37 protein-coding genes (2 of these 37 running past the window's edge) are annotated in these 57671 nt (G+C 24.0%); 13 read left to right on the top strand and 24 right to left on the bottom strand.

The annotated features are described in order from the left end of the window. Positions 1–739, top strand: partial view of a type II restriction endonuclease gene (locus tag RRG59_RS00785; RefSeq protein WP_322902480.1) — the 3' portion only. The gene continues 158 nt to the left of window position 1, outside the view; only the last 739 of its 897 coding nucleotides appear in the window; its start codon lies beyond the left edge, outside the window; it ends in the stop codon at positions 737–739. 81 nt (positions 740–820) lie between these two features. Here the strand turns inward: RRG59_RS00785 and RRG59_RS00780 are convergent, their stop codons facing one another. From RRG59_RS00780 to RRG59_RS00695, 18 genes are all read right to left on the bottom strand, one after another. Further along, complete coding sequence (locus RRG59_RS00780) at positions 821–2434, bottom strand: ABC transporter ATP-binding protein (protein ID WP_322902478.1); 1614 nt, start codon at positions 2432–2434, stop codon at positions 821–823. Beyond that, complete coding sequence (locus tag RRG59_RS00775) at positions 2434–3984, bottom strand: ABC transporter ATP-binding protein (RefSeq protein ID WP_322902476.1); 1551 nt, start codon at positions 3982–3984, stop codon at positions 2434–2436. The genes RRG59_RS00780 and RRG59_RS00775 overlap by 1 nt, the downstream gene beginning before the upstream one ends. Position 3985: 1 nt before the next feature. Continuing rightward, complete coding sequence (locus RRG59_RS00770) at positions 3986–5854, bottom strand: class III lanthionine synthetase LanKC N-terminal domain-containing protein (protein WP_322902473.1); 1869 nt, start codon at positions 5852–5854, stop codon at positions 3986–3988. 3 nt (positions 5855–5857) lie between these two features. Beyond that, the gene (locus RRG59_RS00765; protein WP_156951257.1) at positions 5858–6010 is read right to left on the bottom strand and encodes a hypothetical protein; all 153 of its coding nucleotides are present in this window, start codon (positions 6008–6010) and stop codon (positions 5858–5860) included. Between the two features lie 287 nt (positions 6011–6297). Beyond that, positions 6298–7092, bottom strand: a complete 795-nt coding sequence (locus RRG59_RS00760; protein ID WP_322902472.1) for a HinfI family type II restriction enzyme — start codon at positions 7090–7092, stop codon at positions 6298–6300. Next, a complete protein-coding gene (locus RRG59_RS00755; RefSeq protein WP_322902470.1) occupies positions 7085–8164 on the bottom strand; it encodes a DNA-methyltransferase in 1080 nt (359 codons plus the stop codon). The genes RRG59_RS00760 and RRG59_RS00755 overlap by 8 nt, the downstream gene beginning before the upstream one ends. 72 nt (positions 8165–8236) lie before the next feature. Then, on the bottom strand, positions 8237–9304 hold the full coding sequence (locus RRG59_RS00750) for a hypothetical protein (protein ID WP_322902467.1): 1068 nt from the start codon (positions 9302–9304) through the stop codon (positions 8237–8239). A gap of 4 nt (positions 9305–9308) precedes the next feature. Next, entirely contained in the window at positions 9309–10259 is a 951-nt protein-coding gene (locus RRG59_RS00745) for an ABC transporter permease (protein WP_036429789.1), read from the bottom strand. Beyond that, positions 10259–11866 (bottom strand): ABC transporter permease, encoded by a 1608-nt coding sequence (locus RRG59_RS00740; RefSeq protein ID WP_322875992.1) that lies wholly within the window; start codon positions 11864–11866, stop codon positions 10259–10261. The genes RRG59_RS00745 and RRG59_RS00740 overlap by 1 nt, the downstream gene beginning before the upstream one ends. After that, on the bottom strand, positions 11866–13701 hold the full coding sequence (locus tag RRG59_RS00735) for an ABC transporter ATP-binding protein (RefSeq protein WP_322902465.1): 1836 nt from the start codon (positions 13699–13701) through the stop codon (positions 11866–11868). Before RRG59_RS00735 ends, RRG59_RS00740 begins: the two co-directional genes overlap by 1 nt. A gap of 81 nt (positions 13702–13782) precedes the next feature. Continuing rightward, on the bottom strand, positions 13783–15105 hold the full coding sequence (locus RRG59_RS00730) for a BMP family ABC transporter substrate-binding protein (protein ID WP_322902463.1): 1323 nt from the start codon (positions 15103–15105) through the stop codon (positions 13783–13785). A 177-nt stretch (positions 15106–15282) separates the two neighbouring features. Then, the gene (locus tag RRG59_RS00725; RefSeq protein WP_322900535.1) at positions 15283–15831 is read right to left on the bottom strand and encodes an inorganic diphosphatase; all 549 of its coding nucleotides are present in this window, start codon (positions 15829–15831) and stop codon (positions 15283–15285) included. A 20-nt stretch (positions 15832–15851) separates the two neighbouring features. After that, positions 15852–16793 (bottom strand): ABC transporter ATP-binding protein, encoded by a 942-nt coding sequence (locus RRG59_RS00720; protein ID WP_161553406.1) that lies wholly within the window; start codon positions 16791–16793, stop codon positions 15852–15854. Further along, complete coding sequence (locus RRG59_RS00715; protein WP_322902462.1) at positions 16793–24724, bottom strand: ABC transporter permease; 7932 nt, start codon at positions 24722–24724, stop codon at positions 16793–16795. Before RRG59_RS00715 ends, RRG59_RS00720 begins: the two co-directional genes overlap by 1 nt. 93 nt (positions 24725–24817) lie before the next feature. Continuing rightward, positions 24818–26860 carry an ATP-dependent zinc metalloprotease FtsH gene (gene ftsH / locus RRG59_RS00710; RefSeq protein ID WP_322902461.1) on the bottom strand — a complete coding sequence of 681 codons (2043 nt, stop codon included), beginning with the start codon at positions 26858–26860 and terminating at the stop codon, positions 24818–24820. 35 nt (positions 26861–26895) lie between these two features. After that, positions 26896–27771 (bottom strand): tRNA lysidine(34) synthetase TilS, encoded by an 876-nt coding sequence (gene tilS / locus RRG59_RS00705; protein ID WP_322900538.1) that lies wholly within the window; start codon positions 27769–27771, stop codon positions 26896–26898. After that, positions 27758–28321, bottom strand: a complete 564-nt coding sequence (pth, locus tag RRG59_RS00700; protein ID WP_322902459.1) for an aminoacyl-tRNA hydrolase — start codon at positions 28319–28321, stop codon at positions 27758–27760. The genes tilS and pth overlap by 14 nt, the downstream gene beginning before the upstream one ends. Next, on the bottom strand, positions 28321–30711 hold the full coding sequence (locus tag RRG59_RS00695) for an ATP-dependent DNA helicase (protein ID WP_322902457.1): 2391 nt from the start codon (positions 30709–30711) through the stop codon (positions 28321–28323). Before RRG59_RS00695 ends, pth begins: the two co-directional genes overlap by 1 nt. 189 nt (positions 30712–30900) lie before the next feature. On the opposite strand from RRG59_RS00695, the gene RRG59_RS00690 reads away from it, so the two are divergent. From RRG59_RS00690 to RRG59_RS00680, 3 genes are all read left to right on the top strand, one after another. After that, positions 30901–32298, top strand: coding sequence for a helix-turn-helix domain-containing protein (locus RRG59_RS00690; protein ID WP_322902456.1), 1398 nt, complete (start codon positions 30901–30903; stop codon positions 32296–32298). Between the two features lie 126 nt (positions 32299–32424). Continuing rightward, entirely contained in the window at positions 32425–33537 is a 1113-nt protein-coding gene (locus RRG59_RS00685) for a DNA polymerase III subunit beta (RefSeq protein WP_322902455.1), read from the top strand. A gap of 1 nt (position 33538) precedes the next feature. Continuing rightward, positions 33539–33748 (top strand): RNA-binding S4 domain-containing protein, encoded by a 210-nt coding sequence (locus RRG59_RS00680; protein WP_322902454.1) that lies wholly within the window; start codon positions 33539–33541, stop codon positions 33746–33748. A 56-nt stretch (positions 33749–33804) separates the two neighbouring features. Here the strand turns inward: RRG59_RS00680 and RRG59_RS00675 are convergent, their stop codons facing one another. Together RRG59_RS00675 and RRG59_RS00670 are read right to left on the bottom strand one after the other, a co-directional pair. Next, positions 33805–34479, bottom strand: a complete 675-nt coding sequence (locus tag RRG59_RS00675; protein ID WP_322902453.1) for a chromate transporter — start codon at positions 34477–34479, stop codon at positions 33805–33807. Further along, positions 34479–35078, bottom strand: a complete 600-nt coding sequence (locus tag RRG59_RS00670; protein WP_322902452.1) for a chromate transporter — start codon at positions 35076–35078, stop codon at positions 34479–34481. The genes RRG59_RS00675 and RRG59_RS00670 overlap by 1 nt, the downstream gene beginning before the upstream one ends. Positions 35079–35173: 95 nt before the next feature. On the opposite strand from RRG59_RS00670, the gene mnmA reads away from it, so the two are divergent. The 7 genes from mnmA (at position 35174) to RRG59_RS00635 (ending at position 43258) form a co-directional block, all read left to right on the top strand. After that, positions 35174–36292 (top strand): tRNA 2-thiouridine(34) synthase MnmA, encoded by a 1119-nt coding sequence (mnmA, locus tag RRG59_RS00665; RefSeq protein WP_322902724.1) that lies wholly within the window; start codon positions 35174–35176, stop codon positions 36290–36292. A gap of 10 nt (positions 36293–36302) precedes the next feature. Further along, positions 36303–38927 carry an alanine--tRNA ligase gene (gene alaS, locus RRG59_RS00660; RefSeq protein WP_322902451.1) on the top strand — a complete coding sequence of 875 codons (2625 nt, stop codon included), beginning with the start codon at positions 36303–36305 and terminating at the stop codon, positions 38925–38927. Continuing rightward, the gene (ruvX, locus tag RRG59_RS00655; RefSeq protein WP_322902449.1) at positions 38915–39352 is read left to right on the top strand and encodes a Holliday junction resolvase RuvX; all 438 of its coding nucleotides are present in this window, start codon (positions 38915–38917) and stop codon (positions 39350–39352) included. The genes alaS and ruvX overlap by 13 nt, the downstream gene beginning before the upstream one ends. Next, complete coding sequence (locus RRG59_RS00650) at positions 39345–40010, top strand: BC85_0335 family putative methyltransferase (RefSeq protein ID WP_036429825.1); 666 nt, start codon at positions 39345–39347, stop codon at positions 40008–40010. The genes ruvX and RRG59_RS00650 overlap by 8 nt, the downstream gene beginning before the upstream one ends. Before the next feature lie 11 nt (positions 40011–40021). Then, positions 40022–40504, top strand: coding sequence for a transcription elongation factor GreA (greA, locus tag RRG59_RS00645; protein ID WP_036429826.1), 483 nt, complete (start codon positions 40022–40024; stop codon positions 40502–40504). Positions 40505–40544: 40 nt separating this feature from the next. Then, positions 40545–41102: a hypoxanthine phosphoribosyltransferase gene (gene hpt, locus RRG59_RS00640; protein ID WP_322900547.1), complete on the top strand. Its 558-nt coding sequence runs from the start codon at positions 40545–40547 to the stop codon at positions 41100–41102. A 92-nt stretch (positions 41103–41194) separates the two neighbouring features. Beyond that, entirely contained in the window at positions 41195–43258 is a 2064-nt protein-coding gene (locus RRG59_RS00635; protein ID WP_322902445.1) for an MIP family Ig-specific serine endopeptidase, read from the top strand. Between the two features lie 80 nt (positions 43259–43338). Here RRG59_RS00635 and RRG59_RS00630 read toward each other — a convergent pair whose 3' ends face one another. Genes RRG59_RS00630 through upp form a run of 4 tightly spaced genes read right to left on the bottom strand, consistent with a single transcriptional unit; the run spans position 43339 to position 50459 of the window. After that, positions 43339–44793, bottom strand: a complete 1455-nt coding sequence (locus RRG59_RS00630; protein WP_322902444.1) for an APC family permease — start codon at positions 44791–44793, stop codon at positions 43339–43341. Beyond that, positions 44783–47494, bottom strand: a complete 2712-nt coding sequence (gene lon, locus RRG59_RS00625) for an endopeptidase La (protein WP_322902441.1) — start codon at positions 47492–47494, stop codon at positions 44783–44785. The genes RRG59_RS00630 and lon overlap by 11 nt, the downstream gene beginning before the upstream one ends. A 9-nt stretch (positions 47495–47503) precedes the next feature. Then, a complete protein-coding gene (locus RRG59_RS00620; protein WP_322902439.1) occupies positions 47504–49825 on the bottom strand; it encodes a class I tRNA ligase family protein in 2322 nt (773 codons plus the stop codon). A 7-nt stretch (positions 49826–49832) separates the two neighbouring features. Continuing rightward, complete coding sequence (gene upp, locus RRG59_RS00615; protein WP_322902437.1) at positions 49833–50459, bottom strand: uracil phosphoribosyltransferase; 627 nt, start codon at positions 50457–50459, stop codon at positions 49833–49835. A gap of 193 nt (positions 50460–50652) precedes the next feature. Here upp and RRG59_RS00610 point away from each other — a divergent pair, with 193 nt between their 5' ends. Together RRG59_RS00610 and RRG59_RS00605 are read left to right on the top strand one after the other, a co-directional pair. After that, entirely contained in the window at positions 50653–56511 is a 5859-nt protein-coding gene (locus RRG59_RS00610; RefSeq protein WP_322902435.1) for an MGA_1079 family surface serine endopeptidase, read from the top strand. A 242-nt stretch (positions 56512–56753) separates the two neighbouring features. Continuing rightward, positions 56754–57671 carry the 5' portion of an RluA family pseudouridine synthase gene (locus tag RRG59_RS00605; RefSeq protein ID WP_322902432.1) on the top strand. Its footprint extends 30 nt past the window's final position, so the window shows 918 of its 948 coding nt (coding positions 1–918); the start codon lies at positions 56754–56756; its stop codon lies beyond the right edge, outside the window.

Genomic DNA, 57671 nt, shown 5'->3' with positions numbered 1-57671 from the left:
AAACATTAAAGAAGAATTCAAACATATATTAATTAAGTATCCAGAAACAATAAAAGTTATACCAATTCTATTGGCTACAAGAGAAAAAGAAATAAAAATTCTGACAAAAGAATCAAATTGCATTTTTAGGTTTAAGGATAAATGAAATAGCTTAGATGAATACTTATTATTTTTAGATAAAACTGGTTTGTTAGATTTAATTTCGAACAAAATAATTAATAATTTAGTAGATTATGTTTTAGGAGTTGAAGTTGGTTTAGATTCTAATTCTAGAAAAAATAGAACTGGTAAAAGTATGGAGGCCATAATTGAAAATCACATTCTTGAGTCAGGTTATATAGAAAATCATACATATTTTAAACAAACAACATTAAGAAAAGTCTTTACTAGTGTAAATTTGAATAATTCTTTTAATAAAGATATATTAGAGAAACAATTTGATTTTATTTTATTAGATAAATTTAATAATATTTATTGTATTGAATGTAATTTCTATCAAAAGAATGGTTCAAAACTTAATGAAGTAGCAAGAAGTTACAAAAATTTATATTTAGAATCAAAAAGAATCGATGGTTTTAATTTTATATGAATCACAGACGGAATTGGTTGAAAAGGTTCTAAAAAAATTTTAGAAGATGTATTTGGAACTATTCCTCATTTATATAATATTAAAGATTTAGAAAATGGAATTTTAAAGAATTTAAATCCAAAGGTTAATAAAATTAATAATAAATTATAATTAAAAAATAAATCGTTTTCTTCTATATATTAGTAGTATCGATTTATTTTTTAATTATGGAGAAACAAATGAAAATTATAATTATTCGTTGTTTTTTACATAATGGTTTAAATTTATAACTTCATCAAATAAAGTAATTTCTGCTGTGTCTAAGTGATGTGAAATAAATATTATTGTTTTATTTAATGAGATTAATTTTTTTAAAATTTTATTTCTTAACTCTTTGTTTAAATTAGATAATGATTCATCTAAAATATATATATCTTTATCATAAAAAAATGTTCTTGCTAATGATAATCTTTGTTGTTGACCTAAAGATAATTGATTACCTGACACAAAATTTTGATTTTCTAATTCATAAATAACTTCGTTTTTTAATTCAAAAAAGTCTAAAATCTCTTCTATTTTTTTGTCATCAAATAAATTAACGTTATTTTTTATGTCTAAGTCAAAAACAAAGTTTTCAGGACTTAAATAGGTTATTCTTTTTAATATTTCTCTAGTGTTATATTCAGTGCTTTTATACTCATTAATATAGATTGAACCTTCATAGTTGTTATGCATATTTAATATAGATTTTATAAATGTAGATTTGCCAACTCCCGATTCTCCAATAATTAAATATTTCTTGTCTTTTTGAATTTCAATAGAAAGATTTTCAAAAAGTGTTTTACTTGTTTGTTTTAGAGTTAGGTTTTTTATTTTTATAGTTTTTATTTCTTCTATTTGTTTATGATTTTTTTCTTCTTTTAATTTTAAATCAAGTGATTTATATAAAATTAATGAAGCAAAAAACTTTTGAAAGTCAGTGATTAATGTAATAAACTCACTTTTTAAATCAGTAATGATTTTAATAAATAAGTAAATAATTCCTAATGAGATTCCGAATTGATTTTTTAAGTAAAATAATGATAATAAAATCAAACCCACAAGTTTTGTTAATTCTAAAATTGCTGATGATATTTCAGAGTCTCAAATAGATAATCTATCTTTTTTATAAAGAATTTGACAGTATTTATATATAGAATTTTCTAGTTTTTTAATTAATAAATTTTGTTTATTAGCAAAATAAAGCACTGAATATCTTTCTAAGTAATATGATACTTCAGAAGTTAATCTATTAAATAATTCTTGATTTTCTTGCACATAAAATTCTGTTTTCTTAAAAAATAAAAATTTGGAAAAGGAATTTAGAATTAACAATGATAAAACTAACAATAATATAATTCAATTATAAAAACCAAAGTAAATAATTATAAAAATAAAATTTATAGAAACTGATATTATACTTATTAATGGTAATAATGATGATTGTAAAATATTACCTGAATTATTAAAAATGAAGTTAAATGCTTGTTCAGGTGAGTATTTTTTGACTGATTCTATATCAGCTTTTTTATATTGATTGTAAAAATTTTTTGAAATTGACCTTCCCACATATAAACTAAACTTATTATTTAATTTATAATAGAAATAGCTAAAGAATAAGTTTAGTAATTGTCCTATAATTATAAAAATTATTAATAATAAAAATGATAAAAATGAATTGTTCTCTATTATTTCAAAATTATTAGCAATAGAATCAATTACAAAAGATTCTAAAATGTTAATGCTAGTTTCAAATAACAATAAAATTGTTGCTAAAAATAAAAATGTTATAAATGGTGTTTTTATATCTTTTAGAATTTTTTGCATTAATTCCTTTCTATGTTTATAACTTCATCATATAAAGATGAATCGACAATATTATGTGTGATATTGATTAATAACGTTTCTTTTAAATTACTTAATATTCTTTTAACACTATCTTTATCAATGTTAGAAAAACTCTCGTCTGTGATTAGTGTGTTATGGTTTCTATAAAAAAACCTAGCAAAATTAATTTTTTGTTTTTGACCAGTAGATAGATTTTGATTTTCATCTATTGTTAAATTTATATCTAAATCTTTTAAATCAGCTTTTTCCAGACTATTAATTGCTTTCTCAAATTGATTTTCTTCTCACAAAGTAATATTGTTATATATTGAATCATAAAATAAATTTTCTGATGTATCTAAAAATGTAAGAGAATTTATTAAATCATTAGTGTGAATTTCTTTTAAATTTTTATTATTTATATAAATGTTACCTTCATAATTATTTATTTGTTTTAAAAGTATTTTTATCAAGGTCGATTTACCTGAACCCGATTTGCCAATAATTGCATATTTTTTATTTTTCAGGAAAGTAAAGTTAAAATCTTTGAATACATAATCTTCGTTATATTTGAATGATAGATTCTCAAATCTTATTTCATTTATTTGAATTTTTTCAAAATTATTATTTGGCAATGAATAATTTGAAAATTCTTTTATATATGTTTTATAGGATATAACATTTTGTAATAAAAATAAAAACTCTCTTAAATTTATACTAAAGTTTAAAAATAATGATGGTAATACAAATAAGGAACTTATAGGTTCATTTAAAAATAAAATAAAATAACCAATTAAAAATAAGAATAAAGTATTACTTAGTTGCTGAACAGAACTACTTAATAACTCTATAACGATTACTTTAGACTGTTTTTTGTCTATACTTTTTATTAATCTTAAAATTAAGTTGTCAATAAATAATAAAATTTTCTCTTCTTTTCCTAAATAAAACAACATTTCAAAACCTTTAAAAACATTAGTAAATAATGACATGATTTTTTCTTGTTCTTTATTAAACTTGTTATGTATTGAACCTGCTATAACTGATAAAAATATTGGTAGGATAAAACTCATAAACAATATACTTAAACCAATCAAAGATAATTTTCAACTAACGATAAATAAAAGAATTAGTGTTATTAAATTCGTAAGAAAATTTAATGTAGTTGAAAAAAGCATATTAAAGACAAGTCTCCTTATTTCTGGTATTCTAAACTTTATTCAACTTAAATATTTACCTTGATCATTTTTTTCTACTTCTAATGATGTTAATGTACTTATTTTATTAATAACATCATTGTTTAAATTTAAATTAATATAATAGTTTCATTTATTTTTTCATAATAAATTCATAAATGAACTTATTATGAAAATAACGACAAAAACTGTTATCAATATAATGTGTAAATTTACTTTAGTTTGATTGTGTGATTGTAGATTAGAAATTAATTCAGTAGTGAAAAAAATAATTAACGAACTGCTTATTACAACTAAGAAATAAAATAAAGAAATAAATAATAACAAAATTTTTTTATTAAAGTACTTTTTCAAATTAGTTCACCTCACTTTCTTTTTTATAAATCGATAATAAGAAATATAGTCCTTTATACCCTTTTAAAAAACTATTGTCTATTTCTTTGAAATCATAATCTAATATCTTTTCATCTTTAACATATTGATAGAAATTTCCAATAAGATATTTATTTTTTAATGAAAGATAATCAATTAAAAATATTTTGCTAATCAAATGATTAACTAATAAGATACCTGCATAACCATTACCTAATCCTATTTTTCTTGAAAATCATAATAATGTAATTTTGCTTATTTTTTCTATTTCATCAAAGAAATCATTATTCTCAAATCTAAATGAATAAAAACAAAGTAAATATAAAATGCCCATAGTTCCATCTAATAAATATGGTGAGTTATTTTTTCCATTAAAAAATAAGTGTTCTGCATTTAAGTTCTTTTTGATTTCGATAAATCATTTGTTTAGATAATGATTTGCATCTTCTTTTGTTTGTGTGATTAATACATTAAGATGTTCATAAAATAAAAAATTATTGTTATTTAACTCGTTATTCAAAATTTTAAAAATTTCTTTTGGTTCTGATAAGTTATACAAATTATATAAATTACTTTCTTTTTGATTTAGTAAACTTTCTAGTTTTATAAAATCCTCTTGATAAGATATATTTTTATTAAATTCTAAATTAAAAATTGTAAATAATTCTTTTATAATTTTTTCTATTCTAGGATTTATATAAGTTAAATTTGATATATATTTATAAAAATTAATTTCAGATTCTAGTTTATAATCAAACAATAAATCACACAACATTCAAAATAGTTTATTTTTATCATTTTTAAAATATAATGAACTTTTGTCATCATACTCATTAATAATTTTATAAAAACCTTCTTTTTCTATTTTATTATTTGACAAATATGAGTATTCTAAATCTATAAAACTTAATCTTTTTGTTTCATCATTTCAAATAAAATTATCTAATTTCACATCATTAAGAAATAATCTTTTTCTCTTTAAATATTTTAATAAACCTTTAATATTACTTAAAAGGGAAATAATTTGATTTACCTTTTCATCTTTTTCCATACCAAATAATGTACAAAAGTGACTTTTTAAAGTTAATAAATTACTTCCTTGTTTGAATTCATATAAATAATATGAATTATTATATTCTTCTCAACATTCTACAGCTTTAGGAAAATAACTACTTCTGATATCTTTAGATATCAGAAATTCATTTTGTTTATGATGATTTTCCTCTTTATAAAAATTCTTATATTTAAGTTCCTTTAAAATATAAAAAATATTTTTATATTTTACTAGTCATACATTTGAGTAAGTATCATAATAAATCAAACCAACTATTTCATATTTATTTATATTCTTCTTTATCTTTACTTCTTTTTGAAATGGGTCAACTATATCATCTGGTTTATATTTTTTAATTAGATTTCTTTGTTCTTCTTTTATAAAATTTCCATATCTATAATGTAGTATAGAATTTTTATATTGTCTATCTGTAAATGTTCCTGGTCCATCATAATTCTTTAATTTACTTTCTAAATTTTCTAAAATAAAACTTGCTTGAGATTCATCTTTTGGATATATTGTAATAAATTTTCCTAGTAAATTTGATGGTTTTTTATTAAATATTGATTTTACAAATTCCTCTTTATTTGAAATATATTTAAAGGTTATATTATTTTTGAAAAGAAAATTAATTGTTATTTCTAATATTTCATTAAAATCATTTGTAAATGAAGATACATGGATTTTTCAACCTTTTTCTGGCAACTTATATGATGTTGATTTGAATAATTTAAAAACACCTGATTCAATTGTTTTAAAATTTCTTGGTGTTTTTAACTTGAATTCTATATTTTTCATATTTTATACCTTACAAATGAATGTAAAAGTACTTTCACAAAAAATTGTATATTTCTTTGCTGCAAATTTTCCATCCCCAAGATTTTCTATTTCTGTTATAGGAAATGTATTTAATGTTTTTGTGTCAACAAAATTATAATTATATAATTCGTTCATTTCTTCTCCTTCTTTTTGATTTGATGAATATAAAGAAAAAACCTTTTACTTATTTGAGTAAAAGGTTTTATTTTAATTAAAATAAAAAATAATAACTATTAATAATTACTCAAATAACAAAAACAACTATTAAATTTAATAGCTTTTTTAATGTTTTTAATTACTAAAGTGTTTAATTGTTGCATTTGTTATTCCTTTATATTCTGTTATTATTTTAACACATAAAATAAATAATAAGAAATTTTGTTTTCTATTTATATGAACCAACATCACATTAAATAAAATTACTAATTATTTTTAAGTATATTATTATACATATTATTAAACATATTAATTGTTTCTTGGTTTTCTGATAGTTTTAATAAATAATTATCTAATTCCTTATAATCAATTGTTAAAAATTGCTCAAAAAATCTTTTTCCTCTATAAATTACTTCCTTTTCTGGTAAATAAATATTCCCTTTCATTATTTTGTTATTAAAATAAAACAAAATAGGAATAATTTCTGTATTTACTCCAAGTTCTTCATTTAACAAATAACAATAAGTTTTTAGAAATTTTCTATTTATATCTATAAATTTACCAGTATCATGATCATCATTGTATTTAATTTCAACATAATAAATTTTATTCTCTTTTTTGTCTTTGAATAATAAATCAATATCATGGCTTGATTTTATGAATTTACCTTTATTTATATTCGTTTTTAAAGATGTCAAGAGATTATGGTATTCTCTATCTAAATCAATATTCAAATCTTGTTGGCATCTTGTTATATATTCATCTATTTGTTTTTCATTTGCTTGAGATATAAGAAAATTATTATATCTCTTCCCTGAATATTTAGAGATTATTTCATATCTAGGATTTTCTTTTATCAAATTCTGAATCAATATTTCTATAAAATTACCAAACTGAATGTTCATACTTTGTAATATTCCACCAAGTATTCTATATCTTTTAGGAATGAAGTGAATTTTGTTATTATGTTTTTGGGATAAATAATTAACTTTTAAAAGGCTTTTGTTAATTATTTCTTTTACTGCTTCTCTTATCAATCTTTTTATATCTTTATTAATCATTATTTTTCTCAGTAAATAAATATCTTAAATCATTAATAGAAATAATTTTATTTTTATATTCAACATAAAAATAATCTCAACCATTATTATTTATTTTATTAAGTTTTTTTGCACTCATTTTATGTATAGAGAGTTCTTCTTCACCATCCCATACTTTACCAGTTTCTAATAGAGTACATATTTTCTTATTATTTTTGTCATATAAAGAATCTCCAGGTTTTAAATAATGAAATTCTAATAATTTTTGAACAGAAACTTTTGGAGGTTGAACTTCTAAATCTAAGTTAGTAATATTATTGCTCTCTATTTGTGTATTTTCTATTCTTTTTTGGGCAGGTTCTATATATTTAAATTCTCTTTCTATACCTATTCAGTTTCTTCCTATTTTTTTTGCTATAACACCGGTTGTTCCAGTCCCAAAAAATGGGTCTAAAATTAAGTCATTAGGTTTTGTTGCTGCTAAGATTATTTTATATAATAATGCTTCTGGTTTTTGAGTGTTATGTATTTTTTTTCCATTTGAATCTTTTAATCTTTCTTTTCCTGTAGATAAAGAAATGTTTCAAACTGATTTTTCTTGTTTTTGGTTATTTAAAAATTTCATCGTTTTATAATTAAAAGTAAATTTAGATTTTTTTGATTTTGCAGCTCATATCATAGTTTCATGAGAATTAACAAATCTTGTTCCTGCAAAATTTGGAACTGGATTTGTTTTACTTCAAACAATATCATTAATTATTCAAAAACCTAAATTTTGTAATAAATAGCCTATTCTGAATATATTTTGAAATGAACCAATAACACAAATAGTCCCGTTAGGTTTTAAAACCCTTTGACATTCTGTTAATCATTTCAATGAATATTCATCATATTCATTGAAATCTTTAAATTTATCTCAGTCATCATCTACACCATTGAATTTTTCACCATTAGTTCTTAATAATTCTTTTTCTGTTTGCATAAAATAGGGTGGGTCTGCGAATATAAAGTCTATACTTTGGTTTGGAATTTTTTTTAATACATAAGTATTTTCGCCTTGTATTATTTTGTTAATAAAATGATCTATTTTCAATGTTTCTCCTAGCTTTGTTTGTCAAGTAATATTACAAATATTATAATTAAAAATAACTCAAATGAGTTATTTTTAATCTAAATAAGTTGGTATATATATTAATGATAATATGTAATATAGTGTATATGTATCTAATAATACATCTTTGTATATGTGTTTACTTAATTTTTCCTCAGAACTTAAGAATGTTGGGAATGATAATTCCATAAAATTTGAATCAATATTAAATGTAAACCTAATTAAAGCAGCACTTGAATGAATTTTTAATCCTGATAGTTTAGTTCCTTCTTTATCATAATATCTTTTTAAAGATAATTCCATAGATAAAGGTGTATACATCATTCTAGCTTTAATTGGATCTGGTGAAACCAAATTAAATGTTTTATTAAAATTATCATTTTCTGTTTCAATAGATTTTTTTCTACTAAATTTTCCATCAAGTAAAGTAAATTCAAAAGCTTTCTCTTTTAAATAAGTTGTGTCTAATTTAATAAAACCTGAATAATGATAAGATCTTGTGATTTCACCTTTAGAATTTTGTGTTTCTTTTTCATATTCAACAACATATAGTTTAGCAGGATAGTCATTTATTAAAAGATAATGTTCGTCTAATATTCTATTGAAATAAGCATCATAAGGAATTTTAGATGATTTAAAAGCATCTAATTCTTTAGCAGATAATATTTCACAATTTTTATATAAGTTTATTGTTTTTTCTAATTTATCATGTTGAACATAACCAACATATTTAATACCTTTATCTAATTCTGTAAATGCATGTTGATAAAGTGATAATCTATCTATATGACTTCTAATTAACCCATAAACATCATATTTTTTCTTATTATAAATATAAAACATAACAGCAGAAATTCCTATTGTTAATACAAATAAAAGAAAAAAAATTAAAGAAACAATAAGATTATTTTCATTTTTAGAAAATATAATTATCATTAATGATATAAACAATCATAAAATACTAATACCCAAAAAAGAATATTTTAAAATTCTGTATTTTTTTAATATGGGTGTTTTTTCTTTTAAAACTTTATTCACAGATTCTTTTATTCAAGGAAAAAGACTTTTATCTGCACTCTCTTTATATTCTTGAAACTTTTTATAATCATTAACTATTTTCATTTAGCTACCTCTTAGATTTATCATAAGGTATTCCTGCTGCAGCTGGACCTTGTGTATTCTTGCTTGTGATTATCATAATAATTAATGTAACTATATATGGTAATATTTGGAATAAATCCTTGTATTTTTGGAATGATTCTCCAAATGAAATAGTTCCATAAAATGAGATTGATAATAATATAGAGAAAAATAAGGATGTTAAGATAGATATAGAAATTTTTCATCTTGAAGTAATCATAATAGCAAGAGCAATAAAACCAAATCCTGAAACATCTTTTGTTAAAGAGAAATTATCTAAACGGGTTGATTGAATGAATATTGAACCTGCTACCCCTGAGATTAAGCCAACAATAATCATTGCTTGTCATTTAATTTTATTAACACTAATTCCAGCAACATCTGCTGCTTGTGGATTTTCTCCTATTGACCTAAATCTTAAACCTCATTTTGTTTTACGTAATGCAAATCATGATGCTAGTGCAATAATAATAGTTATAAAAACTTTTAACGAAACTAAATTAGCAAATTTGTTTTCATCTGGTGATAATGCTATTTCTGGTCTTCCGTTAAATGTTATATAAGAACCAGAATTTTGAATACGCAATGTTATTATTGTTACTAATAAAGCTGCTATTCCACCAGCTAAAATGTTAATAGCAAAACCAGAAATAGTTTGGTCTGCTTTTAATTTAATAGTTGCAAAACCAAATAGTAATGATAGTGCTACTGTTGTAATTGAGGATAACAACATTAATGCTATACCTGATCACATATTAGTTATTCCTCAGATAGTTGTAAATAAAGCACTATAAAAAGCATAAGAAACAGCTCCAAATACCATGAAACCATTAATTGCTATATTAACAATTCCGGCTCTTTCTGAAAAAATACCTGAAATAGAACCTAGTAATAATAAACAAAAGAAGAATCCTGCATGACTAATAATAATTTCCATTATTCTTCTCCTTCTGATATATTATATTTCTTCATATAGTTGTTTTTTATACTTGATAAATAAGATAAAAATATTTTTTCTTTAATTAATTTAAAATTATTTTTTCTTCCTGATTTTTGGTTTTTATATTTGCTTAATGCATCAGTATATTCATGTAAACCAAAATTTTCTTTTTCTTTTAGGTGTTCAAACTTACTCTTTGAAAGAGAATCATACATATTCATTAATTCTTCATTTGAGTAGTTTTTTGATTTGCTAATTTTTTCTAAAACATAATTTTGATATTCTTTTTCTTTTTGCTTGAATTTGAATTTCAAAATTAAATTTTGTCAATATTTTTTAAATAATTTTATTCTTTCTGGAATTACGTATTTAAATTTGCTTATATGATATGTTTTAAAGTTTAGTCAGTATTCTTTGTTTGTTGCTAAATAACATTGCTTAAATATGCTTCTTAATGGTTTAAATTTGTAGAATATTAAACTTAGTGCCGTTACAAATATAATAATCCCATTAAGCAACACAAAAAATTCATTTTCTAGTTTTTCGCTACCTTGTAATGTTTGAAATAATGTTCTAGAAGTATAAATTATAGAATATAAGAAAGAAGAAAATAAAACTCCGATAGGACTATTTAAGGCAATCATAGCAATAGCAATTGAATCAAAACCTATTGTTATTGGTGATGGTTCTCCTGTTAATCTACCGTCTTTTAAAATAATGTAAAAGAAACCTCCAAAAGCAACTAATGCACCCGATGCTGCCATTACAAAAACTGTCATCAGTTTTTCGTTTACCCCTACATATTTTGCATTAGTTTTGTTTAAACCTACCATTTTTATTTTATAACCTAAGGTTGTTTTAGCGTATATATATCAAATTACTGCAGATAAAATTATCAAGAAAGCAAAACCAAAATAAATGAATGAATATATTTGATCTTCAGCGATAAAAATTTTTGCTGTCCCCCCTATATCATCAAATCAAGAGGCTACTTCTGATCCACCAAAAACTCCATTTACTCTAGTAAATAATCATTGTGATAAGTAAGTAACAATTCAGTTTAAAAATATAGTTGAAATAACTTCATGGACATTAAAATAAGCCTTTAAAAATCCTGAAATTGATCCCATTATAAATCCACCAATAATAAATATAAATAACATCCCTATTAAAAATGATGGATTAAGTTCTGATGGTTTCACTCTAGATAAAATTAAAACACTAAAGAAAATTATTCCTGGCATAGTCATTTGTCCTGCTACACCAATATTAAATAAACCAGATTTAAATGCTAACGAAACCCCTAAACCAGCAAAACCAAAAAATATAAAATATAATAATAAATCTGTTCTGTTGATATCTCTTAATAAAGAAAAATCAATCATATAGGAAATAAAACTAAATAGTGATGTTCCTCTTGGTGAACTTCCGGTATTACCTATTATCATATAAATAATTGATGATATTAAAATACCAAAGAAAACTGACCATAATGAAGCATAAACTTTGCTTCTTCCTGTTTTTTTATCTTCGAAAAGAAGATAGCGTCTGAATCCTTCAAAATAATTAATTATTTTGTTTTTATGATAAACATTTTTTTTCATTAGACACCTCCTTCTTTTTTGTGTGCCATATAAACACCTATTTCAGTTCTGGTTAAATCTTTAGTTTCTTTTATAGCTAAAATTTCTCCACCATTTATAACAGCTATTTTGTCTGCTAATGCTAGAACTTCATCTAATTCATAAGAAATTAATAAAATAGCTTTCCCTTGAGTTTTTTCATCTAGAATTTGTTCATGAATATTTTTGATAGCACCCACATCAAGACCACGTGTTGGTTGAACTATTAAAATAAAATCATGAGGTGTGTTCATTTCGCGACCAACTATAAACTTTTGTTGATTTCCACCAGATAATTGTCTTGCTTGTGAAAAACCATTTCTAGCACCCCTAACATCATATTTTTGTATAATTGATTGATTTTCTTTTGCTATTGATTTTTCACGTAAGATAGCAAATTTCACAAATTCACTGTCTCATAATCTTCTTAAAATAGTATTACTTTTGATATTGTAATCTAATACTAGACCATGTTTGTGTCTATCACTAGGGATAAATGAGACTCCTAAACGAGATATATTAGAAACACTATGTTCTGTTAAATTAATAAACTCATTTTCTGGTTTTTGTATTATTGGTTCTTTGTTTTTTAATATAACTTTTTTTAAGTTATTAAACTTTCTCTTTATGTAAATACCATATTCTTTATTAATAAACACTGACATTAATATAAGTGACAAAATAACTAATGTTGCACATAATAATGTGAATATGTGTCTTTGGTCTGTAGTTGTTGTTGGGAAAGTGAATAAAATAATCGAAATTACTAATGATAAAATACTTATTCCAAGTGAAATAAAACTGTTTATTTTATTTTTCTTTTGGATTTCTTTACTTCTTTTTTTATTTAAATCAGTTTTAGATAAGAGAATTTCACCTTGTGTAGGTTTAATCATTCCGCTTATTACGTATTCTAAATCTGTTTGACCATTACCTTCAACACCAGCTATTGCAAGAATTTCCCCTGATTTAATCTCTAGAGAAACATTTTTTAAAGGTTTTTCTGAAGAAGTTGAAATGTTATTTAGTTTAAGAACAACGGGATTATTTGATGTATCAGAATACTCATTCCTTGCTATTTCAACTTCACCACCAACCATTTTATTTGCCATTTCTTCTATCGAAACATCAGCAACCTTAAAATTACCAGTTATTTTTCCATGTCTTAAAACTGTTGCATTATCTGCTACTTCTTTTATTTCTCCTAATTTATGAGAAATAAATAAAATTGTTTTTCCTTGTTTTCTAAATAATTTAAATGTTTCTAGTAGACCTTGAATTTCTTGGTCTGTAAGAACTGCTGTAGGTTCATCAAAAATTAAGATTTCTGAATCTCTATACAACATTTTCATAATTTCTACTTTTTGTTGTGTTGCAACAGTCTCTTTTCCTGTTATATTATTTAAATTAAAATGTAAATTGAACGTTTCCTGTATTGTTTGAATCTTTTTAATAGCATATTTATAATCAATAATTTTTGTATATTTATTACTATCCTCTGATCCTAAAACAATATTTTCTAAATTTGTATAAACATCAACTAATTTAAAGTGTTGATGAACCATTCCTATACCTAATCTATTAGCATCATTTGGTCCTTTTATCAATACTTCTTTATTATTAACCTTTATAACACCTTTATCTGGTTCATATAAACCAAACAAGATAGACATCAAGGTACTTTTACCTGCTCCGTTTTCTCCTATAAGAGCATGTATTGTACCTTTTTTTACTTCAAAACTTATATCTTGATTTGCTTTAATCTGACCGAAATATTTGGAAATTTCAATAAACTCAATTGCGTTTTGTTCTTTCATAAATTCCTTTTGTTTATTAAAATTTAATTCCTCTTAATCTATTGATATAAAACACACAAAATAAATGTGTGTTTTATTATATTAAGAATTTACTTTTTCTAGTAATTTGTTAATTAAATCTTGTAGATTTTCGTATTGTTGTCCACCTTTTTCTGCTTTATCTTCATCTAAGAATGCTTTATCTTCAGCAGAAAGTGAATTAAATTTGTTTTGACCTGTTGTTATTGCTTCTTGTGCTTTTGCTCTTAATTCTTCATTTGTTAATGTTGAAGCAGCTAACTTAACTCAATTTTCAGCTATATCACCTTTTTTAATATGTTTTGTACTTCCGCCTTTAAAAATAGGTTTTTTATCACTATTAAAGACTACTTCTAAAATAGTATCATATACAGCTTGTGTTAGGTTTTTCATTACAGATGTAAAGAATAATCCTGATGATTCAGTTCCTAATGATTTAGATTGATCTACGTCTACTCCAATAATATATTTAGTTTTTGAGTTTGATTTACTATTGTTTATTGTAATTGTAGATTGTGTTGCAGGTCCTGCAACAGGGTATGCTGATACTGGGTTTTCTGCTAGAAGACCATTAATAACATTATTAAGTTGCTCTCCTGGAACAAAACCAGAATCTAATCTAACTGGTGTATGTGTAACTTTTTTATCAGGATTTTCTCTATTTCAATCGTATATACCTTTTAAATAACCTGTTATAAAGTCAGTTACAGCATTGAATGGTCCACCACCAAATGATGATAATTTTTTATTTTCTGTTTCGTTTTCGCTTATAAATTTAGCTAATGCATAACCTGCTACATATGAAACTTCATTTACTTTAAATGTTAAATTATATACATCTGCATAACCTACTTCTTCAGGGTCTATAACAAAGTCAACGTTAATAATTTTAACACCTGCATTTTTTAATCTTGATGCATTTGCTTTAATGTATGATTTAATGTGATCACCATGTGTAAATCCAGATAAAACTCAAACTTTATTACCAGATGATAAAGCAGCATTGTATGCACTTGGGTAATCACCACTTGGTTCAATAGAACTAATATTTAAATTGAACACATCTTCTGTTTTTCCATCTTCTGTTGTTTTTTTAGTCATTGTTTGATCTTGCAATACATTTAATGCTTCTCATTGTGATTGGTTAAATGACTTATCTGTAACTCTACCTGAGTCAGTTATAACAACTAATTTTGTTCCTACCATTTCCTCAGGTAAAGTAAATGTAGTGTCTTTAACTATTTCTGCTACCCTTTGGTTTTCTGGTATATAATTTGACGGTCTAGTAATTGAACCTTCTTTTCCACATTGTGCAGCTAGTGCAAAAACTGGTACTATAGAAATTAATCCAGTTCCTAAAAATAATTTTTTAATTTGTTTTTTCATATAATAAACTCCTTATATTAAAGTTTTATTATTATAATATAATATGTATTTTTTTTTTTTTTTATTTGTAAGTAATACCGTTTTTTTGCATTAAAATGGAAATTTTTGTGGAAATTTCCATTTTAAGATCTTTGAATCGACAAATAAAAACAACTCAATTGATAAACTGAGTTGTTTTTATTTGTATTTATCTGGGTGTTCTTTTTGCATTTTTGAAATAAATTCTTCTTTATCTAAAGAACCATATTTATTCATTAAATCTACACATTCATCATATTCTTTTAAAGCTCAATCAATGTTTTCAAAACCAGAAACCTCTGTAATTCCTATACGTTTTCAGTTTTTGTATGTTGAGAAAAAAGTTTTGACTTTTTCTAGAAATTCTGATGGTAGATCACTAAGACTTTGGATATTGTCTAATCTATAATCATCTGCATGCACACATATTAATTTAGTATCTGTTTCTCCATCATCTATCATTTTCATTGCACCTATTATTCTTGCACTTAATTTTACTCCTGGCTGAAATGTTTCTGAAGAATATAATAAAACATCTAATTCATCTCCATCTCAGTCTAGTGCATTTGGTACAAAACCATAATCACAAGGATAAACAAAATCACCTCTTAAAATTCTATCAACTTCTATTTCTTTAGTTTTACGATTATATTCATATTTGATTTTGGAATTTTTTTGGATTTCTATTTTTACATCTATTTTTTTCATATGTTAATTATATTATAAAATTACCCTTTTCAATCAAGTGTGCTTGGATGGACAGGATTTGGATTTGTTTTAACTTTACTTATTTTTCCTTCTTTAACAAATACTATTTTGTTTGCAATTGCTTCAATGTCAGGGTTATGAGTAACCATAACTATGGTTGTTCCATATTTTTGATTGATATCATATAAGTAAGATAAAACAACTCCTGTTGTTTTTTCGTCTAATGCTCCTGTTGGTTCATCAGCAAAAATTATTTCTGAATTTTTTGCTAGTGCCCTTAATATAGAAATACGTTGTTGCTGCCCTCCAGACATTTGTGATGGATATTTGTCTTTTACTCCTTCTAATTCAAACTCTGAAAATAATTTATCTATATCCAGTTTTAAATTTTTATCTTTTTGTAAATATGATCCTGTTTGAACATTATCATACCCAGAAAGATTTTGCAACAGGTTATAATTTTGAAAAATAAAACTCACGTGTTTTCTTCTAAATAGAGTTAATTGTAAATCACTATAATATGGTAAATTCTTGTTGCAAACTATAACATCACCTTTAGATGGTCTATCTAAGCCACTTATTAGATTTAATAAAGTTGATTTACCTCCTCCTGATTTCCCAAAAATCATAACAAAATCACCTTTATTAATGGTTAAAGATACATTTTTTAATACCTTTGTTACTGAGTTTCCTGATAAGTAATATTTACTTACATTTTTAACTTCAATAATTGCGTTTTCTGAATTTGTTAAATTAATATTTTCATCTTTTTTTCTTTTTTTATTTCCGACTTTTCTCAATATTCTTGCTATTGAATTGTCAACATTAATTATAGAAACATTTGATTCACTATCTAAATAATCAAAAACATTTTTTTTAGTTATTTTGATATTGGAATTTTTAGAAACTATTTGTATATTATCTGTTTGTTCTTCTTTTTTTCTTCTAAAAAAATTTCACATTATTTTCCTTTCAATAAATCAATTGCTTTAATTTTATTAATATTAATTCAAGCAGAAATAGATGTAATTAAGAATACAAAAAACACAATAGATGATGTTATTAATACTGTTAAGAATGAAATTGCTATAGGAAGGGAAATAGATGATCCAGTTACTAAGAAAACACCAAATAAAGACATTAATCCAAATGCAATTGGTATAGAAATTAAAATAGAAAGAATGATAAACGGAACATAAATACCAAAAAACATTTTTACTTTTTCTTTATTTGTATAACCTAAAATGCTTCATATAGCAATGTTTTTTTCGTTCTCTTGAATTAAAATTGTAGAAATTATAATTAATATCATGATTGAAATTAAGAAGCACAATAAAGCTAAAGCTGTAATAATTGTTTGCACTGTACTTCCTATTGTAGAGGTAAATGATATTTCTATTTCTTTTGAATCTAACGTATAAGCAGACGGAACATACAATTTATCATCAAATATATTTGAAAATTTGTTTATTGCATCATCTGGTTTTTCTCTTAGTTGACTATAAATATCCTCTATATTAGATTCAGAAACAAATATAGTATTGTCAATAAAACTTATTATTTCTTGATCTGTATAACCTAAAGTCGACAATGCTCCTGGTGATTTAGAGTTTTTAACTGTTCTTAATGAACCAAAAATTCCATCAAATAAATCCTTTTTATCTTTTTCTGTAGAACTTATAATTGAAAAACTTCCTATTGAACCTGAATAACCAGAAACAGAATACAATCCTGCACTTCATAATAGTTGCATAGGCAATTTATTTTTAGATAAAATACCATTAAATTTATATTTTTCTAAGTCTATATTATTCAGTCTTTGATACTCGTTTTCCACTAGTTCATCAAGTCCTATTAATTTATCTGCTGCTTTTTTTGGTATTATGAACTCGTTGTTTATAAACGTTTGATTGATTCCTTTGATTACAAACACATAATTATTTTCTTTTTTTGTTATTTTGTTTAATTTTTCATTAATTTTGTTTTCATATGTATAAGTTAAATTGCTTGGTTTTAATGTTATTTTAGAACCGATATTTAAATGAAACTTATCTGCTACAACCCTATTTATAATTAAAGGAATTTCTTTATTTATATCGTTGTTATTATTCTCAAACTCATCATTTATTTCTTTTAATAAATCTGAATCTCCGTAACCTGGAACTTTAATTAATTTTGAATCTTTCTTGTATCCATATAATCTTATTTTTTGATCTTTTAATGTTGCATCAACATATGTATAAGTCTCATCAGTTAATTCATCAAAGTAAATTCCATTAAAAATCATTAAGAAGTCACTTACATTACCTTCTTTATAAAGTTGTTCATATCCATTAACTAGAAATTCTCTATATTCTTCTCTAAATATTGAAGTTGTAATTATTTGATGAGTATATTTATTCTCTATTTCATCTCAAACCATTGCAAAGAATTTACCATCAATAATATTATTTTCATTCGGTAGATAAATAAAGAATCGATCGATACCTTTTGCTCTAACTTTATCAAATTTGAATGATAAAGTTTTTTGACCATTCGAATCTAATTCAAAAGGAATATCTTTTTGAGTAAAGGTTAGTGCCTTACCTACATCATCACGAGTACTTAAAATACGTGCTTTTTGAACATCAGGTAAAGATTGATAAACTATTTCAAATGGATCAATAGAAATACTTGAATCAATTTTTAAATTCACCGAGAATTGTGTTAGTAAATGTCCATCAAATATTTTTGGTATACCGTTTTTATTATCAACATTAATTGAACTTGAATAACCTGCTTTAAAGTAGTCCGATTGATATAGATTCAATTCCGAAATATTACCTACTGGTACATATAAATTATTTCTGATATCTCTTGGATTTAATGGTTTAAATGAACCACCTTGAACAGTGGGGGTAATCAAATCAATTCTATAATTATATGCTCTATTTTCATAGGTTTGATTTATTGTTTTCTGAAATACTCCAAAGGTTGATAAACCAAATATTGTAGTAATACTTGCTAGTGTTATACTAATTCCGAAAGAAACTAGTTTTCAAAAACTATTGAAGATTAAAGAAGCACCAAACTTGGTTTTTATATTTCTTTTTCTAAATAAAGTAGTGTATTTTTTATATGTTTCACTGGTACTTAGTTCAACTATACCTGACATTAAATCTATTGATTTATATCTTAAAGATCTTAATGATACGGTAATTATTAACACAGACATTGCTATAAGAGGGATTAAAATATTAACTAATAATGTAAATAAAGAAAAATTTAAAGTTTGAATAGGTACTGTTCAATAACTATCTATTACTCTTATCGCTATAGATTGCAACATAAATCCTGTTATGTATCCTAAAAAGTTACCAATTAAAATTGTAACAAATGCAAAAACAGTTAAAGAAGAAGCAATTTGAAGAGGTGTATAACCTTGAGCAAATAAAATTCCTATAACTTTATTTTTGTTAGATATATATCTTTTGATAATAAATATAACTGACACAACAACTAAAAAAACTAATAACCCTAAAATTATATTTGACACATATGAAATTGATAATATCAATTGTTCTACTGAACTTATTCTTAAACTTCTCTCAGGATTTAATGGATCTAATTCATCATATAGGTAAGTTCTTTGTAAATTTGAATTATCATCTATTTTACTTTGAACAAAATTTTCAATATCTTTTTTTAATAAATCGTTGCTTATTTTTGTATTATTCTTAACAGTTAAATATTCTTTTATTAAAGTACCTTGATATGATTGCACAATACGATCAAAACCTTTATCATTAACGTATACTAAAGCTTGTGATTTTGTATTTACTTGTAAGTTATTTTCATCTAATATGGGATAAAAATAATCAAAACTAATATCATTACCAATAATTAAATATTTTGAACCATTCACATCTAAAAGATATTTATCAGGAAGTTTATTTAATAATTCAAGTAATTGAATTGGGTTTTCTGGAATATTACCAGTATAGATTTCTTTGTTGTTTTGTATTAAATATGCATAATTAAGTTTTGCAACATATGAACTACTTTGATTAAAAACTAGTCCTGTATCAAATTTATTTAAACTTGTGATTGAGTTTATTAATTTAATTATCGTATCAGATAAATCAATACCAAAAGGCTTATATATTTCAGGATTTAAACTGACTTTTTCGGTTAATGATGTGAATAAGTGTTCATCTAAATAAATTTCATAAATATAATCTTTTTCTACTATAGACTCAAGTAATTTGCTTTTTGTAAAATAACTACTTATTAAGTCATATGCTTTTTTTTCATCATTAACTAGTTCTTCTATATTTATAATTTTATTGTTAATAAAATATGCTAAATTAGAGTTATTTGAAGCTGATTCCCCTATGTTATTGGTATCTGATAACATTCATAATAATACTTGAGGATTCTTCTTGGACAATATAGGATTTAATAAAACATCTGATACACCTAATCTGTCTAAAGAAATAGATTTATAATCTTTATTAAAAATATAATTAATTTCGTTGTATTTATTTAAAATGTTGTCTCTTAAGTATTTATTTATAAATAAATAGGTAAGTGATGATAATAAGTTCTTATATTTCAAATTAAAACCATTATATTCATTTAGATTTTCATCTAATTTAAAATACATATCATCAGAGGCAATATAAGAAATGATTCTAGTTAAGTTGTAACTGTTTTTTTCTATGAAAGGAATTAGGTTTGGAAATTTTCTAGAAATACTTCTTAGTGTGTTCTGTTGGTATCTTCCTAGGTCATCTTTACTGAAGAAAAACTCTCTCATTTTTTCGGGATTTGCTAGTGACCTCGAAATACCAAAACCTGTTTCTTTATATCTTAATATATTTTGTGAAGATGGTTGAAACAAATTAAAATCATTAAATAAATCTAAAACTTCTTTAGTGTTTATTAAACTAAGTAATTCATTTGAAAAATTTTTCTTTTCTTGGATTGTGCCTTCTATTTCAGGATTGAATAAATCTCACCAAAAACTTAGTAAAGGAACAATGTGTTTTAAGTAATTATATCCTTCATATTGAGTATTAAAAAAACTTTTAAATGACCCTGATATAAAATTGCTAAAAAAACTTGATTCAACTGAACTTTCTTTGTTAATATATAAATCAACTAAACTTCAAAAAGGTTTTGAAGATAAATTTGAACTTCTGTTTATTTTTAGATTGTTTATTATTGATTGCCACTCATTAATTATTTTGTTTATTTGTTCTTTGTTTCAAACCTCTTTTTTATTTTTAACCTTGAAATAAAATGAAGATAAATTAAACAAATCAGATGGTATTGTTTCTCATTCTATTTTCTCAAATTCCTTAAAATAATTTATCAGACTTTCTACTTTTTGAAATTCATTAATGTTAATAAATGATGAGTTATTATTAGGTTGTGTTTCAGATACAGGTTGTGATGGGTTTAAAAGAGCAATTAAATCGAAATAATCTAATTTATTCTCGTCTTTTGATGGGATAGTTAAATATTCTTCATCTCCAATTTTTTGGCTTGAACCTTTGTTTGATAAATTCAACATTTTAATCAATTCATCTTTAATTCTTTTGTTAGAACCTGGTACATTAAAAAAGGCTTTTAGTGCAGAATATATAAAATCTTCTGCACTTAATGTGCTTGATACTTGAGTAGTTTTTATTTTTTGTGTATTTTTGTTAATATCAAGATCTATTCTTTCTGTTTCAAAATGAACTAACTTTAATTTAGACTCTAAAGTTTCTATAAAAATATTAAAATCAAATGCATTAATTAAAAACTTAATTCCCTCTAAAATGTTTTTATATTGTAAATCTATAGAGTTTTTATATGAATTTAGTAAAGGGAATATTCTTTTTATTGGTTCTATTAAGTTACCTAAAAATATGTTAAATATGTTTTGGCTATTATTAAAGTTAAATAATGATTGAACTTCGATGTTATTAATAATATTTATTAATGTTCTTTTTAATGTTTGTTGATTAATAGATTTTAAGAAATTTATTAATATTTCAAAACTACTAATTTTTCTTAACGAATCTTTTGTTCTATCGCTAGGGAAATCTGGATTAGGGACTAATTTATTGTATTCATTATCAAAGAAGTTTTGGTTATAATCCGAAAACAATTTAAAGTCTACGGATTTAACTAAATCAATAATGTAAGTTAACATTAGTGTTATATCTTTTGCAGAATTAATCAAAACATTAAAATTAAATATATTTTTTAAATCAGAACCAATTAATAAATCAATAAAGTTAAAGAACTTATTTATTTCTGTTTTTAAATATTCTTTTTTATTAGTTTCATCTGAAGAATTTGAATTTGATAAATCTAATACTTTTGCTAATAAACCAGTTAAAAGTTCTTTAAAATAATCTCCGTTAGGGTTATGTGATAAAACATAAATACCATCTAGAATCATTTTAGGTAAAATATTTAAATTTATTTGTCCACTTGAGAATATAGTAGCAAAATTGTTTTTATCAAATGAAATATTAATTGCTTCCTTAATTGCATAAATAGTTTCTTTTGAAATAAAACCTTTTTGAACCAAATCTGTTTCTAGTAAACTTTTTTCTATCCTTTCTACTCCTAGTGCTAAAGTGTTTTCAGCTAGAGCTTGTCTAACTATTGTATTATCTGGTGATCTGAAAACAAAAGGTAAATAAACAGAATTAGAAAACAAATTTGATTTTGCGACCCAACTATCTTTAAGTATTTCCACAAAAAGTGTTAATCTATTTTTTTGCAGATAATTATTAATTTCTTGAATTGGTATGTCCCCATTAATATAACCTTCTACATTAACATTTTTTCATTTTATAATATTATTATTTGAATCATACACCGGGGCAACTACTGTTATAGTATCACCAAGAACAACAATCCCTAAACCAGAAAAATCATCTTTTTTTCTTTCTGGATTATTATTTGTATATCTTGATAATAAATATATTTTACTTTTTATGTATGTATTAACATCTCCATTAATTTCATTAGTATGCTCTAAATCATTGTATTCATAACTTAATTTTATATATGATTCATCTGGAATAATGTTTGATGCTAATTTTTTTATTATTTCACTTGAAATGTAAGGAGTTAATTCTTTTGTTGTAAAGAATTTTGAAAATTCGGTAGATAAATTATTTAAATTGTTTTTGTGAGAATTATCATTAATTAGTAAATTAATATTATTTTTAATGTTGTGAATTTTTCTCTCATTGTTACCTGTATTAATAAAATGAAAAACTTTTTTTTCTCCACCTTCATCATCAAAAGCATCTACTGTTATGCTTTGCCTAATCCCTATATTTTCTTTCGATACTTGTTCTGATATATAATTGTAAATTTCATTTTTAACTATATTTAGTGCACCTTCTTTAATGATGTTTTGTTTTTTAGTTAAAATATTTTTGTCTATTAGATTTTCATATTTCTCTTCATTAAAATTCTGTATGTTTTCTATTTCAATTATCTTTTTTGTTCCTTGATAAAAATAAATATTATTTAAGAAGTTATCAGGTTGATTTTTTTCGTCTGCTATACTTAAATCAACAGTGAGAAAATCATTGTAATCTAACGCTCCTTCTTGTGCTCTTAGTAATTTTTCTTCACCTAATTCTGTTTGATTATTTTGTATAACATATGGAATGTTATAATAATTTATTTCTTTTGTTCAATATGAAAAGTTATTTAAATCGTTTGGTAAAACATTGTTGTTATTTTTTATTTGATTTTCAATAAAAGTTTTGTAAGAACCCGTCCACTTGTCTTTGTCTAAATTATTATATGTTATTTCATAGTGTTTTCTTGAATAAAAAGATTCGGTTTTTTGTTTTTTGACTCAGTTGAGAGGGAGTATATATGAATTATTTTTTTTAAAAGTGAATTTTCTGCTTTCTATAATATTTATTTCTTCATTTTTAAATAAATCATAATATGTTAATTCTGTTTTTATTTTTTTGTTAAATAATGATGTGATATCTTCATTTTTTTGTTTATCATAAAATGTGGGAGCTGATTGATGATCAAATTCAAAGACGTTGTTTTGATTATTGTAAGGTATAAAACCTAAAAGAGAAGAAATACCATAACCTGAAATTTTTAAAACAAAACTTTCTTTTTCTCATTCTTTCCCTTTAATAAAATCAAATGTTAATTCTTTTGTAAGTGTATTTATGAATAATGTTGCTATTTGAGAAATATTTATATCTTTAGGATTTTGACTAGTTATATAAGAAATTTCGTTTAGATTATATTCTTTATCAAATCTAAAGATTGATGATTGGTCTAAAATTTCTATATTTTTGCTTGGGATGAAATCTCCATTATTTGTTTTTTTATATAAATTAAATGTTTGATTTTTATTAAAAATTATTTGTTTTTCTTGGTTATCATAATTTAATGTAAAACCTTCTAAAGTTTCTTCATTAATATAATTATTATAAAAACTTAAAAAATCATTTCTTAAAATATACTCATCACTCTTAGATGTTTCATTATGTTTAAAACTAGATAACTTTAAATATTGGTCTGTTATTTCAGTGAAATCTATTATATTTTTTTCTGAAAATGCATTTTGATCAATATATCTAATTCCTTTATCATAACCAGAACCACCACTAACTTTTGTTAGACCGTTTATATAATAACCACCATTATATGCATTACCACTTGATGGTAAATTAAAATCTACAGTTAAGTCATGATTAACTGATTTATCTTTATAATAATTAAATTGATTTCTCATCGCTTTACTTGTGTCATATAGTACTGTAAAAATACCAGATGTTAAGAATATTAGTATTGTTAATCCAGAAACTACTATTTTGTTTTTAAATAAAGAACGAAAAACCTCTTTAAATAAGTTTCACATAAGTCTCCCTTAAATAAATAATTATAAATTATTATGATTATTTTAAAAATAATAGAATTTTTAGAAATGAAAAAAGAGGTTTCCCTCTTTTATTTAATTAATTTCTGTTTCTTCATTTATAGGACCAAAATGTAAATCATTATTATTTTTTTCTTTTTGGTTTTCTGATTTAGATTCTTTTATTAGAAAATCTAAATCCAAATCTTTTTCTTGTTCAATTTCTTCTTTTCTTTCTTTTGGTGGTAATTTTAGATTTTGAGCAATATAATTAATTTCTTCTGCAATAATTGTTTCTTTTTCTAAAAGCAAGGTTTTTATAAGTTCTAATAATTCTTTATTATCTAGTATGGTTTGATATGCTATTTTTTGAGCTTCAATAATTATTTTTCTAATTTCTAAATCAATCTCATGACTTATTTGATTTGATAAAGAAGAACTTGTTGCAAGTGTTTTTCCTAAAAATGGACTACCACTTTCTTCTTGGTATTTTATTGGACCTAAATCACTCATACCAAACTCAGTTACCATTCTTCTTGCTATGTTTGTTGCTTTTTCTATATCATCAGAAGCACCTGTAGAAACATTTTCTTTTCCATAAACTATTTCTTCTGCTGCTCTTCCTCCCATAAAACTTGCTATAGTAGCTAAAAGTTCTTTTTTAGAATAATTATATTTTTCATTCTCTGGCATCATTAAATTATAACCGCCCGCTTGTCCTCTAGGAATTATGGTAATTTTTTGTACTTTATTTCCTCCAGGAACTTTTAAACCAACTACTGCATGTCCAGCTTCATGATATGCAACAGATGTTAATTCTTCTTTAGTTATGGTTCTTGATTTTTTGGCAGGACCTGCCATTACACGATCAATCGCTTCATCTATGATAGGTAATGTTATAACTTTTGCGTTTTGACGAACAGATAATAAAACAGATTCGTTTATAACATTTTCTAATTGGGCACCAGAAAAACCTGGTGTTCTTTTTGCTATATTAACAAATTTAACGTCTTCTGAAAATCTTTTACCTTTTGCATGCAATCTTAAAATCTGTTCTCTTTCTGATACATCTGGTAAACCTACGGTAATGACTCTATCAAAACGACCAGGTCTGGTTAATGCTGGGTCTAAAACATCAGTTCTGTTTGTTGCTGCTATAAATAATAAACCAGAATTTTCTTTTATTCCGTCCATTTCAACAAGTAGTTGGTTAAGAGTTTGTTCTCTTTCATCGTGGCCTCCACCTATACCAGAACCTCTTGTTCTTCCTATAGCATCTAATTCATCAATAAATACTATTGCAGGTGAATTTTTTCTTGCTTCTGCTATGACTTGTCTAACTCTTTTTGCTCCCATTCCGACAAATAATTCAACAAAATTAGATGCTGAAACAAAGAAGAAAGGAACATTAGCTTCTCCCGCTGTTGCTTTCGCTAACAAAGTTTTCCCTGTTCCCGGAGGACCACCTAAAAGAATACCTCTAGGCATTCTAGCACCAGATTCTTCATATTTTTTTGGGTTTTTTAGATAATCAACTATTTCTGAAATTTCTTCAATTGGTTCTTTATTCCCTGCTACATCACTAAATTTTTTATCTGATTTAATTATTTGTGCAGGACTTTTGTCTCCAAACGCACCTGATTGACCATTCATCATTTTCATTTGTGATCTATATATAAAATAAATAATTGTGATTAATAAAAATGTTGGAATCAATGAAACAAAAATATTTAATCATATATTTGGTTTTGGAGCAGGTGTTGTTTGTAAACCACCAACTATGCTTACAACACCTTTATCATCTGTTACTTTAAAAACTTCTTGAAAAACAGTTGAATAATTTGGAATTAATAATCTTAAACTTTCTTCATTACCATATGTCAATAAATTTAAATTTCTTTTTCCATCAAAAAATACAGAATGTATTGTATTATCATATTTATTTATTTGTATACTTTTAAAGAAAATTGAGTCATCATCTGAATTTGCTGCTTTTTCTAAATTATTAACAAAGACAGTTAATGTTGTTTTTATTTCTGAATTTTTATTAATAAAATTACTTATCAAAAATGAAAAAATAATAATACCTATTATTATTAATATTAAAATTAAGAATATATTCTTTTTTGTTTTAAACATTTTCCCTTCTTTCTTTTTAAATTATATTATTTTATTTAATTAAAAACAAAAACTTGACCTTTGTTTTTAATTAAATAATTTTTTTCATCCAATTTATATTTACTTGTTCTATTTTTAGAAACTATAAAACTTATAATAGAATTGATTTTATCTTTAGTCAAATTTACATTTACAAAATTATTATTAATCATCATAAAAATCAATTCATTTTTAAAATTAAAAAAATTAAATAAATCTTGGTTGAATTTGCTTTCTTTTCATATTTTGTACTCTTTTAAAACTAAATTAAAAATCCTTTTTCTTTTTTTATTTTTCAACAATATATAAAATAAAAAAAGAATTTTTTTGAGTTTATTTTTTTTCTGGTTTTCTTTTCTTATTTTATTTCTTGTGTAAACTTCTTTTTCATTTGTATAATCAATTGCATATGGTATTAACTTTTTGATACATTTATTTAATATAGTACTTTTGAAATATTTGAATAAAAAAGGTCTATAAACTAACATATCATAAACTTTGTTAGTTTTTTTTATCCCGTAGTAAAACTGGTTTCTTTGACTTTGTAATTGCATTTGTGCTGTTTCTATAAAATCATCTAAATGATGAGCGATTAATAAATAATCACAATGATTTTCATAGTAAATTTTCTTAAAAAACAAATATCTTTGTTCTCTTGCTCAATTTTGGAAATTTTTGAAGGTATAATCTTCTTTTTTGAATTCCATAATTTCTAGTGGTATATTGTTCTTTTTACAATATTCCTTAACTATATTAGTATCTATGTGACTATCTTTTCTTTGATTGTAATTTACATGTGCAACAATTATGTTCTTATTTTTATATTTGTCTAATAAAAACATGCTATCTGGTCCGCCACTAACAGCAATTAAATACTTTTTATTTTTTTCCATTATTTAATTGGTTAAATTTATTCATCAATATATTTATATCATTATATACAAACGAAATAGCTACATTTGCACAACTATCTATCATAGAATCTAATGTTATCATTTCTTTTTCTGTAAATGTACTTAAAACAAAATCTCTTAATTCTCCTTGAAAAGGAGCGTTTATACCTATTCTGAGTCTTTTAAAATTATCACTTCCAAGTTGCTCAATTATATTTTTAACTCCGTTATGAGAACCACCTGAACCTTTGTTTTTTAAGGATGCTTTTCCTAATTCAAAATCTTTTTCGTCATGAATAACTAAAACATCCTCAGGTTTTATTTTAAAATATGAGCAAATTTGAGAAATAAATTGTCCTGATAAATTCATATAAGTTAATGGTTTTGCTAAGATAAAATCATCCAATTTTACATACTCACCATTAAATTTAGATTTATTTAAAGTTAAATTTAAGTTTTTGCATATCCTATCTACTACTAAAAAACCTAAGTTATGTCTAGTGTATTTATATTGATTCCCTGGATTACCTAATCCTACTATCAACTTCATTAAAGACCTCCTTTTAAAATGGTTTGGGTGTTAGTATATATTTCTGTTTTTTCTAAAAATCTTGGTACTAAGAATTTAGAGTATAAATTTTGTTCTTTAGAAAATATTCATAATTCTTTTTTTGCTCTAGATATTGCAGTATAAACCAACTTTCTTGATAACATAAATCTGTGATTATAATTTAATATAAAAATAACATTATCAGTTTCACTACCTTGAAATTTGTGAACAGTGATTGCGTAAGCTAAATTAATTTCTGAGTTAAATTCTTCTTTTGAATATGTAATTATTCTTTCTTTATTATCTAAGATAAACTTTACCTTAATTCTGATTTCATTGTTTTCGTTTATTTCTGAAGTATGAATATAACCTATGTCACCATTAGATAAACCTTGTTCGTATCTATTTACTAGTTGAATTACTTTATCACCAACTTTATATAGTATTTTTTCATTATTAAATTTCGATGTATGAACAACTTTTCCATTTGGGTTATGACTTTCTTGTATTAAATTATTTATTTTATTTATTCCGAAATCACCTTTATACATAGGACATAAAATGATGGTATTATCTATTCCGTGTTTGTTAACTGATTTTTTAAATAAATTTAATAAATCTCACTCAAATTCTTTATACAGTAAAAAGTTTACTGGTTTATTTTGTAATGAATTACCTAGCCATTCATTTCAATTATCTTCTAAATCATAATAATCATTTAATACGCTTGTGTTATTTGCTAATAAGTTACTTTGAATAAAAGAAAATGTTTGTTCATTTATTTTTTCTTTTTTATAAAGTTCTTCAAAATAAGTTAGTATGTTTTTAAGATATTCAGGGTTTGTATAATCACCTATATTATTGATAAAATCAACATATTTTTTTATTTCTAACGAGCTACTTCTATAAAATTTTTTTAATATTACAATAGGAAATAAATTAGAATTAATTAAATCGTTTAATATATCACCTGGTCCTATTGCGGGCAATTGATCTTTATCTCCTACTAATATTAATTTTTCTAGATTAGTACAGGTTTTTAAAAGTTTATAAAACACGGAAATATTAACCATACTAAACTCATCAATTATTATTGTTTTAACTTCATCATAGTTTTCTTTAATTTCAACTTCTTCAGTATCATCTTTTATTTTTAAAAAACTGTGTATTGTCCTTGTTAATATTTTGTTTTTAGAACTTAATATTGATGATGCTCTACCTGTTGGTGTTAAAATAAAAAAATCTTTTTCTGGTTTTTGATTATTGATTTTTAATGTGTTATAAAAGTGTTTAATTAAATTACTCTTTCCAGTTCCTGGGTTTCCTGAAACAATCAAGAAATTCTGGTTTATAAAATTGTAATATGCATTTTTTTGTTCATCAGATAAGTAAGATAGATTTTTTTCTTCTTCACTATTTAATCCTATTTTTTTATTTTTAGATAGATTAATCAATTGTTTTGATATGAACAACTCTTTTTCATATGTAATATTTCTTGTAATTTTATTATTAATTAACTTTACTTTATTTTTATCTATTAAATTAGACAAACTTTTTTGAAATAAATTTAAATTTTCTTCAAAATGGTCTAATGATATAGTTTTTAAAAACTCTTTATAAACTTCTTTTAAAGAAAATAATGTTGAATTATTTTCTTCTAAACTAACCATAACTTTTAATATGAACGCTTCAAATCTTTTATTAGAATAAATGTCATAACCCAACAGAATCGCAAACCTATCTACTGTATATAAATTAAAGTTATCTTCTATATATAATAAATATGGATTAATATTTTTATATTTACTTATAAAATCAATAGACTCTGTTTCAAATTTCTTTTTTAAAAAATCATATAAATCTATCAAATCATTAGAATAAAAAAAACGGATATTTTCTTTATAAAACTCACTTTCTTGTTCACTTAATTTTAAAATTTTATTAATCGTTTCTTGATTATGTTCATAATAATTGAAAGAGTTATCAATTTGTTGTTCATTTAAAATTTCTTTTAAGATATTTTTATTTACTTCTAATGAACCTAACATTTTAAAAAAAGTTTTTCCTCATTTATCAAAAACTTTTTGTGCGGTTATTTTACCTATTTTTTGAATTTTTAAAATATGTTCTTTTATTTCTATATCAGTATCTACTAATTCTAATATAGGGACAAAAGATAGTAAAACAAAAGAGTTTTTGTTTGTTGTACTTTGTTGAATCTCTATTTCATATTTTTTATATAAATCTGGTACATTTTTTCTTGTATAAATTGAGATTTTTTTCTTTTTATCTGTTGTTTCAAAAAGCAAAAAACCCCATCCTTGCGAAGAACTTCCTTTTAAAAGTTTTACAAATTTTCCTGTTATTTTCTCTTTAGATAAATTAACCATAATTATATTAAATTATACTTTAATTATTTTTTTTGCTTATTTTTGTATATACTAGACTTTAAATAATTATTAACATACTTATTAACAATTTTTCTTAATATGTTAATAAGTATCTTTTCTGCTTAAATATAGTTATAAAAGTTGTTTATAAATATGTTATTTATTTTTAATTTATTATATAATTTGTTTATGATTAAAAAAGAAAACTTAAATGAATTTACTGAAAAATTATTAAATTATTTGAGGAACGAAATCAATGATAATATGTTGTGAAAATCTTTTTTTTCTAAAATGAAAGTAATTCAAAAAGAAGATAATTTTGTTTTAATTTTCATTCCTTTAGAAAAAGAAGAAAACTTATTACAATTCAAGGGTATTTACAAAGAAATTTTTGAAAACTCTATTAAAATTGTTTTTGGTGAAAAAATTAATTATGAGCTAACTATTAAAAACACTATAAAAGAAAAACAAATTGAAGAAAAGGTGATAAATCAAATTTCTTTATTTAACAATTCTTCAGGTCATCAAAAAAGTAATTTTTTTTCTTTGAATAATTACAACTCTCAGATGAATTATGAAAATTTTTTAGTTGCTAATTTTAATGATGAAGTTTTTAATTTAGTCAATAAATTAGACCAAAATTTTTTAAACTTAAAGACAGTTTATATTTATGGTCAATCAGGTTTAGGTAAAACTCACTTACTTCATTCTATCGGGAATTCATTTTTGAAAAACAATAAAAACGGTTTTTATTTAACTCCTTTAAGTTTTTCTATATATATTGCTAACTTATTAAAAGAAAACAATTCAAAAAAAATAAAAGAAGTATCTGAACTTCTAAGTAATATGGACATTTTGCTTATTGATGATTTTCAAATATTTGGTGAAGGACAAAAAACACAAACAAAAAATTTTATCTATCACATCTTAGATAATAGGATTCTTTTAAATAAATTAACTATTATTTCATCTGAACTAGATATTAATGGTATGGAAAAATTATTTGATAAAAGGTTTGTCACAAGAATTCAAGAAGGTTATATTGTTAAAATACAAAATCCTAGTTTAGATGATTTACATAAATTAATGGAATATAAATTAAATCAATCAGGTTTCAATATTAAAGTACTAGATGAAAGATCAAAAAATTTAATTGTTAGAAATCATTCAAAATCTGTTAGAGCGATTTTCGGAGCAGCTATTAAATTAATAAATAAAAAAGATGAATTTGAAGTTTATGATGATTTTGTTTTTGATAAAGTTCAAAATTTATTTATAGATTATATAAAAGAAGAAAAAGAAGTAACTTTTGATGTTATATTAAAATCTGTTGCTAAACATTATAAAGTAAAAGAAAAAGAAATTTTAGGAAAGTCAAGAAAAAAAGAAATAGTTATTGCTAGACATATTTGTATTATGTTAGTCCACAACTTATTAACATATTCATCCACACAAATAGGTAGATTATTCAACAGAGATCACTCTACTATATTAAGCGCTATTAAAAAAATTAATTCTGATGATAAAAATCCTTCTTTTAAGAATGCACTAGAGTTTCTAATTGGGGAAATTAATGGAATAAATTAATAAATTACTAACTTGTTAATAAGGTTAAAAAGTTAATTTTATTTTTATTTTTGTTAATTAAAATAACTTTTTTGTTTTTATTAGACTTATTAAAACAAAAAATAATTATATTAAATAGGAGAAATTATGAAATTTAAAATAAGTAAAAAACTAATAGAAAATTCTATAGAATTTTTAAATAATTATATAGATTCAAATGATGCTTTTATACCACTTAGAGGTATATTATTTAAAATAGATTATGATAATATCACAATGATTGGTTCTAATAATTACTTGAATGTTAGAAAAATAATAAAAACAAAAGATAATAACATAAATATTTATGAACCTGGTTCTTTTTTGATTAATGCTTCCTTAATGAGAGATGTAATTAAAAAATTTGATGAAGAAATTTTTTTTGAAAGTGATGGTTTAAACATTATTTTGTATGAAAATAAAACAAAATATATTTTGACTAAATTAGAAATAGAAAAATATCCTTATATAAATTTTGATTTACAAAAAAATAAAACAAAAATTAATAGCAATGAAATGAGAGAAATAATAAACAATGTTTCTCTTGCTACTTCTCAAAATACAGAAAAAGTTAATTTCGTTATTTATAAATGTATTAATTTAAAATCAAATAATGGTGTTTTAAGGTTAACAGCAACAGATAGTCACAGATTAATTACTCAAATAATTAATCTTAAAGAAAGTTTTGATTTTAATGTTTTAGCAGAATCAAAAAGTTTAAAAAAGCTTTTTCCTAAAGAAATAACAAAAGAGGTTGATTTATTTCTAGATGAAGACAAAATAGGTGTTTCTTATAAAGAAACTGTTATATTTACAAATTTAATAAAAGAAAATTTCACAGATATTTCTCCTTTTTTAAAACCAATATACAATAAAACATTAAAAATTTCAAAAAATACATTACTTAATTTAGTAAACAAAGTTATTTTTCAATCATCTGACAAAATAAGAAGATTACAATTTTTATTAAATAAAAATGAATTAAAACTTAGTTTTGAAGTCCCTGAAACAGGAATATCTTCTGCTTCATCTAACCGATTCGAATTTGATGGTGATTTAGTAGATATAGATGTTGATTTTCAATTTTTTAAAGATGCGTTAAGTGTTGTTAACACAGAAGAAATAGAAATTAAATTTAATGAATCTAACGAAAGAATTTATGTTTTATCAGATAAATACCCTGAAAACATTCAAATATTAACTCCTATAAGAAGGTATTAAAATGATTATAAAAATAAAAACAAATGAAATTAAACTAGGACAATTATTAAAGAAAATAGATGAAATAAACACAGGAGGACAAGCAAAATTTTTTATAGAAGAAAACTTTATTAAAATAAATGACAAACAAAATGTCAAAAGAAACTCAAAAATTAGATCAGGTGATATTTTAAAAATAAATGAAAATATATATAAAATAGAAAAAGAATAAAAAAACAAAAAAATATTCAGGTATTTGAATATTTTTTTGTTTAGTGTTTTTATTATTTAAACATAAGGTATAGCAAATAAAATAAAAGATGCACAAACATTTAATAAAATAATTAAAAATAAAGAAAACTTCTTCTTTGCTAAATAATAAGAAATTAATATACCTAATGGAACATAAATCTTTAATAAAACACCTTTGTATCCGATAAAAAAATTGTTTTCTGTTTTTGTATAAGAAAAATAATTTATTGAATTTTTATTAAATTCTATTTCGGGTAGAAAAATTTGAACTAATAATTGTAATGCCAAAGAAAATATAATTCCTGATATAATAGGTCTTAATATAATCAACATATTTTTAACATAAGAATTACTTTTAAATTTTTTAATATATCTCATTGCTAATAACATAATAATAATTGCAGGCAAACAAAAGAAAAAATATGTTACAAACATTGCTACATAGCCTCACCATAAAACAGAACCATCATCATTGTATGCTACCAAAAACCCTGTAAAAAAACCAAATTTTGTTGATACTACCCCTGGAGTAGAATTAGATATAGCAAAAACAGTATTGATTTTCTCTTCTGATATTTGTGAACCAAAAACCGAACTTAAAAAAGTTCACAACCATCTAAAAATAGGCATAAAAACTTGGCCACCACCAAAAACAGAAATTGAAATTAAAATTAATAAAGGAATACTAATTAAAAAACCAATAAAAATCATTACTCCTCTCCTTCTTGAAGGATTGTTTTTTTGTTTTTCTTTTTTAAATAAAAATATAAAAATGTATAAATAATCATTACAAACAAAATAGCTACAACTGGTATGTTATAAGGGGAAGGGACAAAAAAACAATAAATAAATGAAAAAAGAAAAATAACCAATCACAAAGGTGTATAAACGCTTTGTTTTGACTGTTTTAAATATCTCATACCAAAGTCTATTAAAAAAGAAATAATTGAAATTAAGACACCAATAGAAAGAATCTTTATGTATTCTTTAGGTAAATAATTAGATAATATTAAAAAAGCAAAAGCTATTAAAACGTGAGGTAATATAGCAAATAAAGTAACTAAAATACCTTTAAATTTCCCTAATAAATGTATACAAATATAAGAAATAGTTTGAATAACTGACGCCCCAGGTAACATATTCGTAACAATTACAATATCATCAAATTCAGAATTAGTAATTCATTTTCTTTTATCAACTGCTTCTTTTTTTATGATAGGCATTAAAGCGTTGCCACCACCAAAACCGATAAAAGTAACCTTTAATATAAATATAATTAAATGAATAATACTAACTTTTTTTTGCCGCATAATAGTTATTATAATACAAATTAAAATCATACATTTTATAAACTTATAAAATAAAATAAATTTATTATAATTAAAATTATAATAAATAAAGAAAGTTATATATGAAAAAAAGAGTAGTAATAGGATTAAGTGGTGGTGTAGATTCTTCAGTTAGTGCATATTTATTACAGCAACAAGGATATGAGGTTGTTGGTTTGTTTATGCGTAATTGAGATAGTATGGTAAATAATGATATATTAGGAAACAAAGATTTAAATGAAAATATTTGTCCACAAGAGCAAGATTATAATGATGCAAAAAAGGTAGCAGATAAATTAGGAATAAAAATTTGTAGAGTTGATTTTGTTAAAGAATATTGAGATAACGTTTTTGAAAATTTTATAGAAGAATATAAGAAAGGTCGTACACCTAATCCTGATATATTGTGTAATAAATATATTAAATTCGATAAATTTGCTAAATATGCATTTAACAAATTAAAAGCAGATTATATAGCAATGGGACATTATGCAAAAGTAGAAAAAGGAAAATTATATCGAGCAAAAGATCAAGAAAAAGATCAAACTTATTTCCTAGCCCAGTTAACTACCCAACAATTAGAAAAAGTAATTATGCCATTACAAAATCTAACAAAAAAACAAATAAGAGAAATAGCAAATGAATTAAATTTAGTTACTGCACAAAAAAAAGACTCTACAGGTATTTGTTTTATAGGGGAAAGAAATTTTACTCAATTTTTACAAAATTATATACCTGCTCAAGAAGGAAATATAGTTGATATCACTTCAAACAAAATATTAGGTAGACATATCGGTTGTTTTTATTATACAATAGGACAACGTAAAGGATTGAATTTAGGTGGAATGACAGAACCACATTATGTTTGTGGTAGAGATGTATACAAAAATATTTTGTATGTGGCACCAAGTTCCAAACCAGAATATTTAGAATCAAACAGTTTAATAGCAACTGATTATACGTTTAATCATTTTGAATATGATAAAAATAATTTAACTGCTAAATTCAGATATAGACAACAAGATATTCCAATAAAAATGGAAATATTAAATGATAAAGAAATCAAAATTAGTTATGATAAATCATTTGCAATAACCCCTGGTCAACAAGTAGTAATTTATGAAGGACAAAAATGTATTGGTGGCGGAATTATAGATAAAGTTTTTATGAATAACAAATGAATCAAATATTTATAGAGAGGAAAAAATGACTTCAAAAGAAATAAGAAAAAAATGATTAGACTTTTTTGAATCTAAAAACCATTATGTTGTACCTTCAAAAAGTTTAATCCCACAAAACGATCCTTCTTTATTATGGATAAATAGTGGTGTAGCCACATTAAAAGATTATTTTTCTGGTAAAAAAATACCGCCTTGTCCTAGGTTAGTTAACTCACAAAAATCAATTAGAACAAATGATATAGAAAATGTCGGTGTAACAGCAAGACATCACACTTTTTTTGAAATGTTAGGTAATTTCTCTATAGGCGATTATTTTAAAAAAGAAGCTATTGAATATGCAAAAGAGTTTTTATTAGATGTTTTAAAATTAGAAAAAGATAAACTTTATTTTACTTATTATAAAGAAGATTTAGAAACAAGAAATTTGTGAATAAAAAACGGTTTTAAAGAATCTCATTTAATTCCAGGAGATAAAAAAACTAACTTCTGAGAAGTAGGATCAGGACCATGCGGACCAAATACAGAAATTTTTTATGATAGAGGTCTTAAATATGATTCTAGAGGAATAGAGTTGCTGGAAAATGATATAGAAAATGACCGTTATATAGAAATTTGAAACATAGTTTTTTCTACTTTTAATTCTGATGGACAGGGAAATTACACAGAATTAAAACAAAAAAATATTGATACTGGCGCTGGTTTTGAAAGGTTAGTTTCTATTTTACAAAACGCTCCAACCAATTTTGACACAGATTTATTTTTACCAATAATTAATGAAATAGAAAAATACACAAATTACAGATATCAAACATCTAATTACTTTAGTAAAGATAAAACTCAAACCCAAATTAATACTTATTTTAAAGTTATTGCTGACCATATGAGAACGGTGGTGAACGCAATCGCAGACGGAGCTAAACCTTCAAATGTAGGTCGAGGTTATATCTTAAGACGTTTAATAAGACGTAGTGTTTATTTTGGAATGATGCTAAATATTCCAGGTAATTTTTTATATAAATTAACACAAATAATTAAAGAGACATTACCTTTCGGATATGATATAGAAAAAGTAAGAGAAATAATATTAAATGAAGAAGAAATTTTCTTCAAAACAATAGAAAACGGAAGAAATTTATTATTTCAACACATATCAAAAGATCAAAAAGTATTTCCAGGTAATATAGCATTCAAATTATTTGAAACATATGGTTTCCCAATAGAATTAACAGATGAAATTCTTAGACAAGAAGGTATCGAAATAGATTACTCATCATATGAAGAAGCTAAAAAACAACACTCTCTAGCAAGTAAAAACCAAAAAGTTTCTGGAATGGATAAAGTAATAAATTCATTGACTTTAATAAAAAATAAAGTTGATGAATTTATTGGTTATTCTGATACATATTCAAAATCCAAAATTTTATATTTATTAAATACAGAAAGAGAAATTCAAGATTCTAAAGAAACAAGTTATGTGGTTTTAGATAAAACCCCTTTTTATGCTACTAGTGGTGGTCAAAAACATGATAGAGGTTATATAAAACAAAATAATCAAAAAATAATTATTTTAGATGTGTTTAAAGATAAATTCGGAAACCATATTCACAAAGTAGAAGGTAACATTAATAAAAACGAACAAGTTGAATGTTTTGTAGATAAACAGATAAGATTAGGTCTTGAACGTAATCACTCAGGTACTCATTTATTATTTTGTGCGCTAAGAAATATTTTAGGGCCTCAAATAAAACAACTTGGTTCTGATAATAATGAAGAACGTTTAACTTTTGATTTACCAGCAGATACAAAACCAACAGAACAAGAAATACAAAATATAGAGAACTTAGTTAGAAGTTATATTAAACAAGACGTAAAACGTAATTATTTAACTATGACAACAGAACAAGCTAAAAAAATGGGTGCTATAATGACACTTGAAGAAGCAGAATATATGGATCCTAAATCAGTAAGAATTGTCCAATTTGAAGGAATTACAACAGATTTATGTGGCGGAACACACTTGAGCAATACCAAGAAACTAGAAAATTTTAAAATCACTAATGTTGAAAAGAAAGCGGCAGGAATATTTAGGATTAGAGCTATTTCTTCTGATGAGTTAGTTAATGAATACTTAGAAGAAGAAAAAAATAAATTGATATTAGAACTAGATAAAGTAATTGAAAAAAATCAAAAACTAGATATTAACTATAATTTCGATTATTCATTAGATAATGATTTAGAATTAGCAATAGAACAATTAAAAGAACATATTTCAATAGCAAGAAATCACTTTGTAGAAATTAATAAAAAAATAAATAATGAATTTGTTTTCGATTATCAAAATATAAATTTTATAAAATTAAATAACCATAATTTATATATAAATCAAAACATTAACAAAAACCAAATTAAAAACATTGCTAGTTCTTTACGGGAAAAATTTCCTTCAAGCATTATTGTTTTGTCTACAGATGAAGTCAATCCGGTATTAGTTGTTGCTTCAAAAATTTTTGATTCAAATAAATTAGGTCAATTAATTTTTAAACACAATAACCTTGGCAAAGGTGGAGGAAACTCTATTCTTTGTATGGGTAAACTAAACAAGAAAATTGATATTTTCACTTTATTGAAAGAAATAAAATGAGAAAATTAGCTTTTGATTTAGGTACTAAATCATGTGGGTTTGCAATAACAGATGAAAACGAAATTATTTCTTCAGGTTTGGATAATTTCACAATGTCTGAAAAAGATTTTGAAGCAGTTTTTAATAAAGTCCATAAATTTATGAACGAATACAAAATAGATGGTTTTGTAATTGGATATCCAACAAAAATTAGTGGTCAAAAAAGTGAAAGAACAATTATGGTTGAAGAATTTTCTGAAAAACTTTATCAAAGATTTAAAATACCATTTTTATTTGTTAATGAACAATATTCAACTAAAAAAATCCAAGAAAACTTAATTAATATAGGTTTATCTTCAAAGAAAAGAAAAGCAATCAAAGATAAAATGGCAGCACAATTAATTTTGCAAGATTATTTAGACTACCACAAAAATAAATGGAGTAAAAATGAGTAATACTAGAACAATATTGATTATTTCTGCTATTGTTGTTTTTGTTTTAGGTATAGGTTTATACATAAGTCTACAAATTTGAGCAAAAAAATACCGTCAAAAATTTGTATTAAAATCACAACAAGAAGCATTGATGAAAATACAATCAATGAGGAATGATGTTGGAATTTTACCTTTTCATTTAAAAGAAGAATTTAAGTCAAAATCAGATGATATAGATATTGAAGGTCTAATAAACACATTTTATATAAACAAATATAATTCTTTGTTAATACTTAGTTCAAATGACTTATTTAACTTTGTTGCACTATGTGAAAAAGTAAAAAAAACTTCATATTACTTACCTAACGAATTTGATTTTAAAACATTTAACAAAGTTAGAATGAAATTACCAAACGAGTTCCAACAAGAAATTACACCTTATGAAAATCAAGTAATAGATTTTGTTGCAGTATTTAAATCAAACCTAGAAATTCAAGAAATATATAACAATTATTTTTCTAATTTAAATGAAAATGGAATGATAGCTATATGTTTAAAATATTACAAAAACAAAGATATTTTAAATCTAATAAATATTTTAAAAAATCAAAACATAAATCACGAAATTTCTTATTTTAGTAATAAATTTTTAATAATAGTAAAGAAAAGTATAATATAAAAAGGAGCAAAATGGATAACCAAAATTTAAATTATTTATCACAACAAAAATACGATGAGTATAAAAAAGAATATGAACACTTAATTAATGTTGAGCGTAAACTAGTTCAAGAAGCTTTAAAAGAAGCGCGTGCACAAGGAGACTTATCTGAAAATGCTGAATATGATGCAGCTAGAGAGCGGCAAGGAATTGTAGAAGGTAGAATCCAAGAACTTGAGTTTATTTTAGATAATGTTCAAATCATTGAATCTAAAGCTCATACCAATGAAACTAAAATAGGAATAAACTCTACTGTAACATTTTTAATTTTAGATAAAAATATAGAAAAAACTATAACTATTACCGGAACACACGATGCTAATCCATTTGAAGGAAAAGTCTCACTCGTTTCTCCTTTAGCAAATGCTTTAATAGGGAACGAAGTTGGTGCAGAAGTCGAAGTTGATGGACCTAATAAATTTATGATTAAGGTTTTAAAAATAGAACATCTTTAAGGAATGGAGTCGTATTTTTCTACGACTTTTTTATTTTAAAATGAAAAAACATCCTTTTATTAAAAAAATATTGTTTACTCAAGAATTTATTGAACAAAAAATTTTTGATGCTTCTGATTGGGTAAATCAAACTTATAAAAATTCAAATGATTTAATTTTAGTTGGGTTATTAAAAGGTTCTATTCCTTTTTTAGCTCAATTAATTAAAAACATAAAAATAGAGCACGTTTTAGATTTTATGACAGCAAGTAGTTATAGTGGAAAAAAAGAGTCAACAGGAAGTGTTAAAATAATTATGGATTTAGCACAAGACATTAAAAATAAAGATGTATTAATAGTAGAAGATATTATTGATAGTGGTATAACTTTAGAAAAAATAACGAATATATTAAAGAGTAGAAATCCTAAATCATTGAGGATTATTACATTGATGGATAAACCACATCACAGAAAAAATGATTTGATAGCTGATTATTCTTGTTTTTTAGTACCAGATGAATTTTTAGTAGGTTTTGGTCTAGACTACAAAGAAAAAATGAGAAATCTTCCATACATAGGTGTTTTAGACACGAAAATTTTTGATTCAAAAGATAAGTAATTACATTAAATAATAATTCAAACAATTAATAAGATTAAGTATATATGATTTATTAATGTTAAAAGTTATATAATAGATTTAGAAAGGAAAATATGAAAAACAAATTTAAAATACTTTCGATTTTATCTGTAGGAACAATTCTTCCTTTATCTATCATTTCATGCAAACAAAACAAAACTATTGAAAACGGTACTCCCGAAGAAAAACCAACAGAACCTAGTAAACCAGAAACAAAAGTAAAAGAATTAAAAATTACTGAATTAAAGGTTAAAAGTGAAAATAACAAAAACGTTTTAGAAATTTTAATATCAAATAAAGAGATAAATAATAAAAAAATAAAAGACATATTATCTTCAATTAAATTAAAAATTCAACATAATGAAAGTTTTTTATCACCTTCTTCTTTTGATGAAAATACTATGGTATTAATTTTTGATGTATCAAACATTTCTAAAAATAAAGAAAATAAAATTGAATATTTAGAAATAGATGAAAAAAAAATAACCACAGAATTATCATTTAGTGTTAAAGAGGATAAAGATTTGAAAACACCTCCATCAAATGAACCAAACGATCCAATCCAACCACAACCAGGCCCACAACCACCAGAATTCCCTGGTTTACCTCCTGGTTTTACCTTCCCTTCTTTTGATAGAACAAATTTACACACATATCCTAATTTTGTAAATGAATTCACAAAAGTTGATAAAGAAGTTATTTATAATGAAATATTTGACAGAACTTTTGCTATTAAATTTGGAGTGGGTAAAAAAACAGGTGATGAAAATTATTTCTTATCAACCGACAGTGGAACTGCTTGATTATTAGATTATTATAAAAAAGATGAAAATAATTATAAATTATTCTTTGCTACAAATTTACATGTAGCTTCTATGTTGTCAAACACACTAGAAGATAATATAGCTCAATCTTTAAATTATAATGATCCTAGAGACCTTAAAGCAAAATCAATTTCTTTAGGAAAAGCAAAAGGTACTTATGATCAAATTAAAACATCGAGAAATAATACTGAAGTACCAAATAACTTTAAAGGAACAGAACAATATCATGCAAAATGATGAAGTTCAGATGAAAAATTTAAAGATGCTAATTTAAGCGGAACTTCAGCATCTATAACAACTAAAACAGAGGGAATTTCTGCTCCGAAATTAATTTTTGCTGGTTATGATTTCATTAAAAGAGAATTTATAAAACCTTTACAAGAAGATTTAAAAAGAAAAGCTAGAGAATACTTAAACAATCAACAAAATAACGGTTCGGTAGTAGCAGACGATGATGAAGATTCAGAAGATAAGGTAATTAAAAGAGCAATAGATTCAAATGAATTTATTCCTATTTATACAGACTTTGCAGTTTTTGAAATAGAAATAAATATGACAAACATGGATAATTCACTAAAAGAATTGTTTAAAAAATCAATTACTGCTCTAGATAATTATTTAAAAAGATTAAAAGATACTAATAAATTACCTAACCAAGATAAAAATATTTCTTCATTTATGCAAACAACAGATTACTTTAGTGCTGCTAAAGAAAAAAATAATCCAACAAGAAATAATTTATGAAATGCTCAGAATTTATATATTGGAGGTTATCCTAGTTCAAATAATGGTTCTGTGTGGTCTGTAAACAACCCAACTGAAAGATATGATGAAAATATACAATGATATCCTAGAGAACCAAAAAATGCTAAAGCGTTTTCTTTTGCTACAAGTCAAGGAGAAGAAAGAATTACTAATTCCAACGTTTCTCCATATGGTAAAGCACAAGGTAAATTATTAGGTGATTATTATGGTTATAATTACTCATTACTATTTTCATCACTTTATTATGGTGCTTCTGGTTCATTAGTTTATAATGAGTTCGGACAAATGGTAGGAATTTATAATACAGTTTCAGCAAATGTTGAAAATGGTGATTTAAGTAAAAATGCAGGTTTTGCTCCTTTTCTTTTATCAGAAGATGTTAGAGGAAATATTCCTATAAAAGCATATAATCTAATAGATGGAACAGATAAAAACAGGTTCCCTGCTCAAACTGCTTCATACAGAGAGAATTTAGCAAAAATTTATTCAAACGGATTTAATGATAATAACTTTAAAACAGCTTTATTCCCTGAAGGTTTCAAGAAGTAGATTATAAAGAAAAGAACGTTAACTTTATTCTTTATATTAAAGAAACCAAATATTAATTCAAAAAAAATTAACACAATGTGTTAATTTTTTGATTTTCTTTTTTGCTTTATAGTTCAAGATAATTTAAAAACAAAACCTATTAAGATAAATGATAAATAAACCACTATAACGAAAGTATGTTCTTGTTTTCAATCATTATTTAAAATAAAAGGGAAAAGATAAATGTTTAGTAATGTTAGAATTCAAACTATATTTATAGAATAAATAATTTTCTCTCATAGAGGGATTTTGTCAATAATTTTTTTTCTTGATAGTATTAAAGCAACAACAGTTGTAAAAGTATCTTCTAATAGCAAAGCAACAGCATTTACACCTATAACAGCAGTAAAATAAGGGTTGTTTTCTGAAGAATTTTTACTTAATAAAGTAGGTAGTAACCATAAAACTAGCATAGATAAAAATGTTAGTATAGCAGTAAATAAAATTGCATTTTTATATTCGCCATGCTGATTATGGTCAGCATATTTAGGGTTGATGTGATTATCTAGTGCTAGTGGTATTAATTTACGTGCTGTGGATACACTTTGTGTTATTTTATAACCAATATCATTAAAAATAAACCCTATTATAAACACAACTATACCAGCAGAACCTAAAGCTAAATGGTAAATTTTAGAAAAATGTTCAATTGTATCATTTTCATTAAGTTTTAAACCCAAAAATAACGTATATGAAACAAAATAAATAGATGAAACTATTCCTAATGAAATAAATAAAACTTTTCTAAAATTTTTAAAATGTGCATCTTTTGCCATAGAAGCCATATCTTCAATACCGGCAAAAGCAAATATAAAAATTAAAACATTTACAAAAATTAAACTAACAGAAACTTGTTTTTTTATTTGTTTTGAAACCAAATCTAAGTATCCTGCTCCAGAATTTTTTATTATAAATCCTATTAAAATAAACAATCCTAATGCAATAAAACCTCATTTAACAACAGAAGTCATAAAAACAACTTTAGTATTTAGTTTTAAACCTTTAGTTGAAATTAATATTAAGCTACCGAAAAAAACAATGGATATTATTCTGATTGATCAAATAATAATTTCAAAATTATGTGTTGTTTTAGGTATGGCCAATTCAAATGCGCTAGCTAAAAATAAAGGTGATATAGATGATAAAACAGGAGATTGTAAAAACTGATTTCAACCAACATAAAAACAAAAATTATGAATCAGCTTTCTTTTTATTCTTTCTCATTTACTAAAGTTTGGAAACTCCTCTTCAAACAAAGTTTTATCTAAGTGTCTTACATAAGAATAAGAACCACCATAGTGATCCTTAAATGCATTACCCATTCTAGAGAATACTAAAGCAGTTCCACATACCGTTAACAAAGAAAGACCTATTACAAGATAACCTCATAAACCTAAATTAAATATTTCAGTGATTGTTGTTAAAAAACCAAGTCCAACAATAAAGTTAATAGTTAAGAAAGTAAATGATTTTTCTGTAAAATGCTTATCTTTCATTTAATTTAAATGTTAATTTATTTAGAGGTTCTTTTTTATTAAAAATAACATCATATATTTCATCATATGTATGTACAGGTATGTAAGTTAAATTAGATTTAATTTCTTGTGGTACATCCCTTAAATTTACTATATTTCCATACGGAATAAAAACGAATTTTAATTTCTTCTGAGATGCAGCAAATGATTTTTCTTTTAAACCACCTATATCTAGAACCTTACCACGTAAAGTTATTTCACCCGTCATTCCATAATGAGATGGAACTATTCTTTTTGATAAAGAAGAAATCAGTGCTGTTGTAAAAGTTACACCTGCGCTTGGTCCATCTTTTGGGACTGCTCCTTCAGGAACATGGATATGAATTGTTGTGTTATCAAAGTCAAAACCTTTAATTCCATATCTTTCAGCATTTGCTCTTACATAAGATAATGAAATACTTGCAGATTCTTTCATAACTTCTTTTAATGAACCTGTGAGTTTTATTTCACCTTTACCCGGATATGTATTAACTTCGATTTGTAATGATGACCCACCAACAGCTGTATAAGCTAAACCATTTACAACACCAGGTGTTTGGTAATCTTCGCTATCGCTTTCTTTGAATTTTTCTGGTCCTAATAATTCTTCTAAATCACTAATTTTTAAATTGAATACTTCTTTTTTATTTTTGTTTTCTAATTTTTTAAATATAAACTTTCTAGCTAATTTATCTAATATTCTTTTTAAACCACGAACACCTGCTTCACGTGTGTAATTCTGAATAATGTATTTCATTGTTTCATTATTAATACTTAAGAAATTACTTTTTGCACCAACTTGTTCTATAACTTTTGGCATTAGGTGTTCTTGAGCTATGTTTATTTTTTCTGATAATGTATAAGCAGACAATTCTATTATTTCAACACGATCAATTAGTGCTGGAGGAATATTTTCGTAATAGTTTGCTGTTGCTATAAATATAGCTTTAGATAAATCATATTCATGTTCTAAGTAATGATCCTGGAATTTTGAATTTTGCTCTGGGTCTAACACTTCAAGCATAGCTGAAGCAGGATCGCCTTTATTTGATGAAGCCATTTTATCAATTTCGTCCAATAAAATTACAGGGTTAGATACACCACTTTGAGAAATACCTTTTATTAATTTACCAGGCATAGCACCAACATATGTTCTTCTGTGTCCCCTTATTTCACTTTCATCTGTTACGCCACCAAGAGAAATTTTTACAAATTTTCTTTGTAAGGATTCTGCTATTGCTTTTGATAATGAGGTTTTGCCTGTACCAGGAGGACCAACAAGACATAAAATAGGAACATTGTTGAATGTTTTTTCTTTTGTTTTATTTTCTTCTTTAAATAGATTTAAATCTATTTCAAGTTCATTATTATATTTTAATTTGTTTGATTCTTTTTTTGCATTTTCCTTTGTATTAATAATTACAGCTATGTACTCCAAGATACGTTGTTTTACTTCTTCTAATCCATAATGATATTTGCTTAAGACTTTTTTAGAGTGCTCCAAATCTAAAAGTTCTTTTTGGGTCAATCTTCAAGGTAATTTCTTTAAGTGACTTACATAAGTTTTAGAAATATTAGCTTCAGGAGAAGCTGCCATCATTTCATTTGCTCTTTTTGTTTCTTCAGCAATTATTTTTTTTACTGATTCAGGATATCTTTTGCTTTTTATGGAATCACTAATTTCTTTTTGGTATTCTTCTTCTTTATTTAAAGGAACATTCATTCCTTCAAGTTCTTCTTGTAATCATTTAATTTTTTCTCTAATAACAAATTCTCTGTGTTGGTCATTAAGTTTCGTTGACATTTTTTTTGCCATTTGGCTTTCCATTTCAAAATTGCTATTAACAATATTGAGTACAGAATCAGTTATTGCTAAAAGTTGTTTATCACCAAATGCTAAAAAACCAGTAACTTTTTCAGTAAATTCAGGCTTCATAAAAGATAAATATGTAGCAACATATCTTCATCTATCTTTATACTCTGTAGGATTTTGTATTTTATATTTATCATTAAGAAGTTCTTCTATGTATAAATGATTTCTACCATATTTCTTCTTAAATAAATTTTCTACAAATAAAATTTTTCCAATATCTGGTATTTCAATAACACCTTCTTTTATATTTTTCTTTAAAGATTCAGCGAAAAAATTATAAATATGATCAACGGTTTGAGGTGTAGGATAAATATTGCTTGCTTCACTTATTATATTTATAGAACTTTCGTCAGTGTTTTTTATTATAGTTGTGTTATCATATTCAGCAATCGGTACTATATGACCATAACATGAAGTTACAGAACCAAAAGGAATTTTGTTGTTTTTTATTTCATTTCTTGTAAGTGAATAAAATTTATCTTGATCAACTTTGCCATCAAACAATAATTCAGCATAACCATAGTCAATTAAATTAAAAAATCCAGTATTAATGTAAGTTAATACTACACTACTATTGTTGTTAGGTATTTTCTGAATATCAATAATTTTAGCAGTAATTGCTTTAGGATATAGAGCTTTTTGTTCATCGGAATAAGCAATCACGACATTTAATTTTTCTTCATTTTTTAAGTCAACATCAGCTTCTAGCAATTCATTTTTCTTTATTTTTATTTGGTGAATTGCTCCAGGAAATGAAATATTAGTCATTCCAGAAATAAGCAAACGCGATACTTTATATTCTTTTGACATTTGTCTCCTTTATTTTATTACAAAGTTAATGAGTTTGTTTGGTACAAAAATCTCTTTAACTATTTTTTTATTTTCTATTCAACTATTGATTTGTTTTTTAGATAAATTTAATACTTCTTCTTTAGACAAGTCTTTTGAAACAGTTATTTCACCTCTTAATTTTCCATTAACAGTTATTCCATAACTTATTTCATCATCTATTAGAGCAGATTTATCTATAGTAAAATCAGTTAAATTTTTTAATTTAAATAATTTTTCTGAATATTCCCATGCAGTATGAGGTGCAAAAGGTTCTAATATATTTAATAAGATATAAAACATTTCTTGTAATAACAATTTATTTGTTATTGTTTCATATTCATTATATGTTTCCATAACTCAAGCAATGATTGTGTTATATGAATATTCTAATTCCTTGTTAGAAAAAGTTTCTATATATTTTTTTAAACCTAAATAAAGTTTTTTTCTCGCTTTTTTTTCTTGTGAAGATAATTTTAGTTCTTTTATCTTAAGGAAATCAAAATTTTCGATTTTAGAAACTTCTTGTATTCTTGTTATAAATTTATTTAAAAATTTATAACATCCATTTATTCCTGAATCACTTCATTCTAATTCTTTTGAAGGAGGTGCTGCAAAGAAAACAAATAACCTTGTTGCATCTGTCCCATATTTGTCAATCATATCTTTTGGTTCTACAACATTACCTTTTGATTTAGACATTTTAGAACCATCTTTTAAAACCATCCCTTGTGTTAGTAAATTTTTAAAAGGTTCACGATAATTTATTAATTTCAAATCAGCCAGCGCTTTTGTAAAAAATCTTGCATATAATAAGTGTAATATAGCGTGTTCAATACCACCAATATATTCATCAACTTGATTTCAGTAGTTGATATTTTCCTTTTCAAATAATATATCTTCTCTTAATTGAGTTGGAGTGGTGTATCTCATAAAATATCAACTAGACTCAAAAAATGTATCTAATGTATCGGTTTCTCTTTTTGCTCAACCATTGCATCTATAACATTTAACATCTAGTCAAGTCTTACTTGTTAAAATTGGATTTCCATTACCGTTAAATTCAACATCATTAGGTAATAAAACAGGCAAATTTTCTTTTTTTTCAGGTAGTGTTCCACAACTATCACAATTAATTAAAGGAATTGGGGTTCCCCAATATCTTTGACGAGAGATTCCTCAATCACATAAATTGTAATATGTATCTTTAGTTAATAATTCTTCTTTTAATAATGGTGAGTTTTCATTATGAGAAAAAACTATATTATTAAATTTCATAAAAGTTTTTTGCGTTTCATCTAAAAAGCTAACAAAACTTATATTTTTATTAATATTAAAACTTGTAAAATCTGTGACATATATAGGTGTATCTTTACCATTGACAGGATTTATAACACTAAACGGAGTTTTTAAACACAATTTCTTACTAAAATCTTTATTAGAGATAGCAGAATTTATTTTTTCTAAATATTCTTCTTGTTCTCTCGTAATATTAAATTCTTCTTTTCATATTTTTATTAATTCATGCTTTGAACTAATAGATATAAAATTTGCATTCAATATTTTGTCATAACTTTCTTCAAATATTGTTATTTTATAATTGTTTTCTAAAACATATAAATCAATTTTATATTCAGTTTTTTTACCTATTCAGTTTTTTTGCATTGTTAGCACTTGTTGAGGTCAATGATTTTCTAAAGATTTAAGTTCTGACAATAATTCATCAGCATACTCTGTTATTTTTAGATAATATGTTTCCATTTCTTTTTGAACTACAACATTATCACACCTTCAACATTTGTTATTGATTACTTGTTCATTTGCTAACACTGTATTATCATTTTCACATCAATTTAATGAACTTTGTTTTTTGTAAATTAAATTTTTCTTTCATAGTTTAAGGAAAATAAATTGTTCTCATTTTGTATAAGAAGGATCTGCGGTTACACATTTTTGATCCCAAGCAAAAGAAATACCTAATTTTTGTATTTCTTTATCCATTATTTCTATATTTTTATAAGTCCATTCTTTTGGATGAACTTTATTTTTTATAGCTGCATTTTCTGCTGGTAAACCAAAAGCATCTCAACCAAATGGGTGGAATACATTATAGTTATTTCTTCTGTAAAAACGAGCAATTGCATCACCCAAAACATAGTTTCGAACATGTCCCATATGTATTTTTCCACTAGGATACGGAAACATACTAACAATATATTTTTTAGGTAAATTAAAGTCATTTTTAGGTTCAAATAATTTATTTTCAATTCAATAATTTTGTCATTTCTTTTCTATTTCTTTATATTTTGACATAATCCTCCTATTTAGTTCCGAAAATTCTATCACCAGCATCACCTAAACCTGGTTCTATATAACCGTTTGAATTTAATTTTTCATCTAAAGATGCTAAATAAATATTAAAGTCTTTACCAAAATTTTTTATTACATTCTCAACACCTTCTTTAACTCCTAATAAACAAATTAATTGTATATTAGTAAAACCTTCTTTTTTTATTTGTTTTATTGCATCTACCGCAGAATTTCCTGTTGCTAACATGGGATCTACAACAAAAATTAAACTATCTTTAGGTACATTAGGCATTTTAAAGTAATATGGATGAGGAGATAAAGTGGTTTCATCTCTATACATACCTATATGTCCGACTCTAGCATTAGGTATGAGATTAAGTAAACCCTCAACCATCCCTAATCCTGCCCTAAGGATAGGGACTAAAATTATTTCTTTTAGAAAAGTTTCGCCAATAAATTTTTGATTCAATGGAGTTATAACAATTTTTGTTTTTGTTTCATATTCTCTCATTATTTCAAAAACCATTAATGATGCGATTTCGTTTAAAATATTTCGAAACTCTTTGTGTTTTGTTTCTTTATCACGCAATTTTGTCATTTTAATTCTTATAAGGGGATGATTTAATATTTTTAGCATTTTTTCCTTTTTTATTTAATATATTCTTTAAATTATAAACTTTTTATTTTAATTAAAAATAATAAAGTTTTAAGCAAGGTATATATAAATTATTTTAAATATAAAACAAAAATAAAACATTTATGATAATATTTTTATTAAAAAACAAAAAAATTGAAAAATGTATAATTTCATTATTAATGAAAGGTAAAAAATGGATAAAAAGAAAAAAAGAAAATTAATTATTATAGGTGGTGTTGTTTCATTAGTTTCTTTATCATCAATAATTATTGGTTCAACATTGGGACTAAAGAAAAATTATGAAACAAGCAATGAACCAGGAAAAACAGATGATGAAAAAAGACCTACTGACCCTGTTGTGGATAACAAGAATCAAGAGTTTATTGAAAAAACTAATAATTTATTTATAGAGAGTTATCAAGACATTTCTGGATTCAAGAACAAAATCATTGAAAATTTAAAATCTCAAGATACATATGATGAACTTACTACTAATTTGTATTATGAACAACTAAAAGTGTTTTTGAGAAATTATACAAATCTTAGAGAAGAATTAAATACAAAACAAGAGTTTTTTGTAAGAGATGAAGTATTAAGAGATTCATTCAAAAAATTTTTAAATTACCAATCAGATCATAAAGATTTTTCATTCTCTGTATTTGGGTATAAAAGTTATTTAGATGAATTAAATTCTTTTATCAATAGAAATGCTGAAATAGTTAATATTAAAGAAATTAATAATAAAATTGCTCAAATAAAATTTGATGCAAAATCACATGAAACGAATTTCTTAAGTTATAAAAAAGACTATGAAGACTTTATAACAAAATTCAATGAATTAGGCTTAGATATAGATTATTCTGAAGTAGTTGTTTTTTCTAATGCACCAAGGAATTTTAATGATTATTTAGAAAAAGCAATAGAATATAAAGATTTAACAAATCAATTGAATTCTATTAAACAAGAATATCCAAATGACATAACAATACAAGAAGAAATAGATAAATATAATGCATTAATAGAAGATAAAAGTAATTTTATAAGCGATTTAGACTCACTAAATAATAAGATTTGAAAAATTCTAGATGTTGTTACTAAAAAATTAAGAAGGGGAAGTTCAGATAATGAAGAACTAAACCAATACAAAACCGAAAATAAAACCTTCTTAAACTCTTTAAATTTATTAACACAAAGTACAAAAAATAAATTTATAGATGAAATTAACGATTCTATAACCAAAGCAAATATTGATTTATTAAAAAATAGAGCTGTTTCTTTAAATTCAAACAAAGAAGGAATAAATGAAATAATAAAAAATTACCAAAATCTAAAAGCAAATAACGATCCTTTATATTTGAATAGTAGTAACAAAGACAAATTAGAAGAACTCATAAATAATAATAACTTTAGTGCAGAAGACGATGAATTAAAAGATGTAGAAAACATACAAAAAAATGATGTATATTTAAATAACTTAGTTTCATATAAAAATGAATTAAACACTGAATTTAGAAGATTAAATGGTTTAGTTTTATTAAATGAAATTAAAAATAACTTTAATTCTTTATTAAATTTAAGGGACTTCACTGCTGAAATTATTCAAAAATTAAATACTTGACTAGAAAATCAAAATTTAGTAAATGTTATTCAAGAAAAAATAAATTCACTACACTCTTTACAAGAATTATTTACAATTTTTGAATCAAATAAAATAGATAGAAATCTTTTGAATTCTGCTAATTTAACACAAGAAGAAATAAATGAATTGAATAATTTAGAAAATCAGACCCTAACTAACATTAATAATAGTGGACAAATAATTGATTTTGATATAAACAACATTAGCCAATATAAAACAGAAACAAAACAAAAATTACAAAACTATTCAAATAAACTAAACGAATTAAAACAAAAATATAATATTCAAAATGTTTCTTTTGAAACCCTTGCTCAAAGTAAACTTAGAGTTGAACTAGATCCAAGGTTAGATAAATATGATTTAAAAAGGTACTTATCATCACTTTCATTTAACAAAGAAAACGCAAAATTATACTTACTTGAACAAAATGATTCTGAAATAGATTATAAGTTAGAAAGTGTTTCAATTAATAATGAAAACAAAAATATAGTCAATTTTAATTATAAGGCAACTAACAAAAATAATGCTAATGAAACAGCGATGGTAAGAGGTTCTTTGAACATTAAAGAAATAAACTCATCAATTGATATTAATGAAAAAATTAATAATATAAGTATTACGAATCTAGAAGAATTATATGATATTGATTACATTGGTTTAAGTAATTTAAAAAAATCTGAATTAAATTTAAGTAATTTAAGTAATTATATTAAAGAAAATAAAACTTATACTAATGAGTATTTTAAATATAGAATAAAAAACAATTCTACATCATTTTCAAACCAAGAAAACAAAATACAATTAGATATAGAGTTCTTATTAAATGAATCTATCATTAAAACTCTTAAAATAAATTCAAATGATGTTGCAGATTTTCTTCCCGAACAAACATTAGAAACAAATATTAAGTTAAAAGAAACTTTTAAAGAAAATAGCGATTATTTTAAAGCTCCAAATTATTTTAATTTATTTGCTGAAATGCAAAATAAGCCATACACAGAAACAGCAAAAGAATTCCAATTATTTAGATATTGATTCTGATTCAAAAAAATTAAACCTTTCTATGAAACAATTAAAAATGAATTCAATAATAAAGAATTTATTGTTGAATCTGCTACAAGAAAACCAAACAATGAACAAGGTTTTCCGAAACTAGACAAAAAATATAATTCTGTCCAAAATAATCAACTTTCTTCAGAAGAAGTAAAACAAATTCTTATTAAATGATTTACTCAAACAGATAATGATGTTCTAGATTTTGTAGTTCCAGAAAACTCAACAATAGTTTTAAAAGAAAATTCTGGTTCCTTATTTGATGTTGTATCTAATGAATTAGGAGTTTCTGCTATTTTTACCTTTGTTATTTCTAAAAATGGTATATCAAAAGAAATTCCACTTAAAATAACTAATGAAACTTATTACAAAGAAGTATCTGATTCAGTTGATGAAAAATATAAAAATAAAATTATTGACATTTTCAATGATAAATCAGGTGAAAAATTATATGATTTAATTAATATAAAAAATTCTAATAATACTCATGGACATCATTCGGTAATTGAAAAAGATCCAGCAGCTTTTATAAATGAATTTTATATATGACCAAAAATAGGGAAATATCAGATTTTTGCCAAAGAAACAATTTCTAAAGATAATTTAAAAGGTGAAGCAAAAATATTTTTCTGGTATAAAGATGAAAACAATAAAGAAATGCCATTAACACCTAATCCAAGTGAAAGAGATGTTAATTTTAAAGATAGAATGAGTATAGTTATAAAAAATTGAAAACCAGTTCAATATAGAGATATCAAACCAAAAAATAATTCTCATTTTACAGATCAAGACTTTATCCCTATTCCTTTAGGCCAAGAAGCAAATAACCTACCTCAAAGCGACATTGATGCAATAAACAAAATTAATGGAAGAAATTTTGATTATAGAAAAGCACAAGCTGAAGTGGGAAGTAAATCTGTTCATTATAGAGTTTTAGATCCAAAAGATGTAATTGAACAAAATGCCTCTTTAATGCTAAATTATGTTTTAACTCTAAAAAATACAATTACTAATGTTGATGAAAAACCAAATGACCAGAATGGTTCATTTACAAACAAAGATTCAAATAAAGACGAAACTCCAAAAACAAGTAATTCTAATTCTATAACCCTTCAAGAATCTAATATTTTTAAAGATTCTGATGTATCCAATGATGTTGATACAAATAGTTTATATCAAAAATATTTTATTTATTTTTATGATGTAACAAGTGAAAATAAAGGAGAAATGAGTTTTAAATTAGGATTCATAAACAAACAGAATACTAATATTAGATATAAAACAAGCCACAAAATAACATTAATTAATCTAGTTAATGATTATAAAGAAAAACTATATCCAGAAGTTATATTGAACAAAATTAAAAAATCTGATTTTACAATTCAAAATCTAAATACAATAAGTGCTAACCAATTGACTGAAAATAATTTTAGTAATTATATTACTATAAAAAGCACTGCATTAACATACAATAACTTTAGTATAAATTCAGATAATATTAAATTAGACGAAATTAAACCACACCAAAACAATAAAGCATATATAAAATTAAAATATGTAAAAAATGGTGCTACTATAAAAAGTAATACTTGATACTTATTAGAAGGATTTAATAATATTTCAAATAATGTTGCAGAATTAAATATTTCTAAAACAATACCTCTTACAACAGTTTTTGAAGAGAATAATAATGTTCTTAGAAGCAGAGAATTAGAATTCTATTATAAAGATGCATTATGAAACTATGATAAAGAAAATAATAGGGCAAACTGAACTTTAAAATCTAAGTATCTCGAAAAGACTTTTGAATCAAATAATTCCAATAACAGAAAAATTCACTTACATTTATTTGGTAATACATTAGTTCAAAATGCTAAGAGATTAAGCAGAATAAACGGAAGAGGTCAAAAAGAAGGATATGATTTTACTTTTGATTATGATTTACTAAAAACTCAAAAATCTATCTCTATATCAGGACAAACATCTAATGTTTATTTCGAAAATAATGGTGCTAGATTAGCTCCTACAATTAATTTTAGCTTAACTGCTAATTTAAAGGATAATAATGATATAGAATTTATTTTTACAATAACAAGTAATCAATACAAATTATTAGTTGATAATGTTCAAAAGAACTTATTAACTGGTTCTAATTTCTATAACAGCCCAAGATTCGACGAGTTTTTACCTGAAAAAGCATTTTTATTAGCAAATAATGGTGCTGCAGTTCATATAGAATATAAAAATACTGTCGAAGAAGAAAATTTCCAAATAACAACAAATAAATTTGATTACAATAAAATTGACTATAACCAAGAAGGACAACCTATTCTTTTTTATAGTGATCCTAAAATATACAATTTAGATAAATACAATCCCAATCAAAATGTTCACTATAAATTACATGATGGATATATACAAGATTTTGAGTTTATTCATAAAATTTGAGAAACAAATACATTAGATATAGTAGATAACTCCAGAAGTAGAACTTTTGGTTATAGTTTTGGTTCTGCAACAATGTTATCTAAAGTTAATGATGATCCTAAAGATGGGAAATTTTATATTATCACTAACAATCACGTTGAAGCAGGACATAACTTTGATATAGATTCAATTACAGGAGATAATATACCTGATAGAGAAAATAGTGGTAGATATCTAGCTATAGCTGCTCCTGATTATTCAAATAACATAGATAATGGGTTTAGTTATTGAGGTGGTTTATATAATGTAAATAATGCAAAAAGTCAAGTAATTTGAACAGGTTTAAAACAACAAAATATGAATGGTGATGAATCTAATAAATTTGTTGATATGACAGTTTTTGTTATAGATATCAAACCTCTTATTAAGCAAGCAAGAAGAACAGGAAGATTCTTGCAAGCTGCTTGACTAGAAAATTGATTTAAATTACCTCCTTTAAAATTAGAAACTAACGGAACTGATCATTTAGAATTTTTTGGACCAGTAAGAAGACAATATGCATTTAATGGTTTCCCATTAGCAAAACAAAATGGTTATATAGTTAACAGATCAAGTTCTAATGATTTTTCAGTTGGTTTTTCAAGACAAAATGGTTATATACAAACCTTTTTCAATGCTGGTAATTCAGGTACCGGAGTAATAGGGATGGACAATCAATTTATTTCTACTATTAACTCTGGTGCACCACTAACTTTCTTACAAAGTTGGGCATACAGCACTAATGATTTTAATTACTTCGGAATAAATTGAAATAAAGAAAATCCATTAGAATTAAACAACAAAAGATCACTTGCTTCATATATAATGAAGGCTAATGCAAAAAATCCTTACTTATATTCTTTACCATGATATTTTAAAGAATTTGACGAATAAATCCACTTAAGCAATAGATTTCTTTTTATCTTTATATTTATTATTTTAATTATTTTATACATAGTAAATTAGATATATAAAATGACGAATTCTTCTATTTTATAGGGTTATTCGTCATTTTATTTTATTGAACTCAGAAATACAAGCATTATATTAAAAGTTAATTATCATATGAAATAAGTTAACATTTATCACTAAATTATAATAAGTATTATAAGTTTAATATTTGATATAATAAAATAATGCTAGAATTAAAAGTTCAATATACAGAAAGAATTGATAAATATATTTCTAATCATTCTGAAATTTCGCGCAATAATATTAAACAATTAATTGAAGAAAGAGTAGTTTTAGTTGATGATGTTTTAGTTAATAAGCCCAAATTTACTGTAAGAGAAGGTCAAATAATTAAGGTTCTACAAGTTTTGAATAAAGAAATAAAAATAGAACCTGAAAAAATGGATTTAGATATCATTTATGATGATGAATATTTGTGTGTTATTCATAAACCATCTGGAATGGTAGTTCATCCAGCTGCAGGTCATACAAATAATACTTTAGCCAATGGACTTTTATATCATTTTAAAAACAACTTATCAGACAAAAATGGATTATTAAGACCAGGGATTGTACATCGAATTGATAAGGATACATCAGGTTTGTTGGTAATTGCTAAAAATAATCAAATACATCAACTATTATCAGAAAAATTTTCTACACACGATATTAACAGAAAATATTTAGCTATTTGTGATGGTATTATAGAAGATAAAAAATTGCTTTTAAATCTACCGATAGGAAGATCTACTTCAGATAGACAAATAATGACTGTAACTAATATAAATTCTAAAAATGCAATAACTCATGTTACATTATTAGATACTTTTTATATAAATAATGAGCCTAAGTCTTTGGTAAAGTGCGAACTGGAAACAGGTAGAACTCATCAAATTAGAGTACATCTAAAGTACATAGGAAATCCTGTTTATGGAGATCCTATGTATGGGAAAAAAGTAGATGAATTTGGACAAAGATTACATGCATATATGTTAGAATTTGAACATCCGATAACAAGGGAGAGTTTGAAGTTTTATTGCAAACCACCAAAAGAATTTGATGTATTTAACAACTTTAATTTTGATGAATTCATAAAACAAGAA

It is taken from the genome of Mycoplasmopsis felis, assembly GCF_034647055.2.
In the GTDB taxonomy this organism is placed as follows: Bacteria; Bacillota_I; Bacilli_A; order Mycoplasmatales; family Metamycoplasmataceae; genus Mycoplasmopsis; species Mycoplasmopsis felis.
This window is presented reverse-complemented; position numbering and strand designations above follow the sequence as displayed.